Here is a 56,791-nt window from a genome sequence, read left to right as displayed (position 1 = left end):
GCGGCCAACCTCCACGGCGACCACCTCGAGTGGCTGCGCTCGCGGGTGTCGGTGCTGCTGGTCTGCGGGCAGGGGCAGTGGGAGGACACCACCGGCACGCTGGCGTCGACGCCGCGGATGGCCGACGTGCTGATGGCCACGGGCATCCGCTGCGAGCTGGACATGTGGGGGCCGGACGTGCCGCACGACTGGCCGTCCTGGCGGGCGCAGCTGGCCCACCACCTACCGCGGTTCTGCTGAGTCCTCATCGACCCTCACGCCGACGTGGGTGAGGTCCTCGTCGACCGTCACGGCGACGTGGGTGAGGTCCTCGTCGACCGTCACGGCGACGTGGGTGATCGCCGAGTCGCCGAGCAGGCCGGCCCGCAGCCGGCTGATCCGGCCGACCAGGTCGGCGGCCGGTTCGCGGGCGGACGCCGCCGTCGCCGTCACCCGCACGTTGACCAGCAGGCTCGACGGTCCGACATAGACGGCGTGCAGGTCCCGGACCTCGCCCACCCAATCGGCTCCGGCGACCCGGGCGCGGATCGGCTCCAGCACGTCCGGCGGGGCCGACTCGTCCAGCAGCAGCGTCTTGGAGCGGCCGGCCAGCAGGTACGCGACGACGATCAGCAGCACGCCGATACTCATGCTGCCGATGGCGTCCCACCCGGCCCAGCCGGTCGCCGCGTGCAGCAGCAGGGCCGCCAGGGCGACCACGAGGCCGATCAGCGCCGCGGTGTCCTCCAGGAACACGGTGGTGGCGCTGGGGTCCGACGCGCGGCGCAGGTGCTCGGCCATCGACCGCTGCCGTTCGCGCGACTCGGCCCGCAACTGCTTGCGAGCGGTGTGCCAGGAATAGCTTTCGAAGACAAAGGCCACCACGAGTACGGCGATACCGACCCACAGCGATTCGAGCGGCTCCGGCGCCAGCAAGCTGCGCACACCCTCCCCGATCGACAGCGTGCCGCCGATCAGGAAGATGCCGAGCGCCGCCAGGAACGTCCAGAAATAGCGCTCCTGGCCGTACCCGAACGGATGCCGCTCGTCCGGCGCCCGCTTCGAGCGGTGCAGCCCGACGAAGAGCAGCACCTCGTTGCCGGTGTCCGCCGCGGAGTGCGCCGCCTCCGCCCACATCGACGCCGACCCGGTCAGCAGGGCCGCCACCGTCTTGGCCACCGCGATCGCCGCGTTCGCGATCACCGCCACCACGACCGTCCGGGTGCTGTCGCCGCTCTCGTTCTTCTCCCGTGCCACGGCACGGGCGTACCCCGAACCACGACCGGCCACACCCGCGTCAGGGTTGGGCGCCACCGATCGGCATGCGCCAGAGCACCATCCTGGCCTCGCGATCGGCGGTCCGGCGCACCGCCAGGAGCCAGGCGACGCCGGCCAGCGAGACCACGATCAGGCCACCCCAGGACAGCACGGTGAACAGCAACGTCTGGGCATCGGTCGGCGCCGGCTCGTATCCTCGCTCGAGCAGCCGGAACTGGTACGGCGTGCCGGTCAGCACGAGGGTGATCAGCAACGCGATGCTGTGCATGCTGTCCCACAACGCGTGCAGGATCGAGACGCCGAGGTAGCTCAGCAGCAGCCGGCCGGTGAAGGCGAAATGCCGCCGGCCGCTGGCCGAGAACAGCACACCGCCCAGGATCGCGGTCCACAGGCCGTGCCCGACCGGGGCGAGCAGGCCGCGCAACAGCTCGGTCTGCACCAGCTGCATCAGCGACAGGCCCTGCTCGGTGAAGAGCGCGGTGAACGCGTACCCGGCCGACTCGAAAGCGGCGAAACCGAAGCCGACCGAAGCGCCGAGGATCAGGCCGTCGCGGGCGTACTTGTGCTCGAGGTGGCGGGCCAGGAACGCGAGGACGGCCAGCTTCGCGGCCTCCTCGATGAGCCCCACACCGAGAAAGAGCAGCGGCGACGGGTGCAGCAGGTACGACTCGAGCAGCGACGCCGCGAGCACGCCGAGCACCCCGCCGGTGACGAACGTGCTGAACAGCAGCTCGGCGGTGACCTCGCCGCTGTGCCGCCGGCCGAACGCCCACACCACGAAGCTGACCGGCACCAGGAAGCTGCCCAGCAGCACCAGCGTCGGGATCAGGTTGGGGTTCTCGGTCAGGAGCGTGACGACGACGGTGAGCAGCCACAGCACCAGGCCGGTGAGGAAGACGCGCAGCCAGGGACGCCGGCGCCGTCCGGCGGCCACCGCACGGTTCTCATACATGCCCAACATCCTCGTCGATACCAACATCCCGCCGACAGCCCCGGCACAGGGATGGGTGGCAGGCTCGCTCTGTGCGCGCGCTGATTCTCGCTGTGGTGATGCTCGCCCTCGCCGGGACGGTCGCGGGTGAGCGGGCGGCGAGCGGGCCGCTGCCGCGGGGATACAACGGGCTGGCGGCGACGCCGCCGATGGGGTGGAACAACTACAACGCGTACGGACTGGAGCTCACCGACCGGCTGATTCGCGAAACCGCGGACCGGATGGTCTCGTCGGGGATGCGCGACGCGGGGTACGTGTACGTCTCGCTCGACGACGGCTGGATGGCGAGCACCCGCGATGCGAACGGAAACTTGCGCGCCGATCCCAGCCGTTTCCCGTACGGGATCGCGGCGCTGGCCGCCTATGTGCACGCGCGGGGGCTCAAGCTCGGCCTCTACGAGGACGCCGGGGTGAAGACCTGCGGCGGTCTGCCCGGGAGTCTCGGGCACGAAAGTGCGGACGCGGCGACTTTCGCGGCCTGGGGCGTCGACTACCTCAAGTACGACAACTGCTACGCGGCCGAGGGTTGCGGGCAGTACACCTGTTCGGCCGCCGGCGAGAGGGAACGCTACGCGGCGATGCGGGACGCGCTGCTCGCGACCGGACGGCCGATCGTGTTCAGCGTGTGCACCTGGGGAACGGACACGGTGTGGCGGTGGGGCGCGGGTTACGGCAACCTCTGGCGCACCACGGCCGACATTCAGCCGACGTACGACAGCATGGTCTCGATCTTCAAACAGACGGTCGGGCTCGGGGGCCATGCGGGGCCCGGCGGCTGGAACGATCCGGACATGCTCGAGGTCGGCAACGGGATGAGCGCGATCGAGGACCGGACGGAGATCACGCTGTGGGCCGCGATGGCCGCGCCGCTGATCGCCGGCACCGACCTGGTGCACGCCGACGCCGCGACGCTCGCGCTGCTGACCGATCCGCGGGTGATCGCGGTCGACCAGGATCCGCTCGGCGTGCCGGCCCGGGTGGTCTCCAGCGCTCAGGGCCACTACGTGCTGGAACGGCCGCTGGCCGGCGGCGACACCGCGGTCGTGCTCTTCAACGAGACCGGCGCCGCCGCGACGATCAGCGCCGGCCTGGGCTCGGAAAGCGCCGTGACCGACTTGTGGAACGGAACCTCCGCGGTCACCGCGACAATTCGCGCCGACGTCCCGGCGCACGGCGCGATGCTCTATCGCGTCGGTCAGTCGTAGGGACCGGCCTGTTCCACGAATTCGCGAAACCGCGCGGCGGCCGGCCCCAGCGCCCGATCGGTCCGCCAGGTCAGCCCCACCACCCGCTCGGCCCCCTCGGCGACCAGCGGCACTCCGGTCGTTCCCGACGCCCCCGCGAACTGCGACGGCACGATCGCCACCCCCAGCCCGGCCCCGACCAGCCCCTCCACCGTGGCCAGATCCCCGATCTCGAAGGCGACCCGGGGCGTCACCCCGGCCGCCGCGAAAAGATCGTCGACCAGCGCGTCGGCCGTACGCGTCTGATCCATCTGTCTTTGATCCTGTCCGCCCTCGTCGGGGCGGCTTGCGTGATCGCGCCGAGCTGGCCCGTGCTGCTCGGCCTTCGCCTGCTCCAAGGGGTCACGCTCGCCGGTCTGCCTGCCGTCGCGACGGCCTATCTGCGCGAGGAGCTGCACGCCGAGACCCACGCCCGGGCGGCGGGCCTCTACATCGGCGGGACCGCGCTGGGTGGCATGGCCGGCCGTCTGATCACAGGATCAATTTCCGACGCGTACAGCCGGAGGTTGTCCCTCGCGGCGGTGGCGGCCGTCGGCCTGATCTGCAGCGGTTTCGTGGTCGCACTGCTGCCTTCGTCCCGAAATTTCGTGGCGCGGCCGACGGCCGCGATGACCCGGCGCGCGCTCACCGATCCCGCCCTGCTGATCCTGTACGGGATCGGAGCGTGCGCGATGGGCGCGTTCGTGGCCGTCTACTACGCGATAGGTTTCCGCCCGACCAGCGAACCTTTCCTGCTCGGCGCGGGCGCGGCCGGCGCCGTCTTTCTCGTCTACCCGGTCGGCACGCTGAGTTCCACGCTCTCCGGCCGGCTGGCCGACCGGTACGGCCGCCGCGCCGTGCTGCCGTTCGGCTGCCTGCTCACCGCGGCCGGCCTGCTGCTCACCCTTCCCGACCGCCTGCCGCTCGTGATCGCCGGCCTGGCCGTCATGACCGCCGGTTTCTTCTGCGTGCACGGCCTGGCCAGCGGCTGGGTGCCGGTGCGCGCCCACTTGGGTGGCGTGCCGCCCGCCCAGGCGGCGTCGCTGTATCTCTTCGCCTACTACGCCGGGTCGTCGCTCTTCGGCAGCCTCTCCGGCACGGCGTGGTCCCTCGGCTCCTGGCCGGCCGTCGTCCTGCTGGCGTCGGTGTTCGTGCTGGTCAGCGGGATTCTGGCCGGACGCCTGCGCCGGATGCCCGCGCCAGCGGCTTCCGGGCTAGCGGCTTCCGGGCTCGCCCGCCCGGTGCCCGCGCCGTCCGATGGCGATCATCTCGGCGCGGGGGACGACCTTGATCCGGCGGCGGCCGTGCGGCTCGCCGAGGGCGATCTCGTGCCGGTCCAGGCTCTGCCAGCCGGCCCAGGTGGTGTGCTCGACACCGCGGCGGGCCAGGTGGGCGAGCACGTCGGCCCGGCAGCGCCCGCAGAGTCAGTGTCCCCGGTGCAGCGAGCACCAGCAGCAGCGGCGCGACCATACCGGCCAGCAGGTGTCCGGCCATGTGCCCGACGAAGCCGGAACTCGCCGCCGGGCCCACCAGCTACGCCACCACGGCGGCCAGGCCGGCGTACCAGCAGGCAGCACGCCCGGCCGGCCATGATCGACGGCGGTAGCGCGCGGCGCCGAGACCAAATGCGTACGCGAGCGCCGCGATGAGCAGCGCGACGCTGATCACCCCGGCCGGCATGCCAGGCATCCGGCCACACCGTCACCCGACCTGCTGGCGGCGCCACAGCAAACCGGCTCCGAGGCCGAGCAAGTGTTCCAGGAGGCCTGGCGTCGGCGGGCCGAGGTTGAGCTGATCGACAGCAACGCGTTGCCGTGGCCTTAACGTCAGGTTCGTCAGGTTCTCGGCGCTCGCCGCGGGGTAGTGGTAGGCATGTCCTGGCCACGCATTGCCCGCATGAGTCCTGCCCAGCGGCACATGACCCGCGCCGCCCCCAGCACCTCCGAAGGGTTCACCAGCGCGACGGCGACGGTGCGCGGTCTGCACCTCCACGTCCGGCAACGCCTCGATCCCGCCGCCACGGCACCGGTGTGGTTGCTTCTGCACGGATTGGCCGTGACGCACCGGTACCTCATGCCGACCGCTACCGCGCTGCCCGGCTCGGTGTACGTTCCCGACCTGCCCGGCTTCGGCCTCTCCGGCAAGCCGGTCCGGGTGTTGACAGCCGAGCAGCACGCCGAGGTCATCGCCACCTGGATGGACGCGGCCGACCTGGGCGGCGTCCATGTGTTGGGGAACTCGTTCGGCTGCCAGATCGCCGTCGAGCTCGCGATCCGCCGCCCGGGCCTGATCGCCTCGCTCATCCTGGTCGGGCCGACCGTCGACCCCGCCGCCCCGACCCCCGGTGCTCAGATCCGCCGCTGGACGCACGACATGCTCAGCGAGGACCCGCACCAAATACCCATGATCCTCGCCGACATTCGGGACGCCGGACCACGGCGCATTCTTCGAACGCTGGCACACGCCGTCGGACATCACATCGAACGCCGCATCCCGCTGGTCCAAGCGCCAATCCTGATCCTGCGCGGCCAGTACGACCGGATCGTCCCTGCCGACTGGGCAACCCGCGCGGCGTATCTGGCCCGCACCGCCCGCACCGCTGACGTCCCCGGTGCGGCACACAACGCCGTGACCACCGCCGGCGCAATGGTCGCCGCCCAAGCCGTCGCCTTTGCTGCGATGCACACCGCCATCGAGACAACGGATGAGTCCCCACTCGACGACCGTCGGATGCCGGTGGAGCACACCACGTCGGCCGACCAAGTCCGGCGCCTGGCCGAGCAGGTTCTCCGCGACTGGAACATGACCGACCGAACCGGCGATGTGCTGCTGGTCATCACCGAACTCGTCCAGAACCTCACCCAGCACACCGATGACGGTGGCGAACTTCATCTTCGCCGTCAGGACGATGCGATTCTGATCGAGGTCACCGACACCAACCCGCAACCACCCCGGTTGAAATTCCCTTCGCCTGCCCCCCGCGGGCTGCTCATCGTCGCCGTAACCGCACGCCGATGGGGCAACCGACCGGCCCGCTGGGCCGGTCGCGCCAGCAAGATCATCTGGGCGGAAATCGCCCGGCGGCCACCAGACTGACCGCAAACTCGATTTAAGGTTTACGTCAGACAGTTCCGGGCACCTCTCTCACCGACAACGGTGGATCCTTCGGCGCTGAACGCCACACTCGTCCGCCATTCCATGCGGCCCTCTCGCATGAACAATCCCGCACCGTCGACCAGCGGCGCGGGGATCCGCGCCCATTAGCCGTACCAGGAGATATAGATGTCCAGTTCCACAACCGACACTTCCCGGCGTGACACCACAACCGATGGCTCTCTGCGTCGCCGCTCGGCCGAGACCAAGGCCGCTTTCAAGACCACAGAGTTCGTCGCCTACGTGGTGATGGTCGTCGCGGTGCTGATCGCCTCCGTGGTGGTCGACGGCAACGGCAACGGCGACAACGGGGCTGCCGGCGACTACTTCCGTGCCGACCGCGCCTGGTTCTACATCGTTTTGCTGACCATCGGATACATGGTCAGCCGCGGACTGGCGAAAGCCGGCAGCCGCGATACTTCCGACGCCTGAGGCAAACTGAGGATCGCCGCCGGCCCGGCTCCCGGCCCGGCGGCGGCCCGCTCCCACAAGTTTCACCAATCAGTAGGGATACGTACATCACCACCATCAAGGCCGGGTCCTTGCCCGCCACTCGACATGAAGATCGGCTCCGAATCGGTGACGGCACCATCGCCTACACCACGGCAGGCGCCGGCGAACCACTTTTGCTGATCCACGGACTCGGCGGCACCCGCCAGACCTGGAATCAGGTACTCGACGACCTTGCGGCCACGCACACCGTGATCGCTCCGGACCTGCCAGGCCACGGCGACTCCGACGCGCCTGCCGGCGACTACTCGCTCGGGGCGCTCGCCGCGTCACTTCGGGATCTGCTCGTCGTCCTCGGTCACCCGTCTGCGACCGTCGTCGGCCACAGCCTGGGCGGTGGCGTCGCGCTGCAGTTCGCGTACCAGTTTCCAGAGCGCACCGACCGCCTCGTGCTGATCAGCAGCGGCGGTCTCGGACCCCAGCTCAACCCAATGCTGCGCGCCGCCACTCTGCCCGGCGCGCAAACCGTGGTCGCCGCTCTGGCACGGGTACCGGAGCCCGTGACCAGGGGCCTGTTGACGCTGGTGACGTCGGCTGTTCCCGGCGTCCTGACGCGGCCGGATGCCGGGCCGGTGGCTGAGGGTATGCACCGGCTCCGCCACGAGGGTCAACGCCGCACATTCATCCGTACGGCGCGTACCGTCATCAATTGGCGGGGGCAGTCCATCAGCGCCACCCAACACCTCAAGCAACTGGGCGGTCTGCCGGTTCTCCTCGCCTGGGGAAGCAACGACAAGACCATCCCGCCCAGTCATCACCGGGCCGTGGCGGACCTCCTGACCGAACCTCACCTGGTCGAGATCGACGGCGCCGGTCACTACCCTCACGAAACCGCGCCCGACCGACTCCTAGCGGCACTCCATTACTTCCTCGAAGCGACGGCCCCCTTCCGCTATACCGAAACCAGTTGGCGGCGCCTGCTCACGACATCAGCAGCCGTTTCGTCAGTTTGACCGGGGCTATCTCGCTAACAGTATTTCGGACCTTGGATTCCAACGATCGTTGCAACACGTGGTCGGTTAGTCAGGTCGCGATCAGTTTATGCAGACGCTCGGCTGGCGTGTCCCAGCCGAGCGTCTTGCGGGGTCGTGCGTCGAGTTCGGCGGCGATTGCGGCGAGGTGCCCGCTGGGGTGGACCGACAGGGTCGGGGGATCTGTGGGCGACCGGCGACCTCTCCAGGTCCGCACCCATGACGGCCCGGCCGGACTCGGCGCTGCTGCGGAGTCCGGCGCGGGGCCGTCAAGCACGGACCGCCCGTTCGGTGGCGGCGATGATGAGCGCGGCGCCTGGGAACCGCGCTGTGGAAGGAGACAACCATCGCGACGTCGCAACCCGTGCAGCGGATCGAAATGATCGGCGGCTACCGCGAGCCGGCGCACATCCTGGCGTCCGGCAACAGCAGCGCTCGCGACGTTTCGGTGGCCGATGGCGACATCCTCGTCCTCGGCAGGCGGCCACGCCGAGGCCACGCCGAGGCTGAGGCGGCGCGCTGCGCCGCCGTGACCCTTGGTGTTGTAGGCGCCGGCGGAGAGCGCGTCGGGGAGTTCTTGCCGGTGGCGGGGGATCATCTCCGGGCGGCTCGCCCGGCTCGTCGCAATCGATGATGGATGCCACGAGCGACACCCTGCGCGATCTTGCCATTGCGATACGTTGCGGTGAGCCGGATGGGAGGAGCGGACGATGAGACGGGTTCACGTGGCGCTCGGTGTGCTCGTTCTTGTGCTCGGCTTGGCCGGCACCCCCGCTCAGGCCCATCCGCGGCAGGGACCGCTCAGCCCGTTCACCCACCTCGTAGTCATCTACCAGGAAAACCACAGCTTCGACAACCTGTACGCGGGCTGGGGACGGGTCGGCGACCAGCGCGTCGACGGGCGCGGCGCACCGGGCTACGCGCGCCGCAGCGTGCAGGTCAAGCAGGACGGCAGCCCGTACCGGTGCCTCTTCCAGAACGACCCGAGCCTGGCGACGCCGCCGCTGGATGCCGCCTGCGGCACCGACACGGCGACCAACGGATTCTCCTACGCCAGCCACTTCACCAACCGGCCGTTCTCGATCAATGACTACATCACTCCGGAGAGCCCCACCTGCCCGGGCGGCACGCCCGGCGGCTGCACCCGCGACCTGGTGCACCGGTTCTACCAGGAGCAGTACCAGCTGGACGGCGGCCGGATGGACCGCTACAGCACCGGCAGCGACGCGGCCGGCCTCACCCAGGGCTACTACGACACCCGCCAGTTGCCCGTCTACCGGTACCTGCACGCGGCCGGGGCACCGAACTACGTGATCGCGGACCGGTTCTTCCAGGCCGCGTTCGGCGGGTCGTTCCTCAACCACCAGTACCTGGTGGCCGCGCAGGCGCCACCGTGGCCGGACGCGCCCGCCGCCGCACACTCGGTCATCGACGCCGAGGGCTTCCCGAACCCGAACCCGCCCGCCGCGGGCACGGGCGTCCGGGCGTACCCGTTGCACACCAGCGACCCGTCGCTCAACGACGGCCCGGTCACCCAGGCCTGCCCCGGCCGGCCCGGCTTGGCCTGCGGCGACTACGCGGTCAACACCGTCCAGCCGGCCAGCCCTCCCAGTGCGGGCGGCGCCAACACGTTGCCGCTGGTCAACGACGTGGACCCGGCCGGCCCGGACTACCGCCGCACCATCGGCGACGAGCTGTCCGACCGGAACATTCCCTGGGCCTGGTACGCGGGCGGCTGGAGCGACGCGGCGGCCGGGCATCCCGGCCCGCTGTTCCAGTACCACCACCAGCCGTTCAACTACTTCGCCCGGTACGCGCCCGGCTACGTCGACCCCCGCACCGGCGAGCACCCCCGCGACCACCTCCGGGACGAGACCGCGTTCTTCGCCGCCGCCCGGCAGGGCACGCTGCCCGCGGTCAGCTTCGTCAAGCCGTACGGCGCGGAGAACGAGCACCCCGGCTACGCCAGCACCGACAACGGCGAGCGGCACTTGGTCGACCTGCTCACCGCGGTCGTGAACGGCCCGCAAGCCGCCAGCACGCTGGTCGTGGTGACCTACGACGAGTTCGGCGGCCAGTGGGACCACGTCGTCCCGCCCGGCCAGGGCCGGCACGCCACGCCCGGCCCGTCCGACGAATACGGTCCCAGCACGCGCATCCCCGCCCTGCTGATCTCCGGGGCGCTGCGCAAGTCCGGAGTCGACCACACCTCGTACGACACGACGTCGATCTTGCGCACCATCGAACGGCAATACGGCCTGCCGCCGCTCGACACCCGCTTCGGACGCGACACCCGGGTCAACGACCTGGCCCCCGCACTTCGCACCGGCGGCATCCGGCACGGCTGACCTCCGGAGCGGCATCGGCCCGTCACGCCACCGGCGCATCAACCGGGTGCTGCACATCATGGCGGTCGTCCAGCTGCGCAGTGACACCGAAGGCCGCCGCGACCACCGGCGCAGACTCGCCGAAGGCAAGACCTCGATGGAAGCGATGCTTGCGCTGAAATGCCGGCTCTCCGACGTCGTCAACCGGCAGATGACCGCCGACGCCCAATCCAGCGCGGCCGGCCCTGACCCCGAGACCGGCACTTCGGAAAAGTCACTTCCCGGACCCGCCGAACCTCACTCTAAAACACCGCTTCCCGCGACCTCTTGATGACACAGAGGGGTGCCTACTTCGGCCTCCGCCCGCTCTCGCCAGGCGGTCAAGACCAGCACGGTGAACACGTCGAGCGCGGCGGCAGGCAACGGCCGTGGCTCGCCGGGTCGCTTGCGGCGACGCAGCCAGCGCGCGTAATCAACCGGCATCGGGCCCCGCTGCTCGTCAGCATTCCCGTGGTGGTCATGTACGCCTTCGGACAACGCTTCCTGACCGAAGGGCTCACCGCAGGCTCGGTGAAGGGCTGACCAGGGAATCCAGCGCGCGACGTCGTGACCGGCGTGCGCGGCGGCCCGGAGAGCAGGACCTCTCGGCGGCGGCCCCGGTGGTGATCCTCCCGGCGACAACCTACCGGCTTTCCGAACACCCCAAACCTGACGCGTACGGCGCGAGCACGCCGGGCGGGACCTCGCCGGGCTGGACCATCCACTCGCCGGCCTCGTAGCACCCGGCCGAGATGTCGAGGGCGTCCACGCCCGCCCGGGCGCAGCGGCGGGCGGCCGCCCCGAACGCGTCGGCGATATCCGCGATCTCGGCGGCGGTCAGCTCCCCGGGGTGCCGTAGTTGCGTTCCATCGGCGGGCTGACCACGCGGTTGCGCAGCTCGTGCCGGCCAATGCGGAGCGGGCTGCCGAGGATGAGCACGGACATGAATATAGACCACCAGATGGTTCCCAAGAACCGGCTAGCGGACCATTATGAACTATCTAGTGAGTTCACTACCGCCGAAGCGGAGGGACGCCGTGACCGGACGCCGGATGTCCATCGCCACCCACTGCCTGTCGGGCACCCTCGAGGACAAGCTCGCCGCGGCCGCAGCCGCCCGGTTCCACGGTGTCGAGCTAGCCGAGAGCGACCTGGTCGCCTCGTCCTGGTCGCCGCACCGCATCCGCGACGAGTGCGCCCGGCGTGGCCTGAGCGTCGACGCCTACCAGCCGTTCCCGGACGTCGAAGCGGTCCCGCCCGGCGTGTTCACGGCGAACCTGCGCCGCGCCGAGCGGACTTTCGCCGTACTCGAAGAAATTGGCGTGCGGACGGTGGTGGTCTGCTCGTCGATGAGCCCGGAATCGGTGGACGACGACGACCTCGCCGCCGAGCAGCTGCACACGCTGGCCGGGCGCGCCGAGGCGCACGGGCTCCGCATCGCCTACGAGGCGCTGGCCTGGGGACGCTTCGTCAACACCTACGCGCACGCCTGGCGGATCGTGCGCCGGGCCGGGCATCCCGCGCTGGGGCTGTGCCTGGACAGCTTCCACGTCCTCGCGCGCGGCGACTCGGCCGGCATCCGGGTCATCCCGGGCGACAAGATCTTCCACCTCCAGCTGGCCGACGCGCCGCGGCCGACCATGGACGTGGCCGAGCGCAGCCGGCACCACCGGCTCTTCCCGGGGCTCGGCTCCCTCGATGTCGCCGGGTTCCTCGGGCACGTCGACAGCACCGGCTACGACGGGCCGCTGTCCCTCGAGGTCTCGAACGACGTGTACCGGCAGGCCGACCCGCGGCACGCCGCGATCAACGGCATGCGGTCACTGCTGACCCTCGACGAGACGGAGTCGGCGCCGCCCGGCCTCAGCGGGATCGTCTTCACCGAGCTGGCGGTCGACGACGTCTCGGGCCCGCGGGTGGCCGCCGCCCTGGCCGCGCTCGGCTTCGCGCACACCGGCCAGCACCGATCGAAGCCCGTGCAGCTCTGGCAGCAGGGGGCGGCGCGAATCCTCCTTAACTTCGCGGCCCAGCGAACGGTCACCCCCGGAACGGCGACGATCGTCGCGCTCGCGGTGGAGAGCGCCGACCCGGCCCGGTCGATCGAGCGCGCCGAACGGCTGCTCGCTCCGGTGCTCCCCCGTCTGCGCCGGCCCGGGGAGGCCGACCTCGCGTCGATCGCGGCCCCCGACGGCACGTCGGTGTTCCTGGTGCGCAACGAGGCCTGGCTCCAGGACTTCCTGCCCCCGGCACCTGCGAGCGAGAGCCCGGCCGCCGCCGGCGCGAGCACGGCCGCCGCCGGCGGGAGCACGGCCGGTGGCGCGAGCACGGCCGGTGGCGCGAGCACGGCCGGTGGCGCGAGCACGGCCGGTGGCGCGAGCACGGCCGGTGGCGCGAGCACGGCCGGTGGCGGCGACGGCCCGGTCACCGTCATCGACCACGTCTCGCTCACCGACTCGGTGGACGACTTCGACGAAGCCGCGATCTTCTACCGCGCGGTGCTGGGCCTGCGCTCCGGCGAGACCTCGGAGATCGCCGCGCCGTTCGGGCCGATCCGCAGCCGGGCCGCCGAGGATCCCGGCCACCGGGTGCGAATCGCCCTTAACACCGCCCCGATGCGCCGCGGCGACTGGGCGCCCGCGATCCCCAACCCGCAGCAGGTCGCATTCGGCGCCGACGACGCGATCGCCGCCGCGCGCGCGATGCGCGCGCGTGGCGCGCCGCTGCTCAAGATCCCGGACAACTACTACGCCGACCTCGACGCCCGGCTCGACCTGCCGCCGGAGCTGCTCGCCGCGCTGCGGGAGAACTCCATCCTCTACGACCGCGACGAGAGCGGCGCCTACCTGCACTTCTACACCGAGATGCTCGGCCACCGGGTCTTCTTCTCGGTGGTGCAGCGCGTCGACGGATATCAGGGATACGGCGGCCCGGTCAGCGCGCCGGTGCGCATGGCCGCCCACCGCGAGCGCCGGCTGCTCACGCTGCGACAGAACAAGACACCCGACCAGCGCCACGACTTCTCGCTCGCCCACCTCACCGCGCTGAGCCTCTCGCCGCCCGAGCTGGTCGACGCGGCCGCCGAGGCCGGCTACCGGTACGTGGGCCTGCGCCTGACCCGGGTCACCCCGCAGGAGCCGCACTACCCGCTCGCCACCGACCCGGCGCTGATGCGGACCACGAAGGTGCGTCTGGCCGCCACCGGGATCGAGGTCCTCGACATCGAGCTCGCCCGGATCAGCCCGGACGAGGACCCGCGCGACTTCCAGCGCTTCCTCGAGGCCGGGGCCGAGCTCGGCGCCCGCCACGTCATCGCGCAGCTGCCCGACCCCGACCGGGCCCGCAAGACCGACCGCTTCGCGCAGCTCTGCGAGATGGCCCGCCCGCTCGGCCTCACCGTCGACCTCGAGTTTCCGTCGTGGACGGAAACTCCCGACCTGAACGCGGCCGTCCGGGTTCTCCGCGGCGCCGCCCAGCCCAACGCCGGCATCCTGATCGACCTGCTGCACTTCGCCCGCTCCGGGTCGAGCGTCGCCGACCTGCGCCAGCTGCCCGCCGAGTGGTTCCACTTCGTCCACGTCTGCGACGCGCCGCCCGGGGTGCCGGCCACCAATGAGGGCCTCATCCACACCGCCCGGTTCGAGCGGCTGTTCCCCGGCGAGGGCGGCATCGACATCCCCGGCATCCTCGGCGCCCTGCCGCCCGGGCTGCCCTACGCGCTGGAGATCCCGCGGGCCACCCTCGTCGCCCAGGTCGGTGGCAAGGAGCACGCCCGGCTGGCGATCGCCGCGGCCCGCACACACCTCGAGAAAGGCGAAACTCTGTGACCATCATCGACCGACGCCGGCTCCTCATGGGCACCGCCGGGCTGGCGGTGGGCGCCGCCCTTCCGGCGACACCAGCCCGGGCGGAAGAGCGGGCGGAAGAGCCGGCGACGCCGGCCCGGGCGGAAGTGCCCGAGCCCGGAAATCTCGACGGACGGCCGTTCCCCGCCTACGACTACTCCCGCGCCAACAAGCTGCCGCGCGAGATGACCGGCTACTGGACGAAATCGTTCGGCGCCCGCACCGCGAAGGTCTACATCTCCCCCGAGACCCCGATCCGCTCCTATTTCACGGTGATCGCGGCGCCCGACGGCGGTTTCCCCGACCGATCCGCGTGGATCGCCATGGCGGACGAGCGCCAGGAGGGCCTGTTCATCCTCGAGCCGGGCCCGGATGGCTGGGACGCCCCCGAGGAGGAAATCGCCTACGTCGAGGAGGCGATGGCGTTCTTCCAGAACAACCGCTACTTCTCCATTTTCGGGCTGCACTACCTCATCGGGTACGGCGGCGGCGCACCCGCCCTGGAAGCGTGGGCACTGGCCCACCCGCTGCGCGTCATAGCCCAGGTCTACGTCGACTCCCCCGGCCTGAGCGCCGAATACCTCAACTCCTATGCGTCCCGCGAATTCGGCGGCCAGACCGACGGCTACACGCCCGTCGAGTTCCCGCCCGGCTTCGACCTGATCCGTTACGACGAAACGGTTCTGCCGACGTGGTACGTCCACCCCGACCCGCGTTCGTCGGGCGCGAGCCTCGCCTATTGGAAGCGCGCCAACGACGTGGGGCACGGCAGACAGCACAGCGTTCTCGGCACGGTCCACCAGCAGCGTCACGGGTCGGACCGGTGGATGACGTCGCACGCCGGGCCGATCGCGAAAGTCGCCGTGCAGCCCCGCCGGCGGGTTTCGGCCCGCGACATCGCCGGCTTCCTCACCGCGTACACGAGGTATGAGAATTTCTTCGCCTACGGGAACCAGCTCTACGAACGCGCCGACTACCGCCGCCTCGGCATCGAGACGCACACGATGATGGTGAACGGTTTCGTCCGCGAATATCTGGTCTACGTCCCCCGTGGCGCGGGACGGAAAGCGCCCGTCCTGTTCGTGTGGCCCGGCAACAGCCAGACCGACAAGGTGTTCGTCGACGCCACCCAGTGGTGGAAGGTCGCCGAGCGCGAGGGATTCATCCTCGTCGTCATCTGCGAGCAGTACAGCAACACGTCGGTGTCGGTCAGCCACCGCGACTCGAACGTGTTCTTCCAGCAGCTGCGAGACACTCTCGTGCACGGGTACGACGTCGACCCCACCCGCTTCTACTCGACCGGCCAGTCCGCCGGCAGCCAGGTCACCCAGACCTTCGCCGTCGCCTTCCCCGAGTATTTCGCCGCCGTCGCCTCCACCTCTTTCACCGTCGCTCCCGACGCCGCCGGAAACGTCACCATGGACGGCGTCGCCTATCCGGCCGCCAACCGGACGATTCCCACCTACCAGATCTACGGGTACGGCGATCTGCCGTTCCTCGAGGGCACGCTGTGGGACGACACGCAGAACTCCCTCGACGCGTGGGCGCGATATCACCTGGGAGTCAACGGATTGACGCTCGACGACGTGGACACGAAGGCCGGCCGGCGGAGCGGATTCCACCAGCGCTTCCGGACGTGGACCTGGAATTCGCGGGGCATAGCGGTGCTCAAGGTGACGAAGAACGTCTACCGCTCGCACAACACCATGGCCGAGGAGCAGCCCCTGCTGTGGGACTTCCTCAAGCACTACAGCCGCGAAACCGCCGCGGACGGCACGGTCACCCGCTACTACAGCCCGTCGGCCTTCCGCCGGCGCGGGGACCGGCGGCGCCTCTGATCACGCGCCCAGGCCGGAGGCCAGGTGACCGACCACTGCCCGGGCGTCGTCCTCGATGCCGTTGATGAACGACGACCGGCGGCGCCGGAGCATGGGCAGACCGAGCGCGTAGAGACCGGGCGCGTCGAGCACCCCGCCCGCGTGGCGCAGGTGGCCCTTGCCGTCCACCACCGGAACGTCGAGCCAGCCGTAGTCGGGGCGGAAACCGGTCGCCCAGAGGATCGAGCCGATCCCGCCGCCGCGCAGGTCCAGACGCAACCGGGCCGGCGCGGGCACGACGGTGGGCGGGAAATCCTCGGGCGGCCCCACCTCGGCGTCGCGCCCGCTCGCCTTCGCCCACTCGTCGAACGTCGTGAGCAGGCGTCTCATCTTGAGGTCGGCCAGCGAGCAGACGTTGCGCAGCCCGCCGGAGAACAGGGCGCTGCCGTCGCGCACGGTCGCCAGCCGCCCGACCAGCTCGACGCCGAGCGCGGTCAGCGCGTTGAGATCGAGGGTGGCCCGCTCCGGGCCGCCGACGAGTTGCGGCGAGGGCAGGCGGCGGGCCCGTGTGAGGTCGTCGACCTCGTCGTAGCGCTGGTCCCACACCCCGCTGTGGTGCATCCACCAGAGCACGTCGCGGCCCCGGTACACGCGCGGCAGCCGTACGTGCTCGCCCACCGCGAGCGTCACCTGCCGGCCCGAGCGTTGCAGCTCGGCCGCCAGCTGCACGCCGGTCGCCGAGGCGCCCACCACGAGCACCCCGCCGTCCGGCAGACCCGAAGGGCCGCGGTAGTCGAACGGGGTCAGCTGCTCGACCGACGACGGCACGCCGGCGCTGACGCCGGGCACGGTCGGCACGTTGCAGGCGCCGCTGGCGATCACGACCGCCCGGCACCAGAGGTCGCCCTGGCTGGTCGACACGTGGTAGCCGTCGTCGGCGGGCTTCACCGAGAAGACGTCGGCGCCCGTTCGCACCGGCGCCCGGCTGACGACGGCGAAGCGCTCGATGAACTCGACCACCTCGCCGCTCGTCATGTAGCCGTCGGGATCAGGGCCGTCGTACGCGTGGCCCGGCAGCCGGCTCAGCCAGTTGGGCGTGAGCAGACGCAGGGAATCCCAGCGCTCGCGCCGCCACGAGTTGGCCACCTCGCCCCGCTCGAGGACGACGTGCCCGACCGACCGTTCGGTAAGGAAGTGGCTGGCGGCCAGGCCGGCGTGCCCGGCGCCGACGACAACCGCGGTGACGCTTTCGATGGTTCTGCCCTACCTCAGCGAACTTCGACCGTGACGTCGGTCGGGTTGGTGAGCGCGTCGAAGACGGCGGAGCGCTTCTGGGACTGCGCCACCAGCGCCTCGATCTCTTCCTTCGTCGCGTCCGCGTCGATGTTGAAGGTCACCTTGATGTCGTTGAAACCGTTGCGGACGTCGCTGTCGGCGCCGAGGATGCCCCGGATGTCGTGGTTGCCCTCGACCGTCGCCTCGACCGAGCGCAGCTGGATGCCCCGGTTCTGCGCCACCGAGGCCACGCCGGCGGTCAGGCAGCCGGCCAGGCCCACGAGCAGGTACTCGATCGGGGTGATGCCCTGGTCCTCGGCCGCGAAGACCTCGGGGTGATCGGCCGAGAACACCGTCTCGGTCTTGTGGGTCTGCTCCTGCCCGAGCCCGAAGAACTTCTGGACGCTCGTCGTGCTGTGCACGCCGTTGTCCCACTTGGAGGCCGCCCGCCAGGTGAACTGGGCCGCCTCGGGGGCGCCCTTGAGCACCTCGCGCGCCTCCAGCAGTGCCTGCACGTTGACCCCGTTATCCACCGTCGTCATACCGATTCTCCTTTTCGACCCGGTTATCCTACTAACTCCATAGGGATTCGCGACAACCATACTGGCCTGGGCAGACGACGCATAGCTATCATCGCCCACATGGTGGCACCCTCGACCCTTCCGGCCGGCTCGGTCGGCAGCGTCGAAACCCAGTTCCTTGATCTGCCGGCCCCGCTGCCGCTCGACTGCGGGCGTGAGCTGCGCTCGGTCCGCGTCGCGTACGAAACGTACGGCACCCTCACCCCCCAGCGTGACAATGTCATCATGGTGTGTCACGCCTTGAGCGGTGATGCTCACGCTGCCGGATATTCGACAGCAGCCCCGGCCGCGAGCACCCGCGACGGGTTCGCGGCCGAGAGTCGCGACGGCTCGGCCGGCAAGGCCCTCGGCTGGTGGGACGGCATGATCGGCCCGGGCAAGGCGTTCGACACCGACCATTTCTACGTCGTCTCGACCAACCTGCTCGGCGGCTGCAAGGGAACGACCGGCCCCTCCTCGATCGACCCCGAGACCGGCAAACCGTACGGGTCAGACTTCCCGGTCATCACCGTCGCCGACATGGTGCGGTGCGAGCGGGCCTTCCTCGACGAGCTCGGCATCGAACGGCTCGTCGCCGTCGCCGGTGGCTCACTGGGCGGGATGCAGGCGCTGCAATGGGCCGTCACGTACCCCGATCAGGTCGACTCGATCGTGGTGATCGCCTCCACGCACGCCCTCCATCCGCAGGGCGTGGCCTGGAACGCGATCGCGCGGGAGGCGATCACCCGCGATCCCGCGTGGCAGGGCGGCGACTACTACGGAACGGGCCGGCAGCCCGACGACGGGATGAGCGTGGCCCGGATGGTCGGCCATATGACATACCTGTCGGCGCCCGCTCTCGACGACAAATTCGGCCGGCGGCTGCAGTTCGCCGACGACATCCGCTACACGATCGACCGGCCGGAATTCGAGATCGAGAGCTACCTCGACTACCAGGCCGGGTCGTTCGTCAAGCGGTTCGACGCGGGCACCTACGTACGGATGTCCCGCGCTCTGACGTATTTCGACCTGGCCCGGCAGCACGGGGACGGGTCGCTCGCTCGTGCGTTGGCCGACGTCTCCGCCCGTACGCTGCTCATTGCCTTCAGTTCCGATTGGCTGTACCCGCCGATCGCCTCGATCCAGATCGAGGCGGCGCTGACCGAGGCGGGCAAGCCGGTCGAGTACCACCTGATCGAGGCGCCGTACGGACATGACTGCTTCCTCCTCGAGGAAGCCCGCCAGACGCCCATCGTCCGGCGATTCCTGAAAGAGGACCGGCAATTCTTGAAAGAGGGATGGCAGTGATCGAGCAAGCCCACGAGTTCGGGTTCGAGACCCGGCAGTTGCATGCCGGCCAGCGGCCCGACCCGAACACGGGCGCCCGCGCCGTGCCGATCTTCCAGACCACCAGCTACGTGTTCGAAGACCCGGAGTCGGCGGCTGCCTACTTCAACCTGCAGGAGTACGGCAACACGTACTCCCGCATCATGAACCCGACCGTCGCGGTGTTCGAGGAGCGGGTCGGCAACCTCGAGGGCGGCTCCGGCGCGGTCGCCTTCTCGAGCGGCATCGCGGCCCAGGCGGGCGCGCTGTTCACGCTGCTCGAGCCGGGCGACCACGTGGTCGCCTCCTCGGCGCTGTACGGCGGCACGGTCAACCAGCTCAAGCACATGCTGCGCAAGATGAACGTCGAGCTGACCTGGGTCGACCCCGACGACACCGACGCGTGGCGCAAGGCGGTCGCGGCCAACACCAAGGCGTTCTTCGGCGAGACGATCGGCAACCCCGGCGGCAACGTGCTCGACATCGAGGCGGTGGCCGGCATCGCGCACGAGCACGAGCTGCCCCTGATCGTGGACAACACGTTCGCCACGCCTTATCTGTGCCGGCCGATCGAGTTCGGCGCCGACATCGTCATCCACTCGGCGACCAAGTTCATCGGCGGCCACGGCACGAGCATCGGCGGCGTCGTGGTCGAGTCCGGCCTGTTCAACTGGTCCAACGGGCGCTTCCCGGTGGTGGCCGACCCCTCCCCCGCCTACCACGGTCTCCAGTTCCACGAGACGTTCGGGACGTACGGATACTTGATGAAGTTGCGGGCCGAGACGCTGCGTGACCTGGGCGGCGCGCTTTCGCCGTTCAACGCGTTCCTGTTCCTGCAGGGCCTCGAGACGCTGTCGCTGCGGATGGAGCGGCACGTCACGAACGCCGTGAAGGTGGCGAAGTTCCTCGAGTCGCACCCGCTGGTCACCCGGGTGGGCTATCCGGGACTGCCGTCGAGCGGCTATCGGCCGCTGGTCGAGAAGTATCTGCCGCGCGGGGCGGGCGCGGTGTTCTCGTTCGACTGCGCCGGGGGCCGCGACGCCGGCCAGGATCTGATCCGCAACGTGACGCTGTGGTCGCATCTGGCGAACGTCGGCGACGCCAAGAGCCTGATCATCCATCCGGCCAGCACGACCCACCGCCAGCTGAGCGACGAGGAACTGCAGGCGGCGGGGGTCGGGCCCGGAACCGTACGGCTGTCGGTCGGCACCGAGTCGGTGGACGACCTGATCTGGGACCTGGAGCAGGCATTGGGAAAGGTGGCCGCGGCATGAGCGACCTCGAGCGGTACCAGGACGTGACCGCGATCCAGCGCGTCCTGCACAACTCCAAGACGATCGCGATCGTCGGCCTGTCGAACAACCCGCTGCGGGCCAGCTACTTCGTCGGCTACTACGCGAAGCGGCACGGCTATCGGGTGATCCCGGTGAACCCCCGCGAGACCGAGATCCTCGGCGAGAAGAGCTACCCGAGCCTGCGCGACGTGCCCGAGCACGTCGACGTGGTGAACGTCTTCCGCGCCCCGAGCGCGCTCCCCGACATCGCGCGGGACGCGGTGGCGATCGAGGCCGGCACGCTCTGGTGCCAGTTCGGCGTGATCAACGAGGAGGGCTCGCGGATCGCCGAGGAGGGTGGCCTCACGGTGATCGTGGATCGCTGCCTCAAGGTCGAGCACGCCCGCTACGTGGGCCGGATGCACTGGCTCGGCTTCAACACCCAGCGCATCACCGCGGTCCGGGGCGGACTTCAATAGACAACTATCGCTGAATCGACCCCGCCCACCACGATTCCGACCACGACGCCGACCTCCTCGCCCACGGGCGGCGCCTGCCCGGTCGCGGCGTGGAGCGCGACGGCGGTGTACACGGCGGGCAACCAGGCGAGCCAGAACGGGCACAAGTACACCGCGAACTGGTGGACGCAGAACGAGTCCCCCGCCACGCACAGCGGCCAGTGGGACGTCTGAGCCGACAACCGAACTTGCTGACGGCACGTCCTTGACATAGTTCGTAGCACCAACCATCCTAGCGATAGTTGGTGCTACGAACTATTTCCTGGAGGACGCCATGCAGGCCGCCGTTGTCACCTCGTTCGACTCCCCGCCCCGCTACACCGATCATGCCGATCCCGTCGCTCGCGGCAAGGACGAGCTGGTTGTCGACGTCCTCGCCGCGGCCCTGCACCCGCGGGTCCGCTCGCAGGCGGACGGCTCGCACTACACCAGCACCGACGAGCTGCCCCTGGTGCCCGGCATCGACGCCGTGGTGCGCGACGCCAAGGGCCGCGTCCGCTACACGATCATGGACGACACGACCCTCGGCACGATGGCCGAGCGCACGGTGATCGAGGCCGACCGCAGTGTCGTGCTGCCCTCCGGGATCGACCCGGTTCAGGTGGCGGCCGCGATGAACCCGGTGATGTCGTCGTGGATGGCGCTGCGCAAGCGCATCGACTTCCGCCGCCGCCAGCGCGTGCTGATCCTCGGCGCAACCGGCAACGCCGGCCGGATGGCGATCCAGGTCGCCAAGCGGTTCGGCGCCGGCCAGGTGATCGCCGCCGGCCGCGACGCAGCGCGCCTGGCCCCGCTGCGCACGCTCGGCGCCGACCTCACCTGCACCTTCGACGAGCTCGCCGTCGCGGCCGACGTCGACGTGGTCATCGACTACGTCTGGGGCGAGCCGGCCGCTCGCGGAATGGTCGACGTGCTCACCGCCCGCGCCGACCGTAGCGTCCCGCTGAGCTGGATCCAGATCGGCTCGGTCGCCGGCCCCACGGCGGCGATCCCCTCCGCGGCGCTGCGCTCGGCCCGGCTGCAGGTCGTGGGCAGCGGCATCGGCTCGATCCCGGGCCGCGACTTCATCAAGGAACTGCCGAAGATGGCCGCGGCGGTGGCGGACGGAGCTTTCGACGTACGCGCCCGCGCCGTGCCCCTCGCCCAGGTGGAGCAGGCCTGGACCGCGACCGCCGGAACGCCCGACCGCATCGTCTTCGTGCCCTGATTCGCTTTCGCCGTTCTCGAGAACCCCCGCACCGGCGAGTACGGCGTCCTGCGCCGGCCAGCCGGAATCGCCGGAGACGCCACGGTCGCGGACGTCTACGCCCGGCCCGGCGCCATCGCCCGCGGTGCGCCATCGCCCGCCGGTGAGGTAACCCGGGGCAGAGATCATTGACATATTTCAGTACGTAGATTAATCCTGACGATGACATCGTTGTCATCGGAGGGAGTCCGCCACATGCTCCGAACCCGTGTCCTCGCCGCTCTCGCCGGCGTGGCCGTGACCATCCCGCTCGCCACGGTGGCCCAGGCAGCCGGACCGGCGCTCGTCGACGACCCGGCCGCCCACGTCAACCCGTTCATCGGCACCACGAATCTCGGCAACACCTATCCCGGCGCGGTCCGCCCGTTCGGGATGCTCGCCTGGAGCCCGCAGACCTCGCGCGGCACCCAGATCTCCACCCCCGCCCCGGGCGGCTACCAGTACACGGCCACCCGGATCCGCGGCCTGAGCCTCACCCACCTCAGCGGCGTCGGCTGCTCGGGCGCCAACGGCGACATCCCGATCATGCCGCAGGCCGGGGACGTCACCACGTCGCCGACCGCCGACACCACCGACAAGGTCTACGCCAGCACGTTCTCGCACGCCAACGAGGCGGCCGAGCCCGGCTACTACCGGGTCGGCCTCGACAGCGGCGCCGGCGCCGAGCTCACCGTGACCGACCGCAGCGGCATCGGCCAGTTCACCTTCCCGGCCGACAAGAGCGCGAGCCTGCTGTTCCGCACCTCGATGTCGGAGACCGGCAGCGAGAACGCGACCGTGCACATCGATCCGGAAACCCGCACCGTCACCGGTTCGGTCAGCGCCGGAAACTTCTGCGGGCCGCAGAGCACCGACAACTCGCACGCGTACTACACGCTGCACTTCGTCGCGAAACTCGACCAGCCGTTCGCGTCCGTGGGGACCTGGACGGATGCGACGCTCGCGCCGGGCAGCACGGACGCGCAGGGCGGCAGCGGCTACAGCAGCGCCGGGCGGCCCAACGCGGGCAAGGGCTCAGGTGGTTACGTGACTTTCGCGCCCGGGACGACCGCCGTCACGATGCGCGTGGCCATCTCGTACACGGATCTGGCCGGAGCGGAACGAAACCTCGCGGCCGAATCGCCCGCGTCGTTGAATTTCGCGAAAGTCCGGGCGAAAGCCCGGGAGGCCTGGAACGACCGGCTCCGCAAGATCCGCATCGGCGGCGGCACGGCCGACCAGCTGGCCACCTTCTACACGGCGCTCTACCACTCCTCGCTCGAGCCGACACTCACCAGCGACGCCGACGGCCGCTACTACGGCGCCGACGACCAGATCCATCGCGTCAAGAGGCCGCAGAAAGCGCAGTACGGAACTTTCTCCGGCTGGGATGTCTACCGCGCCCAGGTGCAGCTGCTCGCGATGCTCGACCGGCGCCAGGCCAGTGACTATGCGCAGTCGCTGTTCAACTACGCCACCCAGCGCAACGGCGAATGGGATCGCTGGCTGTTGCAGCACGGCAAGACCGCGGTGATGTCGGGCGACCCGGCGGCGGCCGCGATCGCCGCCATGTACGCGTTCGGCGCCCGCGACTTCGACGCCCGCGGCGCGCTCAACTCCCTGGTGCACGCCGCGACCGTCGCGACCGAGAACGACTACAGCGACAAGGGTTGCAACGTCGAATGTTTCGGCCAGCGCCCCTCGCTCAACGAGTACATCAAGAACGGCTACGTCCCGGCCGACGACTGCCACTGCTGGGGCGGCGCCGCCGAGACCCTGGAGGACGCGGCCGCCGACTACGGCATCGCGCAGCTGGCTTTCGCGCTCGGCGACCACAAGACGTACAAAACTTTCCTGGCCCGATCGCACAACTGGCGCAACGTCTACGACCCGTCCGCGAAAGCCGATCCCGGCCTCGAGCACAACATTCGCGAGCACATCACCGCGATCACCGCCAGCGGCGAGAACCCGCCGGGCGAGGGCAAGGCACAGGCCTTCGACGGCGACAAGGGCACCAAGTGGCTCACTTTCGCCACCACCGGCTGGGTCGCCGCGAAGCTCGACGTGCCGCTCACCGTCGCCAACTACGCCCTGACCTCGGGCAACGACGAGCCCGAGCGCGACCCCGCCGACTGGCGGCTGCAGGGTTCGGCCGACGGCACCGCGTGGACCACCATCGACGAGCAGACCGGTCAGGCTTTCGAGAAACGAGGGCAGACAAAGGGGTACGCGGTCGCAAGCCCCGCGCCGTTTTCCTACTACCGCCTCGACGTGACGAAGAACGGCGGCACCGACATCGTGCAGCTGGGCGAGCTGGAGCTGGCCGACCCGGCCGTGCCGACCCCGGCGCCGATCGACAGCCCGTACGTCGGCTGGATGCGTGACCGCTATCTCGACGGCACCTGGGCCGAGGGTTTCAGCCCGTCCACCCAGACCGGTTTCGTCGAGGGCAGCAGCGCCCAGTACACGTGGATGGTCTACTCCGACGTGGTCACGCTGGCGCAGAAGATGGGCGGCAACGACGCCGCCATCGAGCGCCTGGACGCGTTCTTCCGCAACCCCGACGGCACTTTCGATCTGAGCGCGAAAAAGCTCACCCGCTTCGACGCCACCAACGAGCCCGACATCCAGACGCCGTATCTCTACAACTACTTCGGCGCCGCGTACAAGACGCAGGAGACCGTCAAGGCCATCATCGACACCAAGTGGAGCAACGGCACCGGCGGCATCCCCGGCAACGACGACGCCGGCACGATGAGCGCCTGGTATGTGCTGTCGGCGCTCGGCCTCTATCCGACGGTCCCGACCCGGGCCGAGCTGGCGCTGACCACCCCGCTGTTCCCGCGCGCCGAGGTGCGGCTGGGCAGCGGGAGGAAACTGGTCATCGACGCCCCCGGCACCGAGACGTCCCACTACGTCCAGGGCCTGCGGGTCGACGGCCGCCCGACCACGAAGGCATGGTTGCCGGCCCGCGCGGTCACCGACGGCGGCCATTTGGTGTACGCGCTCGGTGCCGTCCCGAGCCTCACCTGGGGCAGCGGCCCGAAGGACGTGCCACCGCAGGACTGACGCGTAGACCGGGGTCCCGGCCGCGTGGGCGGCTGGGGCCCCTGGCGAAGTGGGGGGGGGGCCCCCATTTGTGGGGCCGCCCCCCCCCCCCCCCCCCCCCCCCCCGCCCCCCCGCCAACACAATAGCCCCCGGGCCCGCCCCCCCCCGGGGCCCCCGGGGTGGGGGGGGGGGGGGGGGGGGGGGGGGGGGGGGGGGGGGGGGGGGGGGGGGGGGGTGGGGGGGCCCGCCCCCCGGGCCCCCCCCCCCCCCCCCACTCCAAGCGCCCTCAGCCCGGCGACGTCGCGAACACTTTCGCCGCGGTGCCGGCCAGCCCGGTGAGCACCGTGGCGGCGATCGGGGCGACCATGGCCGCGATCGGAATCTGCGTGGGATCGGTGCCGGTGACGGCCCGTGGGACGGTGATGGCGAGAACCGCCGCGAGAAGCCAGATCGCCAGCGTCGCCACCGCCAGGCCTGTCCAGATGACCTGCCGCGTTGCCGCGCCGCGCAACCGGCCCATGCCGGTCAGGAACGCCACGCTCCCGATCAGGCCCCAGAGCCAGGTGCCGAAGGCCGCGACCGCGAGGTGCTCCTGCTGACTACCGGTGATCATGTCGGGCGCGAGAACAGAGATCAGAATGACCGCGCCCGCGATGCCGGCCAGGCCGGTGGCGGTCCACGACATCCAGGAGCCGTCGGCGGTGTTCGATTGGTCGATCACGATGCCCTCCGATGAGACGAGACGAGACGTACCGTCTTGCGACGAGAGTAGGCGCCCTACCGAGGAGCGTCAAGACGGTACGTCTCGTCTCGTGCTAGCGTCAGATCGTGACCGCACCGCAGCGCCGGAATCCGCAGACCCGGCACGCCATCCTCGAGGCCGCGTTCGCGCTGTGCCACGAGCGCGGATACGCCGCGGTGACGATCGAGGGCGTGGCCGCCCGGGCCGGCGTTGGCAAGCAGAGCATCTACCGGTGGTGGCCGTCGAAGGGCCTGCTCGTGCTGGACGCCTTCCGCGACCACCTCGATCCCCGCCTGGCCACTCCGCCGGCCGCCGACCTTCCGCTGGCCGGACTGCCCGAGCTCCTGCACCGCACCGCGGAGCTGCTGAGCGACCCCCGCTACGGCCGCATGCTCGCCGACCTAGTGGCCGCGGCGCAGCACGATCCGGCTCTGGCCAAGGACTTCCACGAGAAGGTGTACCAGCCCAACCGGGACGGCACCCTCGCCCGGATCCACCGGGCGCAGAAGGCCGGCGAGCTGCGCGACATCGATCCCGACCTGATGGCGGACCTGCTCTTCGGTCCACTGTGGTTCCGGTTGCTGGTCATGCAGGCCCCGCCCACCCCTGCGTACGCGAAGCAGGTCATCGAGACGACACTCGCCGGCCTGCGCGCCGTCTGATCCAGGGGCAGGTGCTGATGAGCGAGACGAAGCGGCGGACGCGCGGGGTGCAACGCGGGCCACGCAGGGTCCAGGTGGCGTGCGCGCCGCGACGCTGGCCGAGGTGGTGCGGGCCGGGTTCGCCAGGCTCACCATCGACGGGGTGGCGAAGGCGGCGGGCGTCAACCGCACGACCATCTACCGGCGGTGGCCGACCAAGGCCGCGCTGCTCGTCGACATGGTCGAGCCGCCGGCTCGTTGCACGCGGACCTGTTGGCGCTGTCGCTGCTGATCCGCGACAACGCCGAGCTGCCCAAGGGGCGCGCCCTGGTCGAAGCCGTGCAGTCCGGCCCGGACGAGCTGCGCGAGCTCGTGGAGACGATGAAAGTCCGAGCGCTGACGCCGTTCCGCCGGGTGCTCGACCGGGCCGGGGCGCGCGGCGAGATCGCCCCGGAGGCCGACCTCGCCGTGATCGCCTATCTCGCCTTCTACGGCGTGGTGCTGTGGGGGCAGATCCATGGCGGCCCGCCGACCGACGAGGACTGCGCGCGGATCATTCGGACCGTGCTCCCGTGACGGCGAGATTGCCGGCGGTATGCCGGGCCGCGACGTAGCCGTACGTGATGCCCTGGCCGATGGTCGCGCCGGGCCCGGGATAGACCCGGCCGAACGCGTTGCCCGCGGCGTTGCCCGACGCGTCCAGGCCCTCGATGACGCTGCCGTCCGGCCGCAGCGCGCGGGCCAGCCAGTTGACGCGGATGCCGCCGCAGGTGCCCAGGTCGCCCCGCACCACTTTGACCGCGTAGTACGGCCCCTTGCCGATCGGCCGAGGCACGGGTTCGGCCTGATCGTGGGATCGCCGTAGTAGCGGTCGTAGGCACTGTCGCCGCGACGGAAGTCGTCGTCACGTCCCGAGGCGGCGACCAGGTTGAACCGCTCGACCGTCGCCCGCAGTCCCGGCATCCCCAGCCCGTCCAGGGTGTCTGCCTTCACCGCGACGCCCGCGTCGTACCAGGCCTTGGGCAGTTGCTGCCGCGGGAACACCCCGCCGCCGAAGACGTAGCGGTTGCGATAGGTCTGCCCGAACACCATCTATACCGGCAGAGCCTGCTCGATCAAGTGCTGGCCGGCCGTCATGTAGTTGACCGCCTCGTTCATGAAACGCTCGCGCCGCTGGTTCACGATGATCTGTCCCAGCAGCGAGCGCTCGGCTAGCAGCGGCCCCGGCATCGGCCCGGGGATCGGCAGCGTCGGGAACCACTAGGACTCGTCCATGAACGCCACGTCGGCCCCGGCCGCCTGCGCGATCCCGATGGCCTCGCCGGTGTTCGCCGGGTTGCCCAGGCACCAGTCGGTGTCGAGCTGCTCGGACTGGTGCTCGTGCCGCATGGCCGCGTTGCGGTCGAACCCGCCCGCCGACAGCAGCACGCCCCGCGCGGCCCGCACGGCCACGTCCGTCCCGTCGCGGGTCACCACCACCCCCGCGACCCGCCCCGTCCTCGACCACGAGCTCCTTGAGCGGCGACTCGGACCAGACCGGGATCTTCGCCGCCCGCACACCCGCGAACAGCCCCGCCGCCAGCGCGCTGCCGCCCGCCGCGTACTCCCGCCGGATCGCCAAGCCGCCCACGCCGAGACCCAAGGGCTTCGCCCCGGTGACGATCCCCCGAGGGCAGCGCGCGACGAGATTCAACCATTTATAGGTACGACCGGAGACCGGCATCGGGAACGGCGCGGTCAACGCCGGGCCGCAGCCGGGCCCGCTCCTTCCCGAGCCGCCGGACGGCTTCGGCTCCATGGCTCGCCCGATGGCCGACCCGCCCGGCAACTCCGGTAAGTAGTCCGCGTACCCGGTCATCCACTGGTACGCCAGCGGCGTCCGGCGGCGCAGCACGTCCCACCGCGTCCGGCCCGTGCACGACGTGGGTCTCCCACCGGGACTCCGGGGTCTCCCCGCGGTCACGTGGCTCAGGTACTCACGGGCCCGCTCCGGGCTGTCCACCACGCCGGCCTGCCCCAGCAGCGCGTTGTTCGGGATCCAGAAGCGGATCGCGACCACACGCTGCGCTACCCGGCGGGCACGGTCGTCGGGGTCCGGCCGGCGCTGTCCCCGCCGGACAACACCGTCGACCCGCCGAAGTACTCAGTCTTCTCCACGATCAGAACAGACAGCCCCGCCTCGGCCGCGGCCAGCGCCGCAAGCATGCCGGTGCCGGAGCCGACCACCAGGAAGTCGAAGCTGATCTCATCCATGCGCGAACGCTAGGCAGCCCCACCCACAAAGGGCAGCAGCGAGTCGCCATTTCATTCGCGGCGAGGGAGTCGGCCCGGGCAGAGAATGACGACGGAAGGGAACCAGTAGCCGGCTCCGCGAAGGTGGCGACGGCCCCAGCCGACAAGGGATGGTCACATGGTGCTCCGGTCAGATGTCGACGTCCTGGTCGTCACGGCGATCAAGGAGGAGTACGACGCCGTGCGGACGGCTGCCGGGCTGTCCCGATGGGAGGAGCACGACGGTGACCCGACGGCTCCGTATCTCACCGCGATCTATCAGGCTCGGACGGGCGAGACGCTGTGCGTGGCGCTCACCCGCCCGACGCAGATGGGTGGCCGGGGCACCGCGCCGATAGCCACGACGCTGACCAACCGGCTCGAGCCCACCTGCCTCGCCATGTGCGGCGTCTGTGCCGGCAATCCCGGCGCCACCGCCCCGGGCGACGTCATCGTCGCCGCCCCGGCCTACGAATGGGACGAGGGCAAGTACACCGGCGACTCCTTCCAGTTCGACCCCCAGCAGTTCCCGCAGGACACCCGATGGGTACGCGCGGCCCAGGACTTCGATCCGTCGAGCCTGCCGAGCTACGGCGTCGCGACCGAGGACGAGGCGGCGGTCTGGTACCTGGAGAGGCTCTACCGGGGTCAGGACCCCCGCACGCATCCGGCCCGCCGGCGCTACTTCCCGCACGCCACCTGGGGAACACGCCTCGCGCGGCTGGAGTCGGAGGGCTTCATCGCATGGCGGGATGCCGATGTGGCGCTCTCCAACGCCGGCCGAAGGCACATCCAGCGAATCCTCTACGCCGACGTCGACGGGCCGGAACGGCTGCCGTTCGTCGTAGTTCCCGGAGCGATGGCCAGCGGTAGCGCGGTCGTCGTGGATCCGAAGATCTGGGACACGCTCGAGGTCGGCCAGCGCAAGATCCTCGCGCTGGACATGGAGGCCGCCACCCTCGCCACGATCGCGCACGAACGACAGGTGCCGCACTGGCTGGTCGTCAAGGGAGTCATGGACCACGCCGACCGCGACAAGGACGATCGCTTCAAAGCGTTCGCCGCCAGGGCGTCGGCCGAGGTGCTCTTGGCCCTGCTCGACAAGCTGCTGGTCGCCTCGCCGGCTCAAGCCGGGGCCGCCGGGGGGATTCCGGACGAGGTGCGGCACGAGATCGAGCGTCAGCTCAGGTACTACTGGCAGGACCTGGCCGACGTCGTCGGAGTCCCGCCGTACGAGACCCGCCGGTTCCGCTCCGGCGACGAGCCGCACGAGCTGTGGGCCTGGCTCGAACAACGAGGGCGGCTGTCCGATCTTCCTGGCGCGCTGGACGAGCTGGGCCGGCCGGACCTGGCGGACATGCTGCGTCCGCACGTCTGAGACTCAACCCCGCGCCCGGACCATGACCTCCTCATCGGTCAGCGGGCTGCTCGGATGATGGCTCAGGCACATCGGCGTACGCGTCTTCTGCGGGATCTCGCCCTCGAGCAGGATGTAGAACTCGCCCGCGGTGAGACGGCCGATGTCCGGAACGTCGCCGCCCTTGACCTTGGCCATCTCGCGTGCGGCATCGATCTGGGCGGGCACGCTCAATCTGCCGAAGAAGTGCGTCGCCGCGTTACCGGGAATGCGATTGTGCAGGTTCTTGGGGGCTTGGGTCGCGAAGATCAACCCAAGACCGTACTTACGCGCCTGCGAGGCCAGCGCGAGCGTGCTCTGGGTACAGGCGGTCATCGCTCCCGAGGGCGCGAGCGTCTGCGCCTCGTCCATGACCAGGAGGCCGAGCAGCGGACGGTCCTTCGCGGGGTTCCTCTTGATCCACGCGAAGAGTCCCATCTGCAGCTGGTTGACAAAGCTCTGGCGAACGTCGTCACCGGGCAGGCCGACGAGGCTGACAACGGAGATCCTCGCGCGCTTGCCCGGCGACGGTGTCAGCAGCGTGCCGGGGTCGGCGGGAGTCCCGCCGCCCCCGAACAGCGGATCGTTGTCCATCGAGGCCGTCAGCGTCTGGGCGAGACCCGCCGCGATCTTCGCGGCACCGTCGAGCGCGCTCACGCCGTCGGGCAGATCGGACAGGAGCGTGATCAGCTCGCGCAGGTCTCGCCCTCCCTGCCGTCCGAAATGGTCAACCGCCCGCCGCAACACCGCAGTCCCCAAATGCGTCGCGCGAGTGCGGCCCACGAGATTGGCGCGCGGCAGGAGGGCGGCGACGGCGGTTTCCACCGCTGCGGCGAACTCGTCGGGGTCGTCGAGCACGCCGGGAAAGTCGGGCAACGGCTGGAAGCTCAGCGAGCGGCCGGACTCCCGCCGTGGCGTCCAGGTGATCACCTCGGTCTCCGCCAGATAGCGCGCCGCGCGTTCGGCGTCACCCGGTCGCCAGCCGTCCGGCGGCTCGGGCCACGGATCGCCGAGCCGCGCGAGATCGTTGTTAGGGTCCAGGACGATCGCGGACACGCCCTGCAGCGCGCACTCCTCCACCAGGCGTCGTAGCAGCACGGTCTTGCCCGACCCCGATGCGGCGAAGATCGCCGCGTGCTTGCGCAAGGCTTCCAGCGACAGCGCGACCGGCATCTGGTCCTCGGCGCCGTAGCCGATGGCGAACCCGGCCGGCGGCCTCTCCTCGGGTCGTGCCACGGCCGCTCGCGGTTCTTCCCCGATCCACGCGTCGACGTCGGCCAGCGCCTCCTTGAACAGCGTGATCTGCTCGGTCGGCCGATAGCGGACCAGCCAGGCCTGAAGCTGTGCCGGATTCTCGTCCCGCAGTCCGTGCAGCGCGGCGAGCACACGAACGTCCGCCTCGTCGACGGCGAGGGTCACCCCACCGTCGCGTTCGAGGTCACGGATCACCTCCTGGGTCTTAGCCGACTGACTCCACGGCCCGTTCCGCAGCAGGAACAGCTTCCGCTTGGCGACCTCCGGCGTGAGACCGGCCGCGGTGCGTGCACGGCGAATGCGGTGCAGGGCGGCAACGCCGTGGTGGGTGTCGCTGATCGCCCGGAACGACCAGTGGACCTGGTCCTCGGTGCGGGACTGGTCCGCGGACCGTTCCCGTTCCTCCTCCGAGCGCTCGTCCAGGTCGCGGCGGAGACGAGCGTGCAGGTCCGGCTTGGAGCTCGGCGGTGGATCGATGCCGAACCGCGCGCCGCGGTCGCCGCGTTCGACGATCCAGGCTTGCAGACCGGCCGCGAGAAGGGCGGGGAACGTGCCGTCCTCGGTGTCGCGCTCCAACGGCGATGTAACGTCCGCGTCCCGCCTCAGCTGTTCGAATCGCGCCTCGATCCGCGCCAGCTCATCACCGGCGACGGCCGGCGCCATCGTGATCGGGGCTCTGCTCGCCCGGTCGTCACCGGGCACGTCGCTTAGGTGCCGCAACTCGCGACACTCATCGTCCACCAGGCAGGCCCGGATGTGCCGGTCGACGGCCATCAACAGCCTTCGCGGAGTGAACTCCCGCGCCTCGTCGAAGATCTCGGTCCGCACCGGCCAGGTCGGATAGGGCGGCGTGAAACCGACGGCGGCGAAGCGGGGCGCGAATCGCTTCTCGATGAGTTGGCGAGCGATGTTCGCGTCGCGCATGCCCTGCAGCGCCATGCAACGACGGAACCTCGGGGCGAACGACAAAGGCGCCCGCCGTTCGATCAGGTCCCACGTCGTCGACAGGGCCGCGACGACGGTCAGGGTCCGGCGGGTCGTGTCTCGCAGGTCGCTCAGCCCGTGCGCGATCCCGGCCGACACAAGCGCCTGCTGCATTTCGCCCTCGCCGGTGGACCGCGCCAGATCTTCCTGGAGGGCCGACTGCGCCACCGCCGTGTCGATCTGATCGAACGCGAACACCGACGGCCCGGTCAACGCCAGCAACCAGGAGATCTCACGGACGATGTCCTGTGTCGTCCGGGCACGATGGCGGATTCCCCACTTCTGCCGCTCCCCCGCGACCGCCTCGTCTTCTCCGGCGAAGAACCCGTCGGCGACGTCCTGGTTTCCGTCGTCCTCCGACGCGCGCAGGGCGAGCGCCCGCAAGGTGTCCCGGCATTCGTGGGCGACGTGACGGTTGAACTCCCCCAGGCCGGCCACGAATACGTCCAGCGCGGCGCGGGTCAGGTCGGTCTCGCCGATCACCGCACGCCGGTCCGCCCGGGGCGCGCCGACCCGGGACGCCAGGCGCCGCAGCAACAACCGCAGCTGCGTCTCGCCGCCGGGCGCCTCGCGAGCCAGACCGTCGAGCAGGAAGACCAGCAAGCCGTCCCAGAAGTTGCGACTGTCGAGCAGTCCGACGAGAAAGAAGTAGCCGCCCCGGAGCTGCGCCTGCTCCCGGATCCAGCCGAGCAGATGCGTCTTGCCACTGCCCTGCCTGCCCTCGAGCACCAGGCCGATCGGGCTGGCGTCGCTGCTGGCCTCAGCCTCGTCGATGCCGTCCTGCACGTCGCGGACGACCGTCTGATGCAGGCCTTCCACATGGAATGCCGGGCGGCGCCAGACGTCGTCCGGCGCCTGCACCCAGGTCAGCCGGAGCGCGGCGAGCGCGGCGCGCTCTTCGTCGATCATCGCCGGCCGATCGCCAGCTTGTGCCGGTCCTCGCCACCGATGTGGATCGCGGCGCGCCGCTCCTCGGCGCCGATCCGGTGCCCGAAGGGCTCGGGCTCCAGCCGCACGTCCTCCGCGTCGAGCATCCGCGCCAGCGCCTGGTCGAGCTCGGCCCGGGGGACATCGCCGACCAACGTCCGGAGCTCGGTGAGGTCGATCCATTCGCCCGGGCCGCCGGCCAGTTTCGCGTATGCGGCCCGGATGCGGCGATCGAGGTCGGCAACCTCCGCGGTCGCGCTTCCGCCGCCATTCCGGTCCGCCAGCAGGCGGACGATTTCGTTCTGCTGCGCTACCACCGCGGCCCAGAGCTGCTTCTCCCGCGGAGTACGCTTCTCGCCCTCCTCGGCCCTGTCCTCGTCGATGGTCACCGGCTCGGCCAGGACCTTGAGTCCGTCCTTGGTGATGGCGTGCCGGTAGGGGCGACGAGTGGTGTCGGAGGAGACGTACCCGGCGGCGTTGAGCTTCTCGTACGCCGGGCTCACCAGCCTGACGTGATAGAGCTTGTCCATCTCCGTGTTGGAGAGCACCCGGCCCACGGCCTTCAAGAGGATCAGAAACGCGTAATCGGCGGAGGCCAGCTCGGCAGCCATCGGGGGTCCTTTCCAGGTGCGTTCAAGAGGGTGAAGTCGGGGTGGCGAGCCGCCCGTCCGCGTCGAGCCCGAATGCCCGCAGCTGGACCAGCGAACGATGGTTCTGGGCGGTGTACAGGGCGATGAGCCGCTCGGCCGCGCCGTTGGTGCCGGCGTCCACCTCGGCCCGCAGGTTGTCCTCGTCGCGAAGCTCGAACAACAATGTGCAGAGCTGCGGCGCCGCGTCGGCCCGGCCCTCGTCGACCGCCGCCCGCAACTCGCCGATCTGGTATCTCGCTGCGTCGTGCCAGGCCTGGACGTGATGAATCTTCGACAGCCGCAGATCGGCGGCGTGGTCGCCGGCCTCGACGCGTTCACGAAGCAGGCGCACCTCGCCCCAGGCCGCGTACAGGTCGGCGAGGGCCTCCACGGCCCGGGGCTCACCCCGATCGGCGCGCTCGCGGAGCTCCCGGAGGCAGCCGCGTTCGGCCAGAATCTCGACGAGCCGCTCGGCGGCGATCGCGTTACCGGCCTCCGCTTCCCGGCGTAACCCGTCGCTGACCCCGTTGTCGGACAGGATCTCGGCGACTGGAGTGGGGATTCCGTGCGCGCGAGGATCGAACGGCGGCCGGGCCTGGTTGACGCGTTGCCAGAGCTCTTGCAGATGGAACAGCTTCCGGCCGATCAGCCGATCCTGCGGATCCGCTTCCAGCCGATCACGCAGAACCTCGGCGGCACGCTCGATCCGGTCCTGCCGGACCAGCAGATCGGCCAGTTCGGCCGCGGCCCGGCTGTCGCCGAACTCCTCCGCGAGTCTGGTCAGTGCGCGTTCGGCGTAGCGGTAACGGAGCCGTGCGACGGCACTGCTCGCTAAGCGCCGGAGGTCGTCCGGCCCGCGCAGATGACTCGCCAGCGCCTCCCACGCCTCGTGCGGCACGGGCTTGCTGCGCCGCTGTCGCCGCACGTGCTGGGCGAGGTAGTCCGCGATCGTGTAACCCGCGAGGGTGCCCGCTCGACCGGCGTCCGCAGGATAGAGCGGCGACACGTCGCCATGAATCGGGTCCGTGGTGTGCGGCAGGGCCTCCGAGAGCCAGTAGTCGGCCGACCGCACCCGCTGGTGCGGCCGCAGATAGCCGAACATCGCGTCGGTCAGCAGATCGGCGCTCAGCGGCGACTGTACGCCGAGCCGATGAGCGTCCGCCGCCGCGGTGATGATCGCCTTCGCGTACGCGTTGGCGGGCTGCTCCCAGCACATCACCAGCCGCGGCCCGCCGGCGAGCACCTGCGTCATGCCGACCTCGCGGGAGTTCAGCGCGTCCTGGATCCGGCTGTCCCGCTCGGCGATGACGCGTGCCTTGGACAGCTCGATCCGATCCAGCGTCTCCGGGACCGGTATCGGTACGGCGCTCTGCACCAACCGGTGGACATCCTCGCGGCCGGCGGTCCACTTCGCGTACTGATCTGGCCACAGCGTGCCGACCACCAGATTGCCGTGCCGCACCAGGGCGCGGACGCACTCGGAGGTCAGCGCCGGATCGCCACCCAGGTACTGCTGCAACTCGTCGAGCCAGAAGACAGTGGCCCGGGGCGGCGCGTTCCTCAGGTCCAGCAGACCGGACGCCTCGGACGGCTGAACCAGCCACCAGTCCGGCACGAGCTCGTAGATCGCCTCATAGAGCGACCTGGTCTTCCCGGTCGAGGAACCGCCCACCATGACGACGAAGTTCCCGCGATCGGGAAGTCTCGCGGACAATACCGCTCGCAGCTGGAAGTCGAAACTGCGTTCCACGTACGCCGGGAGATCGTCCTCGCCGCCGCCGACCGGAATGGCGCTGTGAATGCCCAATTCCCGGGGAACCGCCATGTCGACACGCGGCCGATCCAGCGACCCGGGATTGTCGCCACGGAAGCGAACATCCGCTAATTTCCCTTCGTACGTCCGCTCCAATTTCCGCACCCACCATCGCCTCTCTCAAGCCCGCTACGCAGCAAGAAATGCCCGCGTGAAGGCCACGACGGTCCAGCCGTTTCGCTATTCCGAGATAGACCTCGAGCGACCCCGCAACCATGATCAGCACTCGACGATGGATCGGAGATTACCGCACCACTTATTAAGATCACCAGCAGTGCGGCCAATCATGAATCGAATGAACTCACATTCATCTCGGGCCAAGGTCGCTAAAAGGGATCCGGGACAACCTGCCCATGTTGCCGGGCATTTCTTCCGTTTTCCTACCGCGCCCGCACGCCACGCCGCTCCAGGGGCGGGCCGCCGATGACGCGCCGCCGGCGACCGGGCGGCCACGTCCCGGCCGGGCAGGCGCACAGCCGCGTCACCGGCAACCGGGCGAGCAGCCGCATCACGACCGGCTGGCCGAGCAGGACGCCGAGGAAGACGAGAGCGAGCCCGCCGAGCTGCCGGACGGAGAGGGTCTCGCCGGCGATCGCCGTGCCGAGCAGGACGCCGGTCACCGGGTTGAGCAGGCCGACGAGGCCCACCGTCCCGGCGCTGAGGCGCCGCAGGCCGGTGAACCAGGCGGCGAAGGCCAGTGCCGTCGCCACTACCGTCACGTAGCCGAATGCCAGTGTCGCGGGCGCGCCCAGGACCGGTGGCGCGCCCTCCGCGGCCACCGCGAACGGGACCAGGACCAGGCCGCCGGCGATCAGCTGCCACGACGTCAGCGAGAAGACGTCGATGCCGGTGCTCCACTTCTTGGCGAGCACGTAGCCGAACGACGACATGACCATGGCCGCGACCGAGGCGAGCACGCCGCGGCCATCGACGGCGACCGGGCCGGTCAGCAGCATGAGGCAGACGCCGAGGACGCCGATCACCGCCCCCGCGAGGTGCGCGGCCCGGGGCCGCTCGGCCAGCGCGGCCCAGGCGAACAGCATCAGGACCACCGGAGAGGTCGCCATGACCGTCGAGGCGATGCTGGTCGGCAGCGTCTGCGCCGCCAGGTAGACCAGCGCGAAGAACGCGCCCATGTTGAGGGCGCCCAGCACCAGCGACCGCCACCACCACGAGCCCGACGGCAGCCGGCGACGGACGAGCAGCAGCAACAGCCCGGCCGGCAGCGCCCGGATGGCCGCGCCGTACAGCGGGTAGTCGGCCGGGAGGAACCGATGGGTCACGAAGTAGGTGGTGCCCCACGCGATCGGCGCGAGCGCGGTGACGGCCGTCCAGCGCCAGGTAGCTTCCATGGAAGCTACTATAGCTTCCGGGGAAGCTATCATCACTCCATGACGGAACCGCTCGATCACGTCGCCCGCATCCAGCAGGCATGGGCCCGCGAACGGCCCGACCTCGACGTGAGCCCTCAGGGGGTGATCGGCCGGCTGCACCGCGTCGCCGGCCACCTCACCGACCAGCTGCGCCTCGTCTACCGGCGGTACGGGCTCGGCGAGGGGGAGTTCGACGTGCTCGCCGCGCTCCGGCGGGCCGGCGCGCCGTTCGAGCGCGCGCCAGGCGAGCTCGCGGCGCACACCATGGTCACCACCGGCGCCATGACCAAGCGGATCGACCGGCTGGTGCGCGACGGGCTGGTCACCCGCCGACCCAGCGCCGCCGACGGGCGCGGCCGGGTCGTCGCGCTCACCGGCGCCGGGCGGGAGCTGATCGACCGGGCCTTCGCCGAGCACATGCGCAACGAGCGCCGCCTCGTCGACCAGCTGACGCCGGAGGAGGCCGCCCGCCTCGAGGCGATCCTGACCACGTGGCTCGCTCGCTTCGAGGCTCCGACGGGATGACGGCTGCTCGACAACGACGGCCGAATCTGTTGTAGCGTCAGGGCCCCCGGGGTGGAGGAGGCCGCTGACGTGAGTGACCAGCTCACCGCGGCCGCTATCCTCGGCGGATTCCGGCAGCGGGCCTGGTCGGTGCTCACCCTCGCCGCCTTCCTTGTCCTGGCCGCCGCCGGCGCCGCCGCGCCCATGTTCGCCGAGGCCTCCGACAACGCCACCTTCCAGCTGCGCCGCGACGAGATCCCGGCGACCGCCCGGCAGAGCGACGCCGCCGTGGTGCGCCTCTCGGCGGCCGTCGGCTCCAGGAGCGCCGACCAGCAGGCCGTGGCCGACGACATGCGGGCGATCCCGCACCTCACCGAGCCCGACGTGACCGGCGGCTCGATCGGCGCCGAGCTGGTCGAGCCGCGCTTCTGGGAGCTGACCGTCGGCCTCGGTGGCCGGAAGGAGCGGGGCCGCCTGTTCGCCGTGGCGGATCCGCCGAGAGAACTGGTGGCCACCGCGGAAGGCCGGGACGGGCTGTGGCTTCCGCAGCCGATGGCCGACACCCTCGGCGCGCACCCCGGCGGCCGCATCACGCTCACCGTCGTCGTAGGCACGCAGGGCGAGCGGCACCAGACCACCAGCACCGTCGCCGGGGTCTACGCCGTCGATGACGAAGGCCGCCTGCCGGCCGGTCACACCTGGCCTCTGCGGCGCGGCGACACCCCCGGCGACACGGAGTACGAGACCCTTCCGGCCTACCTTCTCGTCGGCGACGCCGCCACGGTGGAGCCGCTCGCGAAGGCTCTGCACGACGAGATCTTCTGGTCGGTCGAGGCCGCACTGGAGCCGGGCGTGACGCTGGCCGAGGCGCGGCGAACGGCCGGCGCCGTGGAGGATCTGCGCCGCGACTATGCGACCCGGCAGCCGCCCGAGGGCTCGGACAGCCCGCTGGCGTTCCGGTTCGCGAGCGGCATCGGGCGGATCGTCGCCGAGGCGCAGGCCACGACCGCGACGATCCGGCATCGCACCCAGCCGGTGGAGTGGGCGGCGATCGGCGTGGGGCTCGCGTCGGTGCTGGCCGTGGCGCTGCTGTCGGCGCGGCGGCGGGAGCGGGAGCTGCGGCACGCGATGGCCGTGGGCATCGCGCCGGCCCGGGTGGGCGGGCTGTGGCTGCTCGAGAGCCTGCTTCCGGCCGTGGCCGGCGCGACGCTGGGCTGGCTGGTCGCGTGGCAGCTGGTGGCGCGGCTGGGTCCGCCCGGCGCCATCGGGGAGTCGAAGATCCTGGCGGCCTGGACGGCCGGTCTGGTCACCGTGGCCGGTCTGGTCACGGTCGCGGGGGTGGCCACTGCCGCAGCAGCCCGACGCGTGCGGCCGATGCTGCCCACAACCGCACGGCGGCAGCTCCCGTGGCCGGCCATGGTGGTGGTCGCCGCCCTCGTCGCCGCCGCCGGCCTGGCCCGGGCCGGTGGTCCCGCCGACGGGGTGGACCTGCTCGTTCCGCTGCTGGTGCTCGCCGCCGTGGGCGTGGCCGCCGGATGGCTGCCGGCCCGGTTCGCCACCCACCGCCGCGCTTCCCTCCCGGCCTCGCCGCGGCGCGCGGTCGTCTGGCTGGCCCGCCGGCGGCTGGGCTCGGGCGGCGCCGAGCGTCGTCTCGCCGTCGTGGTGGTCACCGCGGGCCTGGGCATGCTGCTGTTCGCACTGTCCGCTGTGGACTCGACCGCGGCCTCGGCCGAGGACCGGATCGCGGTGGCCGCGGGCGCCGAGGCCGTGGCGCCGCTCGAGGGCTCGTACGTCCTCGACGAGGGCGCCCCCTCGCCACCGCGACAGGATCCGCTCGCCCCGCGGCCCACCGGCCCGGTCGCCGGTGTGCGCGTGCCGCCGCTGCCGCCCGGCAGCACCGTGGCCTGGCACACCGACGTGCTGAGCCCGGTCGACGCCGAGCAGAAGGACCTGCTGATCATCGACCCGGCCCGCTTCCGTGCGGTCGCCCTGTGGGGTCGCGGCTCCGACCTGGCGGCGGCGCGGGCGGCCGTCGCGCGACTCGCCGCCGAGCCTGTAGCGGCCGATCGATCCGTCCGGGTCATCGCGGTCGCCGATCCCGCGTCGGCGGGGGCCGACTCGTTCCCGCTGAAGGTCGGCTTCGACTTCCAGGACTTCACCGTGGTCGCGCGCGTGGCCGCGTTCCCCGGCATGCACGGCCGCCCGATGTACGTGGCCGCGGCCGACCCGGTGCTCGGCAACCTCGGCACCGACGACCCCCGCCTCAAGCCGCTCACCGCGATGCCCGCGGGCGCCCAGCTCGCCCAGGCGTCGCTGTGGAGCTCCGGCGGCGCGGCCGGCATCCAAGCGGTGACTGCGGCGCACGGCGTCAAGCCCGAACGCATCGACACAGCCGCCGGCTTGCGGTCCGAGGCCACGTACGTCGGGACCGCCCGCGCCCGCGGCTACCAGGTCGCGATCGCCGGTTACCTCGCCCTGCTCGCGGTGCTGACGCTGGGCGTCTACGCCCAGCGCACCGCCGTCCTGCGCCGCCCGGCCGACCTCATGCTCGCCCGGGTCGGCCTGGGCCGGGCTCGCGTCGCCCAGGCCCGGGCGCTGGAGTTCGCGCTGCTGGCCGTCGTCGCGCTCGCCGCCGCCGTGGCCGGGGCGGCCGCGCTCACCCCGCTCGGCGCGCGGCTGCTCGACGACCAGCCCCGGCTGCTGCCCCGCTACGTGCTGCACCTCTCGCCGCTCGGCGTCGCGGTCACCGCCGGGGCCGCCGCCGTGGCGACGATCCTGGCCGTGGCGCTGACCGCCACCCGCTCGGCCGTCGAGGAGGTCGCCTACCGTGACGACTGACAGCGCGCCCCTGCTGGAGGGCCACGACCTGCTCCAGCTCTACGCCGCGCCGACCGGGCCAACCCAGGCGCTGCGCGGGGTCGACGTCACCGTGCGCGGCGGCCGGATCAGCGCGGTCACCGGGCCGTCCGGCAGCGGGAAGTCGACGCTGCTGGCCGTGCTGGCGCTACGGGAGCGTCCGGCCGGGGGCGAGCTGAGGCACCGCGGCCGACCGGTCTCCGGCCTGTCCCGCCGCCAGTTGCGGCGCCTGCGCCGCCGGGAGATCGGCTGGGTGGCCCAGCGGCCCACGCACAGCCTGTTCCCGCAGCTGGACGCACTCGGCCAGATCGAGCAGATGGCCCGGCTGCGCGGAGTACCGTGCGATGCCCTCGCCGCGCTCGACGAGGTCGCCCTGACCCCACTGGCCCGGAAACGGCCGGACGTCATGTCGGGTGGCGAGCAGCAACGCCTCGCGGTGGCCGCGGCCTCGGTCGGCGCGCCCGCTCTGCTGGTGGCCGACGAGCCCACGGCCGAGCTCGACGACGACTCGGCGGGGCTGGTCCTGCGGCTGCTGCGGTCCCGCGCCGAGCAGGGCAGCGCGGTCGTCCTGGCCACCCACGACGCGCGGGCGATCGCCGCGGCCGACACCGTCTTCCGCTTCCGGCATGGCGTGCTGTCCGGCTCGCAGGACGCCGGCCGCGACCACACCACCATCATCGACGGCCAGGGCCGGCTCCAGCTCCCGCCGGAGTCGCTGCCGCTGTTCCCTGACCGCCGCGTGGTGGTCACCGTCGTGGACGGGCACGTCGAGCTGAGGCGGGCGCAATGACCCGGGCGCTGGTGGAGGTGCGCTCGGTCAGCCACGCGAAGGGCGTGCTCGAGGACGTCACGCTGGCGCTGCCGCCCGCGACGCTGACCGTCCTGGCCGGTCGTTCCGGCTCGGGGAAATCGACGCTGTGCCATCTGATCGCCGGGGTCATGCGCCCGTCCTCCGGCGACGTGCTGGTGTCGGGCACACCCGCTCATCGCGCGGCGGACTGGGCCACGGTGTCCCTGCTGCCGCAGCGCCTGGCCCTGGAACCGGAGTTGTCGGTGGCCGAGAACGTGCTGCTGCCCGCCGGTCTCCGCGGCCGGGTCGCCGCTTCCGGCCTGCTCGACCAACTCGGTCTCGCCGGCATCGCCGATCGCCCGGCGCGCGACACGTCGCTGGGTGAGCAGCAGCGCACGGCCCTCGCCCGGGCGCTGGTCCTGACCCCCACCGTGGCGGTGCTGGACGAGCCGACCGCCCACCAGGACGACGAGCACGTCCAGCTGGTCCTGGACGCCCTGCGCGCCGCGGTCGACGCCGGAACCCTCGCGGTCGTGGCCACGCACGACCAGCGAGTGATCGACATCGCCGACTCCGTGGTCCGCCTCAACTCCGGCCGAGTGCCTTAGCGCTTCTTGCCGTTTCCGGGCTGGGTGCCCTTGCTGATCTCCATGACGATCTGGCTGCCCTTCGCGGCCTGATCGCTCGGCCTGGTGTCGGCCACCGTGCCGGCCGGGCAGTTCGAGGACACCTGGCCGCCGGTCGTCGGCAGGAAGCCAGCGCCTTTCAGCTCGACGGTGGCGTCGGCGACGTTCGTACAGCTCACGGACGGGACCGACACCAGGTCGCCCACCGCCACCCGGGTGTCGCCGGGCTTGGGGAACTGGACGCTCGGCTTGCCCTTCATGTAGTCGGCCACCGTGTTCCAGACCGCCGGGTTCACCTGCGAGTGCGACATGTGCTGGTTGGTCTGCGGCCAGTCCGGGTCGGCGAGGTAGCCGGCCACCACGATCGACGTCGTGCCCAGGATCAGCGCGGCGGTCTTCTCGCTGTCGGTGGTGCCGGTCTTGCCGAACACCGGGTGGCCCACCTCGCCGCGCGACTGCGGTGCCGTGCCCGAGCCGCCGCAGCTGCCGAGCTGGGCCGAGTCGCCGACGGGGCAGCGCGCCGCGTCCAGGGCCGCGCGGGCCACGTCGGCCGAGACCACCCGCCGGCAGTCCGGGCTGCCGACGTCGATCTTCTCGTTGTCCCGGTCGACGATCTCCTTGACCGGGGTCGGCGTGCAGTACTTGCCGTCGGCGGCCAGGGTCGCGTACGCGTTGGCCAGGTCGAGCGGCGTCGACTCGGAGACGCCCAGCGTGAACGCGCCCCACTGCTGGGCGTTGCCCGGCTCGGCCAGCGTCGCGTCGTTGGAGGCGCGGAACTGAATGCCGAAGTCCTTGGCCGTCTGCACGACGTTCTGCGCCCCGACCTCCTCCTCGAGCGGCACGAAGTACGTGTTCACCGAGTGCCCGAACGCCGCCCACATGTTGTAGACGCCGGCCTCGCTCTCGCCCGCGTTGCCCGGGCAGTAGAAATGCGTGCCGGGGCAGGCGGCCGGGCTGCTCGGGGCCACGATGTAGTGGGTCTTCGCGGTGACCCCGGCGTTGATCGTCTTGGTCAGCGGGATGCCCTGCTTGAGGGCGGTCACCATGGTGAACATCTTGAACGTCGAGCCGGCCTGGTACCCGTCGACGTCACCGCCACCGCTGACGATCGGGTTGGTGGTGCTCGGGTACGTGCCCTTGATCTTCCTGGCGGCCTTGGCCGGATTCGAGGAGATGTGGTTCTTCGAGTCGTCCAGCTTGAACGTGCGGTTCGCGGCGAGGGCCAGCACCTGTCCGGTGCCGGGCTGCACCGCGGCCAGCATCAGGGCGTCCTTGTTGCTGTTCTTGATCTGCTGGTTGATCCGCCGGTACGCCGACGCGGTGGCCTTGACGTCCATGGTCGTGACGATCCGGTACCCGCCGTCGTTGAGGCGCTGCTCACGGTCGTACGTCGTCGCGCCGAACGCCTGCTGGCTGTTCCACCACCGGGTGAAGTAGTCGCAGAAGAAGCCCCACTCGTTCTTGTTGACCGAGACGCAGCCGTTGCCGACCTTCCGGACCGTGCGCGGGATCGCCTCCTTGAGGGCGGCGTCCTCCTGCGCCTTGGTGATCGCGCCGGTGGTGACCATGCCGTCGAGCACGTAGTGCCGCCGGTCGACCGCCTGCGGGTAGCCGCTCGCGGTGGCCGGGTTGAAGCTGGTCGGCGCCTTGACCATGCCGGCCAGCAGCGCCGCCTGCGCGATGTCGAGGTCCTTGGGATTCTTGTGGAAGTAGATCTGGCTGGCGGCGTAGATGCCGTACGCGCCGTTGCCGAACGGGGCGATGTTCAGGTAGCGCTCGAGAATCTGCTGCTTGCTCATCTGTTTCTCGAGCTGGATCGCGTACTTCATCTCGGTGACCTTGCGCTTCGGGGTGTCCTCGGTCGCGGCCACGACCTCCTGCGGGTTGGTCGCCGAGTAGGCCAGCGCCATGCGCACGTACTGCATCGCGAGGGTCGAGGCGCCCTGCCGGTCGCCGCCGCTCGAATCGTTGACGAACGCGCGGACCGTGCCCTTGAGGTCGACGCCGCCGTGCTGGTAGAAACCGCGATCCTCGGCCGCGATGATCGCGTTCTGCATGGTGACCGCGATCTGCGACAGCGGCACGTCGCTGCGGAACTCGTCGTACATGACCGCGATCTGCGTCTTGTTGTCGGACGCGTAGATCCGGGTGATCTGCGGCGAGTTGAACTCCTTGACCTGACTCGGCAGCGCGGCGAACGCCTTACCGCCCGCCTCGACCGTCAGGCCCGACGCGGCGGCGGCCGGGAAGACCGCGGCGGCGACCACCACCCCGGCCAGCAAACCGCAGATCAGCAGCGAGGTCGCGTTGGTGAAGATGTTGTGATCGCGTCGGCGGAACCAGGAAGACACCTGGGCACCCTAGTGAACCCGCATGTGAATCCGATGTGAGGTCGCGGGGTGAGCTGGGCCACGTGCCGGTCACGGCCGTCTCTATCGCGACAGGCCGGAACAGACCTCGTCGCCGACGCGGCAGTCGGTCGGCTGGGCGTCGACCAGGGTGGCGCCGCGGACCTCGAAGGAGATCACGGCGGTGGCGCCGGCGGCGATCTGCCGGGTGGAGTCGTCCGGGGTGAAGGTCCAGACCGCGCCCTCCCGCTCGACCGTGGCGCCGTCGACGGCGGCGACCTGGAGGGTCGACCGGGGCAGCGTGACGGTCAGCCGCCAGTCGGCCGACGGGCCGGGGCCCTGGGCGGCCAGGGTCACCGTGGCCTGGTAGCCGAGCAGACCGGTCCCACCGGCCGCGGCGTACGCGGCGGTCAGGCGGCTGCCGGCGCTGCTTGCCGGGGCGCCCGCCGGGCCTTTGGCGGAGGCGCTGCCCGCCGGGCTGGAAGACACCGGCGTGGCGGACGCCGTCGGAGCGGCCGACGTCTTGTGGGTGGTGACCGCGGGCGCGGCGACGCTGGTGACCGGCGGCGGCGCGGGCGCGGCCTTCTCGGGCGGCGTCAGGTCGGTGAGGCCGCCCGGCGCGCGCATCAGCGCCCCGATCAGGATCGTGGTGCCGCCGGCCACGACCAGCACACCGGCGGCCAGCCAGAGCAGGCCGGCCCGGCGGCGTCCGGGCATGTTGCCCGTCTGCACCGCGGTGACCAGGCCGAGCAGCGCGTCCAGCAGCACGACCGACGGCGAGCGCCGGGGACGCGGGGGCGAGTCGTTCATCGTACGGACCTCCGCCGTCACAGGGCGTTCAGGCCGCCGAGCACCTGCTCGAGCAACCGCATGGAGGGACGCTCGGCGGCGTCGCGGGAGCGGGGGACGGCGACCAGGCCGGCATCGCGCAGGTCGCCGAGGATGACCCGGACCGGGCCGAGCGGCAGGCCGAGCCTCGCCGCGATCTCGGACACCGACACGGGCCGCTCGGTGAGCCCCACGATGGTCGACTCGGCGAGCGACAGGTCGTGGCCGGGTTCCGAGCCGGGAACCCGCTGCACGATGGTGCTGAGTGTGAAGTCGCCGGCGGGCGCCTCGGCACGGCCCCCGGTGATCGCGTAGAGCCGGACGAGGGGGCCGGCCTCGTCGTCGTACCAGATGTCGTCGTTGATCATGATATCGGCAGCAGTAGGTCGGGCTCGGTCCGCCCCATGTCGACCGACGAGAGCCGCAGCCCCAGCCGGCCGGCGAAGGAGGCGATCCGCTCGCGCGTCCCCGACAGGTCGGTGACCGCGTCGAACACCACCGCGAGCAGCAGTTCCCCGGTCACCGGGACGATCACCAGCATGCGGTGGTCCATCTCGACCACCGACTGGTCGACCCGGCGGCCGCCGTTGTTGCGGTTGGCCGCCTCGGCGATCGCGTGCAGGCCGGCCGCGACCGCCGACAGCTGGGTCGCCTTGTCCGGCCGGGTGCCGGAGGACATCGCCAGCTCCAGCCCGTCCGCGGACAGCAGGACCACGCCCTCGGTCCCGGGAAGCTGGTTGTGCAACTGGTCGAGGAGCGGACCCGCACCCGTCGCACTGATGATCCAGTCCTTCACTGCGCCTCCGTCTCGCCCGCCGCGGCATGGCCCACCACGTTGGAAAGGTCTACGGATGTGGTGTCCAGTTCGCTCAGCCGCGCGCGCATCCGGTCGACGCGGTTGATCGGCGGGCCGCCCGGCCGGGGCCCGTCCGGACCCGGGTGGGACACCAGGGCCGCGGGCAACACCACCTCGGCGACCAGGCCGCCGGCCGTCCCGCGCAGCAGCCGTACGCCGACGGCGCGCCGGGCGGCGAACCGGCCCACGGCGTAGAAGCCCTGCCAGACGCCGCCGGTGGGCGGCCGCGGGTCGGCCATCACCTCGCGGGCGCGGTCGAGATCGAGATCGGTCATGCCGGGTCCCGCGTCGGAGACGGTCACCGTGTAGTCGCCGTCCTCCCAGCGGCCGCCGGTGCGCACCCGCGTCTCGGCCGGTGAATAGGCGACCGCGTTGTCGATCAGCTCGGCCAGCAGGTGGGTGACCTCGAGCACGGCGTCGCCGGCCAGGGCCGCCGGCTCGATCTGCGACGTGGAGACGCGTACGTAGTCGTCGACCTCGGCGGCGGCGCCGCGCACCACCTCGCCCAGCGGCATGGGCCGCCGCCACTGGCGGCCGGGCGCGCCGCCGGCCAGCGTGATCGCCTTCTCCGCGTTGCGGCGCACCCGGGTGGCGAGGTGGTCGGCCCGGTAGAGCTGGCCGAGCATCTCCTCGTCGGACTGGCGGCGCTCGAGGCCGTCGAGCAGGCGCAGCAGGCGGTGCACCAGCCGCTGGCTGCGCCGGTGCAGGTCGAGCAGGAGATCCTGGAGGCCGGGGTCGCCGTCGTCGGTGGCCGGCGCGACGGCAGCCGCTGGGGCCGGCCGGAACCGGCGGACCAGGACGACGACACCGACCAGGGCCACGAGGCCGACCCCCGCGACCAGGCCGGCGTAGACGGTCGCGCCGATCGCCGCCGGGGTGGCGTCCCGCACCGTGTCGCGGGCGGCGCTCGTCTCGGCCGCGCGCAGGGCGGCGTTGACCGGGTCGGCCGCCGCCGTCCACTCGGCCGGGGTGACCCGCCCCTTGCCGAGGATCACTCGCGCCTCGATCCCGGCGAGCCGCTGGTCGGCCTCGGCGGCGAGCTGCCGTCCCGTGTCGCCGGCCGCCTCCGGGCCGGAATCGAGCCAGGCGCGGCGCTCGCCGGCCAGCTCGCCGACGCGGATCCGCTCGGTCTCACCGGCGCCGGCCGTCGTGGCCAGCGCCGTCCGCAGCATCGCGTCCTCCTCGGACAACGCCTCGCGGGCGCGGCCGAGCGGTCCGGACGGCAGCCACGGCAGGCCGAGGCCCGCGTCGATGGCCACGCCGTAGGCGGCCAGCATCGCGACGCTCTGGATCTCGCCGCGGTCCGCCCCGGAGCGGACGACGCCGAGGGCGTCCAGCTTCGACAGCAGGTCGTCCGCCGATGCGGTGGAGGACCACCCGCCGGTGGCCGAGCGCAGATCGTCGCGCGCCCGGTCGGTGCGCTCCCGGGCCGCGGTCAACGCGGTCGCGTCGCCGCCCGCCAGGTGGGCCAGCGACAGCCGCCGCTCGTCCTGCAAGGCCACGACGGCCGTGTCCACCGCGCGTCCGAGCCGGTCGGCAGTGTTGCGCTCGCGCACCCGGTCGGCCGCGTCGAGCACGGCCGGCGCCGCGGCGGCCAGCCACAGAACGACGAGGAGGACCAGCCCGGCGCCCAGCCGGGGGTCGAGACGGGGGTCGAGACGGGGCCGCTTCATGCCTGAACTCCGTTCGGTCGGTCGGCCGATTGATCGGGCAGCACCTCGCGCAGCCGGGCCAGCAGCTCGCGCCGATCGGTGCAGCCGAGGCGCTGCCGGATGCGGGCGACGTGGTGCTCGACCGTCTTGGACGAGAGGTAGAGCCGCTCGGCCACCTGCTTGTAGGTCAGGCCGGCGACCACCAGCGCGGCCACCTGCTGCTCCCGCTCGCTCAGCAACGGCGCGGCCGGCTCGGCGACCGGGGACTGCGACTCGCGGGTCTCGGCGGCCGGGCCGCCCAGCAGCCGGGCGCAGTCGAGCAGCCAGGTCATCGCCTTGCGGTCGGCGGTGCGAATAGCGGCCTGGCCGGCGAGCCGGGCGCCGTCCCAGGCGAGGCCGGTGGCGGCGAGTCCGCGGGCGGCGGCCTCGATCTGCTCCGGATCGATCCGGTCGTTGATCACCGCAAGCCAGCCACGCGCGGCCGCGGCCAAAGCTTCCGCGTACGGGCGGCCGCCGGCGAGCCGGGAGAGGGCGGCGGCGTGCCGCTCGGCCTCGTCCGGCCGCTCGGCCAGGATGGCGGCGTGCAGGCGGCTCCAGTGCAGCGGCACGCTCCACAGCGGCGGGTCGCCCAGCCGGGCCAGCAGGCGGTCGGCGTCGGCCAGGTGGGCGGCGACCCGGTCCTGCTCGCCGAGCCGGGCCGCGGCCACGGTCAGCTCGCCGAGCGGCAGCAGCGTGAACAGGTCGACAGGCTGGCTGATCAGCACCTGGCAGGCGTCCGGCCAGACGGCGCGCAGGCCGACCGGGTCGCTGTCCCGCCGCGCCAGCGCCACCCGCAGCGCGGTGGCGAACAGCAGGTCGCGCCCGGCTGCGCTCTTCGCCTCGGCGAGCAGCCGGGCGGCCGTGCCGAGGTGGCCGCGCAGCATCCGCGACCACGCCTGCAGGAGCAGGTGACGCGCGGCCAGCGGCGGGCCGCCCATCGAGGAGCGGATCGCCCGGTCCAGGGTGGCCTCGGCGGTGTCCAGGTCGGCGTTGTGGAGGGCGACGATCGCGGCCGGCGCCGCGGGGCTGTCCGGCAGCAGGCCGGCGCCGGCGTGCTCGAGCAGTGTGGACGCCTGGACCAGCGTGGACAAGGCGGCGGCGGGTGTGCCGGTCACCGACTCGCGGACGCCGCGTGCCATCAGCGCGGCGGAGGCCTGAAGCAGGGTCGGCGGGCCGTCGTCGCCGGCGTCCAGGGTGGCGAGCACCTCGTCGGCCTCCTCGCCGCGGCCGACGCCGGTCAGGCCGGTGGCGCGGAAGCCGGCGGCCGGTCCCGGTCCGGCCCAGCGCAGCAGCTCGGTGGCGCTCTCCAGCCGGCCGCGATGGGCCATCGCGACGGCCGAGACGTAGGCCGAGACATGGGCCGATTCGGCCCGCTGGGCGGGTGAGCCGCCGGCGACCGCCCGGTCGGCAAGGGCCCGGTCGGCGAGCCGGGCGGCCAGGTCGAGGTCACCGGCGAGGGCGGTGGCCATGGCGTGCCGGGCGGCCGCGGGCCGGCCGGCCTCCGCAGCCGCGGCGAACAGCCGGGCGGCCAGCGCCGGGTCGTCATCGAGGGCCTCCTCCCCCGCGGCCTCGAAGGCGGGTCCCAGCTCGGGACCGGGCCGTGCATGGTCGCCGCCGCCGGGGAGCAGACCGGTGCCGGAAAGCGCGGGCAGCAGGTGACGCACCAGGGGGAGCACCGGGCCGCCGCGCGCGAGTTGGAGGTCGGCCAGCCGCTGCCGCACGTCGATCCGCTCGGCGATCGGGGCGAGCGCGGCGAGCGCGTGCCGGACCAGCGGCACCATCGTGCCGTCCGCGCCGAGCATCCCGGTGGCCTGTCCGGCCGCGACCAGTTCGGCCACGACCCGCGGGTCACGGCCGAGCAGCTTGGCGATCAGATCGAACGACAGGCCGGCGCCGGCCTCGACGGCGAGCAGCAGCGTGCGCAGGTCGGCATCGAGCTCGTCGATCTCGGGCGCGAACGGCGCGAGCGCCGCCGCCGGCACCCGGGCCGGGACCGCGGAGCCGGCAAACGCCTCCGGCGCCCGGGCCGGAGCCGCCGGGCCGGAGAGTGCGGCCGCCAGCCGGGCGACGTAGCGCGGCACGCCGCGGCTGAGCGCGCCCACGTAGTCGGCGAGCTGCGCCCCGAGCAGTTCCCTGATCTCGGCTGGGGTGAGGGCGGGCAGCACGATCGGCGCCCGCCGCCGGCGCAGCACCTCGGTGAGCGGGCCCAGCGCCGGCGGGCGGGGCCACGGGCGGTAGGCGACGACGATCCGCGCGTCCGGATGCTCGGCCAGCTCGCGTAGCTCCCGTAGCCGTGTGTCATCGAGCCGGTGCGCGTCGTCGACCAGCCGGGCCGGGACGCCGGTGTCGTGGCACGTCCGCTCGATCTGGGCCAGGAGGGCGCTCTTGCCGTATCCGCCCGGGGCGCAGACCGCGGCGCGCAGCGGCGCGGACGGATCGGCCCGCACCTCGTTCAGCAGGTCGGCGGCGCTCACTTGCCGCCCACCTTCGGCGCGGCCACCTGCACCGGCGGGCGGGGCGGTATCTCGCCGGGGCCGAGCTCGGAGACGCCGAGCCGGCTGTCGGTGATCGGCAACAGCTCGGTCGGCAGCACGAGCACATTTGCCACCTCCGGCGAAGGGACCGCCGAGGAAGCCAGCGCGGGGACGACCGCGGAGGAGAGCGCCGGCGAGCGGAGCGCCAGCGCGGTTCCACGAGCGACGGTCAGCCACGGGTCGTCCTCCCGGATCACCGGCGCGGGAAGAGCGTCGGCCAGCGACGGCACGACCACCGGGTGCGCGGCGCCGCCGCCGGCCGCCAGCACGGCGGCCAGGTCGCCGAGGCCGACCTGGCAGGGGCGCGCCGTCCGGCGTACGAGATCGAGGACTGCCGCCATGACGGCGCGCGCCGAAGCCGCCCCGCCCTCGGCCAGGTCGTCGCCGCCGAACTCGTCCGCCGTGGCCGCGCCGAGGACTTCGAGCCGCCCCGGCCCGTACGGAACAAGCAGCGAAACCTCGACGGAAGCGCGACCGATGCGGCAGACGGCGACCGGGCGGCCGGAGGCCACCGGGCGGCCCGCGGCGAGATGCCGCTCGACCACCGCGCAGGCCCGGCTCACCAGCACCACATTGCTCATCCCCGCGTCGTCGAAGGCGGCGCGCAGCAGACCCACCCGGCCCGGGCCCCAGGCGCTGGGGTAGGCCACCGCGATGCCCTCCGGCCCCTCTCCCTCCCGCGCCCAGACCTGGTCGCCGGCCGCGCGCGCCTGCTCGACCACCAGCGCCTGCGGGGTGATCAGGAGGTTGTCGCAGTAGACCGGCACGTCGTCGCCGCACCGCCGGAACAGCCCGGGCACCGCGGGCGGCGCGTCGGTGGCGACCGGCGACGGCGGCCCCCAACCGGCCGGTCCGGGTGCGCGCCGGCAGATCGCGGCCCACGTGGCGGCGGATCCGACGTCGAGGCCTAGCAGGTACGGCAAGGGGAAGCTCCTCAATATCGGATCTCGGGACCCCATGTTCGTACCAGATCGGGCATCGGGGGTCTTCCCCCAAATTTCGTGGCGACCAATCCCCTAACCCCCTAACCCCGACGCACCCTATCCCCTCCGGCGAGAGGGGGACGAACCCCGATGCCCGGCCCGGCCCCCGCTCCTAGCGTGGTGGCACACCCACGACCCCGTGAGGAGATCGTTTTCGATGGATTCTTCCCCGACGTTGCAGGACTTCGTCCTCAACCTCATCTATGACCCGGGCGCCCGGTCGGCGTTCGAGCTGGACCCGCACGGCACGCTCGAGGCGTCCGGCCTCGGCGACATCACCGCCGCCGACGTGCAGGACGTGCTGCCGCTGGTGCTCGACTACGCGCCGCTCGGCGCCGTGCCGGCCCAGGCCGGACTGGCCCAGGTGGACGACGTGACCACCGGGGTCGCGCACCTCGACGTGGCCGGCGCGGTCGCCCACCTCCAGTCGATCACCGCGCAGGTCGGCGGCGGGACCTACTCGCACACGGCCGACCTGAACGTCGCGGCCGCCACCACCGTGACCGCCGACCAGCTCCTTTCCACGGTGGACGTGACCGGCGGGCTCGGCCTCATCCACGACCCGGCGGCCGGCCTGGACGCGACGGTCTACTCCACGGTCGACCACACGACCGCCGACGTCTCCTACAGCGCCGAGAGCGTCGTCTCGCACGCGGCGGTCACCGGCACCCTCGACGCCACCGTCAACACGGCGACCGGCGTGACCGGATCACTTGGCGTCGATGCCGGCGGCCTTGACGTCTCCGGGGTCCACGAGGCAACCTCTTCGCTTGCCGGAAGCCTCGCCGGAACCATCTCGGGCGTGGACCACACGGTCGGTGGCCTGCTGCCGGACGGCACCGTGGACGGTGCGCTGCACGGCACCGTGGGCGACGCGACCGGCGTGATCGACCACCACGTCTCGGGCGTGACCGGGCTGGTCGACGGCCTGACCCACACGACGCCGGAACCGGCGCCGGAGCCCGAGGCGGGCCACGATCTGCTCGGCGGGCTGACCGGCCTGCACTTCTGATCGCACAACACGGAGGCAGGGCGTCACGATGAAGAGCTGGGAGACCGGACCCACGGCCTATGCGGGTCCGGCCTCCCCCGTCCGGCCAGGCCGGACGGAACTCAGCGCCCTGTCTCCGCTGTGGCTCGACGTGCTCGATGCGACGATCCGCACGTGCACCGAGCACGGCCGGCCCGACCTGGCCGGCCGGCTGTGGCAGCGCCGGACCCAGCTGCTCGACCCGAGCCTGCGCGTGCTCGTCGTCGGCGCGGCCCGGCAGGGCAAGAGCCAGCTTATCAACGCCCTGATCAATGCCCCGGTCTGCGTGACCGGCGACGACCGCGGCACCGCCGTGCCGACCGTCGTGCGGCACGCCGCGCAGCCGACCGCCCAGCTGATCCGCGGGGACGAGGCCGACGCGGGCCCGCAGGACCGCATCGCCCTCGCCGCCGAACGGCCGGCCGACGCGCTCACCGAGACCCTAGCCGGCATCGCCCCGGGATCGATCGACCGGCTGCACGCCGAGGTGGGCCTGCCCCGCGAGCTGCTCGCGGCCGGGCTCGCGCTGATCGACACGCCTCCGCTCCCGCCGGAGGAAGGCGCCGCGCTCGGCCGCATCCGCGAGCTGGCCGACGCCGGGCGGGCCGACGTGCTGCTGTTCGCCTGCGAGGCCGGCCGCGAGCTGACCGGCGCCGAGCTCGCCGTCCTGGCCGAGCTGGCGACCCTGCTGCCCGGCCTGGTCGTGGCGTTCACCAAGACCGACTACGCCCCGAACTGGCGGCGCGACGTCGAGGCCAACCGGATGCGGCTGGTGCAGGCGGGCGTCCCCGCCACCGTGGTGCCGACCTCGGCCGCGCTGCGCGCGCACGCCGCCCGCACCGGCGACGGCGCGCTCAACGGCGAGTCCGGCTTCCCGCAGCTCATCGCCCTGCTGCGCACGCTGATCGCGGCCAAGCCGGACCGGCTGTCCCGGGCCGCGGTCGGGCTGCTCGGCCGTGCGGTCACCGACGAGCTGGCCACGCCGCTGCGCCGGAGCGTGGCGGCGCAGCGGGCCGAAACCGCCCACTCGGACGCCGTGACCCGGCTGCACGAGGCCCAGCGGCGCATGGACGGGCTGCGCAGGTGCACCATCCGCTGGCAGAGCCGGCTGGCCGACGAGGTCGGCGACCTCATGTCCGACATCGAGCACGACCTGCGCGAGCGCACCCGGGCCGTGATCGCCCGCTCCGACGAGATCTTCCTCGAGTCCGACCCGCTGCGCGTCTGGGACGACTTCGAGCCGTGGCTGCGCGACGCCCTGCTGGAGACGGCGCAGACCAGTCTGGGCTGGCTGAGCGAGCGCGCCGCCTGGCTGGCCCGGTCGGTGGCCGCCGAGTTCCCGCCCGAGCTCGGCCAGGTCCTGCCGTCATGGGTGCCCGCCGTCCCCGGCGACCTGCCGAACCGGGTGACCGATCTGGACAGTCCACCGGTCGAGCGGTTCACGCTCAGTCAGAAGGTGTTCACCGGACTGCGCGGCTCCTACGGCGGCGTGCTGATGTTCGGGCTGGCCACCAGCCTCACCGGCATGTCGCTGATCAATCCGATCTCGCTCAGCGGCGGCGCCCTGTTCGGCGGCAAGAGCATCCGCGAGGAGGGCCGGTCGCTGCTCAAGCGCCGCCAGGCGACGGCTCGCGCCGCCGTCCAGCGGCACGTCGACGAGATCTACATCGGCATGGCCAAGGACGCCAAGGATTCCGTACGGCGGATCCAGCGCGCCCTGCGTGACCATTACACGGCGGTCACCGAGGATCTGCAGGACGCCATCGTCGAATCGCTGCGCACCGCGAAGGTCGCCGCCGACCAGGAGGCCTCGGCCCGCGAGACCCGGGCCCGCCACGTCGAGCAGGAGCTGATCCGCCTCGCCGGCCTGCAGAAACAGTCCCTGGCCCTGCTGCAAGCCCCGGCATGAGCGACGACGACCTCGAACGGCGGGCGCGCGACCTGCTCGACCGGGCCGCCCTGGCCTTCCGCGGGCACGCCCGCGCCGAGACATGGTTACGCCACCATCGCGTACGCCTCGACGAGCCGCTGCGGGTGGCCGTCGCCGGTGGGCCGCAGACCGGGAAGTCCACATTGGTCAATGCCCTGATCGGCGAAGAGGTCGCGCCCGTGCGGGCCGGCGGCGCCCCGGTCTGGTTCCACGACGGGACGCGGCCGCTCGCCCGGGTCCGGCCGCTCTCGGCGCCGGAGTTCGTGGCGCCGCTGGAACGTTCCCGCCCCGGCCACGACGTGGCCGTGCCGGAGACCGGCGCCGGGTCGGTCGTCGTCGAGTGGCCGTGCCGGGCGCTGCGGCACACCCGGCTGCTGGAGACCGGCGCCGACGACGCGCTCACCGAGGCCGACGCGGTCCTGCACCTCGTGCGCCACCTCGGCGACCCGCCCTCGTTGCCGATCGGCGGTGCTCCGCCCGTACACGTCATGGTTCTGCTCTCGCGGGCCGACGAACTCGCCGGCGGCAAGCCCGATGCCCTGCTCAACGCCAAGCGGATCGCCCGCCGCAGGCGGAAGGATCCGCGCGTGGCGTCGCTCTGCCAGGACGTGCTGGCGATCTCCGGGCGCATCGCGCACGCCGGGCGGACGCTTCGCGAGGACGAGTACGGGGTGATCGCGGCGATCGCCGGCCTGCCCCGCGCCGACGCCGATGCGCATCTGCTGTCGGTGGATCGCTTTGCCGGGGCTTCGTTTCCGCTCGACATCCCGGCCTCGCGACGGGCGGGACTGCTGGATCGGTTCGGGCTCGGCGGCGTCCGGCTGGCCACGACGCTGTGCCGCAGCGGCGCCCGGAGCCGGGCCGCGCTCGGCGAGCAACTGGTGCGGCAGAGTGGGCTGACCGAGCTGCAGGCGTCGATCAGCGACCTGTTCACCGCCCGGCGCGGGGTGCTCAAGGCGCGCAGCGCGCTGATCGGGCTGGAGCACCTGCTGCTCGCGGAGCCGCATCCGGCCGCCGGCGCCTTGGCGGCCGAGCTGGAGCTGGTGGTGGCGGGCGCGCACGCGTTCCGCGAGCTGCGGCTGCTGGCGGGGCTGCGGACGGGGCGGGTCGCGCTGCCGGGGGAACTGGCCGTCGAGGCGCGCCGGCTGATCGGCGGGGAGGGCGGGGCTCATTGCGAGCGGCTCGGGGTCGAACCGCAGACGCCGCCGGAGAGGTTGTGGCCGGCCGCGGAGAGAGCGGCCGCGCGGTGGCATGAGCAGACGACCGGGGCGGGTACGGCGGGGGGCCGGCGGGCCGCCGAGGTGGTGCTGCGGAGTTGCACCGCCATCCTCGACGACCTCGGCTGAGCCGGGCGCCTCAGACGCGGGCGCGGCTGGCTTCCTCGGCGGCCTGATACTGGCGTACCACCCGGGCGATGCGGCGGTCGGGGACGATCCACAGGATCGCCACGCCGATGAAGCACGCCCCGGCGATCACCACACCGACGTCGTCGATCAGCAGGGCGCAGAGGATGCCGACCAGGTCGATCACCCCGGAGACCTTGCCCTTGACGTCGGAGCCGATGGCCTGGCGCAGCGGCGAGTCCGGGCCCTGCCGGCGGATGACGACCCTCTGCAGGGCGACGTAGGCGAGAGCCGCGGCCAGCAGGTTCAGGCCGTAGATCACGACCGGGGTCCGCTCGAAGGACGACTCGTCGACCCAGCTGGTCGTGAACGGGAGCAGCGACAGGAAGAAAAGTAAACCCAGGTTCGCCCAGAGCACGCCCCCGGTGACGTGCCGCACCAGGTGGAACATGTGGTGGTGGTTCGTCCAGTAGATGCCCACGTACACGAAGCTGAGCAGGTACGTCAGCAGCCCGGGCCCGGTCGTGTGGACCAGGTCGGACAGGGTGTGGCCCTCGGGCGGCTTCAGCTCGAGCACCATGATGGTGATGATGATGGCCAGCACGCCATCGCTGAACGCTTCCAATCGACTGGTCTTCACATGCACAAAGACCGAGCGGCCCTCCCGGTTGTGACGTGCCGGGAGGGCCGCGCGCGAATACCTAGTTGATGACGAACTGGGAGCCGGGCTGGACGACGATGTTGCCGTCGGCCGAGTTGGTGATGGTGACGTTGGTCAGGGTCGCGTTGCCTCGTGCCCCGCCCATCGCCAGGATCCCGGCGCCGTTGTTGGACTTGTCGATCTTGACATTCGAAACAAGAACGTTCGGCATGTTGCCGCCGCCGGTCTTGAACTGGATGCCGTCGTAGGTCGAGTCGATGATCTCGGTGTCCCGGATGGTGACGCCGGTGATGTCCTTCGACGAGGGGAACAGCGTGATCGCGCCGAACTCCTGCTGCTCACCCCAGAACACCCCGCCGGCCCGGTACAGGCCGTTGTTGGCGATCAGCGTGGTCCCGCCGAACGGCAGCGGGTCGTGGTCGGT

At 71.7% G+C, this 56,791-nt stretch carries 51 protein-coding genes and 2 pseudogenes (2 of these 53 only partly in view); 28 read left to right on the top strand and 25 right to left on the bottom strand.

Annotated elements, in window-relative coordinates; genetic code table 11:
- A protein-coding gene (locus tag ACIA5D_RS07005) for an esterase family protein (RefSeq protein ID WP_396028924.1) crosses the window boundary here: on the top strand, positions 1-240 show its final stretch. The gene continues 504 nt to the left of window position 1, outside the view; only the last 240 of its 744 coding nucleotides appear in the window; its start codon lies beyond the left edge, outside the window; it ends in the stop codon at positions 238-240.
- Here the strand turns inward: ACIA5D_RS07005 and ACIA5D_RS07000 are convergent.
- Both ACIA5D_RS07000 and ACIA5D_RS06995 read right to left on the bottom strand, forming a co-directional pair.
- Positions 223-1,236 carry a cation diffusion facilitator family transporter gene (locus ACIA5D_RS07000; RefSeq protein WP_396028923.1) on the bottom strand — a complete coding sequence of 338 codons (1,014 nt, stop codon included), beginning with the start codon at positions 1,234-1,236 and terminating at the stop codon, positions 223-225. The genes ACIA5D_RS07005 and ACIA5D_RS07000 overlap by 18 nt on opposite strands.
- A gap of 40 nt (positions 1,237-1,276) precedes the next feature.
- Positions 1,277-2,209 (bottom strand): PrsW family intramembrane metalloprotease, encoded by a 933-nt coding sequence (locus ACIA5D_RS06995; RefSeq protein ID WP_396028922.1) that lies wholly within the window; start codon positions 2,207-2,209, stop codon positions 1,277-1,279.
- Positions 2,210-2,280: 71 nt separating this feature from the next.
- On the opposite strand from ACIA5D_RS06995, the gene ACIA5D_RS06990 reads away from it, so the two are divergent.
- Entirely contained in the window at positions 2,281-3,453 is a 1,173-nt protein-coding gene (locus ACIA5D_RS06990; RefSeq protein ID WP_396028921.1) for a glycoside hydrolase family 27 protein, read from the top strand.
- Here ACIA5D_RS06990 and ACIA5D_RS06985 read toward each other — a convergent pair.
- On the bottom strand, positions 3,444-3,743 hold the full coding sequence (locus tag ACIA5D_RS06985; RefSeq protein ID WP_396028920.1) for a LysR substrate-binding domain-containing protein: 300 nt from the start codon (positions 3,741-3,743) through the stop codon (positions 3,444-3,446). The genes ACIA5D_RS06990 and ACIA5D_RS06985 overlap by 10 nt on opposite strands.
- A gap of 6 nt (positions 3,744-3,749) precedes the next feature.
- Here ACIA5D_RS06985 and ACIA5D_RS06980 point away from each other — a divergent pair.
- A pseudogene (locus ACIA5D_RS06980) lies at positions 3,750-4,229 on the top strand (MFS transporter); the annotation flags it as partial.
- A gap of 400 nt (positions 4,230-4,629) precedes the next feature.
- Here ACIA5D_RS06980 and ACIA5D_RS06975 read toward each other — a convergent pair.
- Positions 4,630-4,941 (bottom strand): hypothetical protein, encoded by a 312-nt coding sequence (locus ACIA5D_RS06975; protein ID WP_396029490.1) that lies wholly within the window; start codon positions 4,939-4,941, stop codon positions 4,630-4,632.
- A gap of 402 nt (positions 4,942-5,343) precedes the next feature.
- Here ACIA5D_RS06975 and ACIA5D_RS06970 point away from each other — a divergent pair, with 402 nt between their 5' ends.
- The 3 genes from ACIA5D_RS06970 (at position 5,344) to ACIA5D_RS06960 (ending at position 8,087) form a co-directional block, all read left to right on the top strand.
- Positions 5,344-6,567 carry an alpha/beta fold hydrolase gene (locus tag ACIA5D_RS06970; protein ID WP_396028919.1) on the top strand — a complete coding sequence of 408 codons (1,224 nt, stop codon included), beginning with the start codon at positions 5,344-5,346 and terminating at the stop codon, positions 6,565-6,567.
- 186 nt (positions 6,568-6,753) lie between these two features.
- A complete protein-coding gene (locus ACIA5D_RS06965; protein ID WP_396028918.1) occupies positions 6,754-7,056 on the top strand; it encodes a hypothetical protein in 303 nt (100 codons plus the stop codon).
- Between the two features lie 110 nt (positions 7,057-7,166).
- Positions 7,167-8,087 carry an alpha/beta fold hydrolase gene (locus ACIA5D_RS06960; protein ID WP_396028917.1) on the top strand — a complete coding sequence of 307 codons (921 nt, stop codon included), beginning with the start codon at positions 7,167-7,169 and terminating at the stop codon, positions 8,085-8,087.
- Between the two features lie 70 nt (positions 8,088-8,157).
- Here the strand turns inward: ACIA5D_RS06960 and ACIA5D_RS06955 are convergent, their stop codons facing one another.
- Positions 8,158-8,703 (bottom strand): hypothetical protein, encoded by a 546-nt coding sequence (locus tag ACIA5D_RS06955; protein WP_396029508.1) that lies wholly within the window; start codon positions 8,701-8,703, stop codon positions 8,158-8,160.
- Between the two features lie 112 nt (positions 8,704-8,815).
- Between ACIA5D_RS06955 and acpA the strand changes: the two genes are divergently transcribed.
- The 4 genes from acpA to ACIA5D_RS06935 all read left to right on the top strand — a co-directional run bounded on the left by acpA (position 8,816) and on the right by ACIA5D_RS06935 (position 16,151).
- On the top strand, positions 8,816-10,453 hold the full coding sequence (gene acpA, locus ACIA5D_RS06950; RefSeq protein ID WP_396028916.1) for an acid phosphatase: 1,638 nt from the start codon (positions 8,816-8,818) through the stop codon (positions 10,451-10,453).
- Between the two features lie 46 nt (positions 10,454-10,499).
- Entirely contained in the window at positions 10,500-10,763 is a 264-nt protein-coding gene (locus ACIA5D_RS06945) for a hypothetical protein (RefSeq protein WP_396028915.1), read from the top strand.
- Positions 10,764-11,508: 745 nt separating this feature from the next.
- Positions 11,509-14,295: a TIM barrel protein gene (locus ACIA5D_RS06940; protein WP_396028914.1), complete on the top strand. Its 2,787-nt coding sequence runs from the start codon at positions 11,509-11,511 to the stop codon at positions 14,293-14,295.
- Positions 14,292-16,151 (top strand): hypothetical protein, encoded by a 1,860-nt coding sequence (locus ACIA5D_RS06935; RefSeq protein ID WP_396028913.1) that lies wholly within the window; start codon positions 14,292-14,294, stop codon positions 16,149-16,151. The genes ACIA5D_RS06940 and ACIA5D_RS06935 overlap by 4 nt, the downstream gene beginning before the upstream one ends.
- Here ACIA5D_RS06935 and ACIA5D_RS06930 read toward each other — a convergent pair whose 3' ends face one another.
- Together ACIA5D_RS06930 and ACIA5D_RS06925 are read right to left on the bottom strand one after the other, a co-directional pair.
- Positions 16,152-17,384 (bottom strand): NAD(P)-binding domain-containing protein, encoded by a 1,233-nt coding sequence (locus ACIA5D_RS06930; RefSeq protein WP_396029489.1) that lies wholly within the window; start codon positions 17,382-17,384, stop codon positions 16,152-16,154.
- A 14-nt stretch (positions 17,385-17,398) separates the two neighbouring features.
- Positions 17,399-17,947, bottom strand: coding sequence for an OsmC family protein (locus tag ACIA5D_RS06925; protein WP_396028912.1), 549 nt, complete (start codon positions 17,945-17,947; stop codon positions 17,399-17,401).
- Positions 17,948-18,046: 99 nt separating this feature from the next.
- Between ACIA5D_RS06925 and ACIA5D_RS06920 the strand changes: the two genes are divergently transcribed.
- The 6 genes and pseudogenes from ACIA5D_RS06920 to ACIA5D_RS06895 all read left to right on the top strand — a co-directional run bounded on the left by ACIA5D_RS06920 (position 18,047) and on the right by ACIA5D_RS06895 (position 25,377).
- Entirely contained in the window at positions 18,047-19,273 is a 1,227-nt protein-coding gene (locus ACIA5D_RS06920) for a homoserine O-acetyltransferase (protein ID WP_396028911.1), read from the top strand.
- On the top strand, positions 19,264-20,565 hold the full coding sequence (locus ACIA5D_RS06915) for an O-acetylhomoserine aminocarboxypropyltransferase/cysteine synthase family protein (RefSeq protein WP_396028910.1): 1,302 nt from the start codon (positions 19,264-19,266) through the stop codon (positions 20,563-20,565). The genes ACIA5D_RS06920 and ACIA5D_RS06915 overlap by 10 nt, the downstream gene beginning before the upstream one ends.
- The gene (locus ACIA5D_RS06910; protein WP_396028909.1) at positions 20,562-21,044 is read left to right on the top strand and encodes a CoA-binding protein; all 483 of its coding nucleotides are present in this window, start codon (positions 20,562-20,564) and stop codon (positions 21,042-21,044) included. Before ACIA5D_RS06915 ends, ACIA5D_RS06910 begins: the two co-directional genes overlap by 4 nt.
- 84 nt (positions 21,045-21,128) lie before the next feature.
- A pseudogene (locus ACIA5D_RS06905) lies at positions 21,129-21,254 on the top strand (carbohydrate-binding protein); the annotation flags it as partial.
- Positions 21,255-21,357: 103 nt separating this feature from the next.
- A complete protein-coding gene (locus ACIA5D_RS06900; protein ID WP_396028908.1) occupies positions 21,358-22,290 on the top strand; it encodes a zinc-binding alcohol dehydrogenase family protein in 933 nt (310 codons plus the stop codon).
- A 234-nt stretch (positions 22,291-22,524) separates the two neighbouring features.
- Positions 22,525-25,377 carry a GH92 family glycosyl hydrolase gene (locus ACIA5D_RS06895; RefSeq protein ID WP_396028907.1) on the top strand — a complete coding sequence of 951 codons (2,853 nt, stop codon included), beginning with the start codon at positions 22,525-22,527 and terminating at the stop codon, positions 25,375-25,377.
- Positions 25,378-25,643: 266 nt separating this feature from the next.
- On the opposite strand, the gene ACIA5D_RS06890 is transcribed toward ACIA5D_RS06895, so the two are convergent.
- Positions 25,644-26,078: a hypothetical protein gene (locus ACIA5D_RS06890; RefSeq protein ID WP_396028906.1), complete on the bottom strand. Its 435-nt coding sequence runs from the start codon at positions 26,076-26,078 to the stop codon at positions 25,644-25,646.
- Between the two features lie 107 nt (positions 26,079-26,185).
- On the opposite strand from ACIA5D_RS06890, the gene ACIA5D_RS06885 reads away from it, so the two are divergent.
- The 3 genes from ACIA5D_RS06885 to ACIA5D_RS06875 all read left to right on the top strand — a co-directional run bounded on the left by ACIA5D_RS06885 (position 26,186) and on the right by ACIA5D_RS06875 (position 27,316).
- On the top strand, positions 26,186-26,761 hold the full coding sequence (locus tag ACIA5D_RS06885) for a TetR/AcrR family transcriptional regulator (protein ID WP_396028905.1): 576 nt from the start codon (positions 26,186-26,188) through the stop codon (positions 26,759-26,761).
- A gap of 79 nt (positions 26,762-26,840) precedes the next feature.
- Positions 26,841-27,032: a helix-turn-helix domain-containing protein gene (locus ACIA5D_RS06880; RefSeq protein WP_396028904.1), complete on the top strand. Its 192-nt coding sequence runs from the start codon at positions 26,841-26,843 to the stop codon at positions 27,030-27,032.
- Entirely contained in the window at positions 26,999-27,316 is a 318-nt protein-coding gene (locus tag ACIA5D_RS06875) for a TetR-like C-terminal domain-containing protein (RefSeq protein ID WP_396028903.1), read from the top strand. Before ACIA5D_RS06880 ends, ACIA5D_RS06875 begins: the two co-directional genes overlap by 34 nt.
- On the opposite strand, the gene ACIA5D_RS06870 is transcribed toward ACIA5D_RS06875, so the two are convergent.
- The 3 genes from ACIA5D_RS06870 to ACIA5D_RS06860 form a co-directional block, all read right to left on the bottom strand.
- Positions 27,294-27,575, bottom strand: a complete 282-nt coding sequence (locus tag ACIA5D_RS06870) for an FAD-binding protein (protein WP_396028902.1) — start codon at positions 27,573-27,575, stop codon at positions 27,294-27,296. The two genes, ACIA5D_RS06875 and ACIA5D_RS06870, sit on opposite strands and share 23 nt — an antisense overlap.
- A 257-nt stretch (positions 27,576-27,832) precedes the next feature.
- Entirely contained in the window at positions 27,833-27,970 is a 138-nt protein-coding gene (locus tag ACIA5D_RS06865; RefSeq protein ID WP_396028901.1) for a hypothetical protein, read from the bottom strand.
- A 30-nt stretch (positions 27,971-28,000) separates the two neighbouring features.
- Positions 28,001-28,219, bottom strand: a complete 219-nt coding sequence (locus ACIA5D_RS06860; protein ID WP_396028900.1) for an FAD-binding protein — start codon at positions 28,217-28,219, stop codon at positions 28,001-28,003.
- Positions 28,220-28,254: 35 nt separating this feature from the next.
- On the opposite strand from ACIA5D_RS06860, the gene ACIA5D_RS06855 reads away from it, so the two are divergent.
- A complete protein-coding gene (locus ACIA5D_RS06855) occupies positions 28,255-28,443 on the top strand; it encodes a hypothetical protein (protein WP_396028899.1) in 189 nt (62 codons plus the stop codon).
- Between the two features lie 364 nt (positions 28,444-28,807).
- Here ACIA5D_RS06855 and ACIA5D_RS06850 read toward each other — a convergent pair whose 3' ends face one another.
- Positions 28,808-28,993, bottom strand: a complete 186-nt coding sequence (locus tag ACIA5D_RS06850; protein WP_396028898.1) for an FAD-binding protein — start codon at positions 28,991-28,993, stop codon at positions 28,808-28,810.
- Between the two features lie 157 nt (positions 28,994-29,150).
- On the opposite strand from ACIA5D_RS06850, the gene ACIA5D_RS06845 reads away from it, so the two are divergent.
- The gene (locus tag ACIA5D_RS06845) at positions 29,151-30,389 is read left to right on the top strand and encodes a hypothetical protein (RefSeq protein ID WP_396028897.1); all 1,239 of its coding nucleotides are present in this window, start codon (positions 29,151-29,153) and stop codon (positions 30,387-30,389) included.
- 3 nt (positions 30,390-30,392) lie between these two features.
- On the opposite strand, the gene ACIA5D_RS06840 is transcribed toward ACIA5D_RS06845, so the two are convergent.
- From ACIA5D_RS06840 to ACIA5D_RS06825, 4 genes are all read right to left on the bottom strand, one after another.
- On the bottom strand, positions 30,393-33,554 hold the full coding sequence (locus ACIA5D_RS06840) for an ATP-binding protein (protein ID WP_396028896.1): 3,162 nt from the start codon (positions 33,552-33,554) through the stop codon (positions 30,393-30,395).
- Positions 33,551-34,183 (bottom strand): hypothetical protein, encoded by a 633-nt coding sequence (locus tag ACIA5D_RS06835; protein ID WP_396028895.1) that lies wholly within the window; start codon positions 34,181-34,183, stop codon positions 33,551-33,553. Before ACIA5D_RS06835 ends, ACIA5D_RS06840 begins: the two co-directional genes overlap by 4 nt.
- A 22-nt stretch (positions 34,184-34,205) precedes the next feature.
- Positions 34,206-36,026: a hypothetical protein gene (locus tag ACIA5D_RS06830; RefSeq protein ID WP_396028894.1), complete on the bottom strand. Its 1,821-nt coding sequence runs from the start codon at positions 36,024-36,026 to the stop codon at positions 34,206-34,208.
- Between the two features lie 368 nt (positions 36,027-36,394).
- A complete protein-coding gene (locus ACIA5D_RS06825; protein ID WP_396028893.1) occupies positions 36,395-37,366 on the bottom strand; it encodes an EamA family transporter in 972 nt (323 codons plus the stop codon).
- A gap of 39 nt (positions 37,367-37,405) precedes the next feature.
- On the opposite strand from ACIA5D_RS06825, the gene ACIA5D_RS06820 reads away from it, so the two are divergent.
- The 4 genes from ACIA5D_RS06820 to ACIA5D_RS06805 all read left to right on the top strand — a co-directional run bounded on the left by ACIA5D_RS06820 (position 37,406) and on the right by ACIA5D_RS06805 (position 42,145).
- Positions 37,406-37,912: a MarR family winged helix-turn-helix transcriptional regulator gene (locus tag ACIA5D_RS06820; protein WP_396028892.1), complete on the top strand. Its 507-nt coding sequence runs from the start codon at positions 37,406-37,408 to the stop codon at positions 37,910-37,912.
- 69 nt (positions 37,913-37,981) lie between these two features.
- Positions 37,982-40,729 (top strand): hypothetical protein, encoded by a 2,748-nt coding sequence (locus tag ACIA5D_RS06815; protein WP_396028891.1) that lies wholly within the window; start codon positions 37,982-37,984, stop codon positions 40,727-40,729.
- Complete coding sequence (locus ACIA5D_RS06810) at positions 40,719-41,537, top strand: ABC transporter ATP-binding protein (protein WP_396028890.1); 819 nt, start codon at positions 40,719-40,721, stop codon at positions 41,535-41,537. Before ACIA5D_RS06815 ends, ACIA5D_RS06810 begins: the two co-directional genes overlap by 11 nt.
- On the top strand, positions 41,534-42,145 hold the full coding sequence (locus tag ACIA5D_RS06805; protein WP_396028889.1) for an ATP-binding cassette domain-containing protein: 612 nt from the start codon (positions 41,534-41,536) through the stop codon (positions 42,143-42,145). Before ACIA5D_RS06810 ends, ACIA5D_RS06805 begins: the two co-directional genes overlap by 4 nt.
- Here ACIA5D_RS06805 and ACIA5D_RS06800 read toward each other — a convergent pair.
- The 7 genes from ACIA5D_RS06800 to ACIA5D_RS06770 all read right to left on the bottom strand — a co-directional run bounded on the left by ACIA5D_RS06800 (position 42,142) and on the right by ACIA5D_RS06770 (position 51,343).
- A complete protein-coding gene (locus ACIA5D_RS06800; RefSeq protein WP_396028888.1) occupies positions 42,142-44,514 on the bottom strand; it encodes a transglycosylase domain-containing protein in 2,373 nt (790 codons plus the stop codon). The two genes, ACIA5D_RS06805 and ACIA5D_RS06800, sit on opposite strands and share 4 nt — an antisense overlap.
- A gap of 81 nt (positions 44,515-44,595) precedes the next feature.
- The gene (locus tag ACIA5D_RS06795; RefSeq protein WP_396028887.1) at positions 44,596-45,321 is read right to left on the bottom strand and encodes a hypothetical protein; all 726 of its coding nucleotides are present in this window, start codon (positions 45,319-45,321) and stop codon (positions 44,596-44,598) included.
- A 17-nt stretch (positions 45,322-45,338) separates the two neighbouring features.
- Positions 45,339-45,707: a DUF742 domain-containing protein gene (locus ACIA5D_RS06790; protein ID WP_396028886.1), complete on the bottom strand. Its 369-nt coding sequence runs from the start codon at positions 45,705-45,707 to the stop codon at positions 45,339-45,341.
- Positions 45,704-46,135, bottom strand: a complete 432-nt coding sequence (locus ACIA5D_RS06785) for a roadblock/LC7 domain-containing protein (RefSeq protein WP_396028885.1) — start codon at positions 46,133-46,135, stop codon at positions 45,704-45,706. Before ACIA5D_RS06785 ends, ACIA5D_RS06790 begins: the two co-directional genes overlap by 4 nt.
- Positions 46,132-47,868, bottom strand: a complete 1,737-nt coding sequence (locus ACIA5D_RS06780; protein ID WP_396028884.1) for a nitrate- and nitrite sensing domain-containing protein — start codon at positions 47,866-47,868, stop codon at positions 46,132-46,134. Before ACIA5D_RS06780 ends, ACIA5D_RS06785 begins: the two co-directional genes overlap by 4 nt.
- Positions 47,865-50,360: a LuxR C-terminal-related transcriptional regulator gene (locus ACIA5D_RS06775; RefSeq protein ID WP_396028883.1), complete on the bottom strand. Its 2,496-nt coding sequence runs from the start codon at positions 50,358-50,360 to the stop codon at positions 47,865-47,867. Before ACIA5D_RS06775 ends, ACIA5D_RS06780 begins: the two co-directional genes overlap by 4 nt.
- Positions 50,357-51,343, bottom strand: coding sequence for a hypothetical protein (locus tag ACIA5D_RS06770; protein ID WP_396028882.1), 987 nt, complete (start codon positions 51,341-51,343; stop codon positions 50,357-50,359). Before ACIA5D_RS06770 ends, ACIA5D_RS06775 begins: the two co-directional genes overlap by 4 nt.
- A gap of 217 nt (positions 51,344-51,560) precedes the next feature.
- On the opposite strand from ACIA5D_RS06770, the gene ACIA5D_RS06765 reads away from it, so the two are divergent.
- The 3 genes from ACIA5D_RS06765 to ACIA5D_RS06755 are packed head-to-tail and all read left to right on the top strand — an operon-like array spanning position 51,561 to position 55,709.
- Positions 51,561-52,415 (top strand): IniB N-terminal domain-containing protein, encoded by an 855-nt coding sequence (locus ACIA5D_RS06765; protein WP_396028881.1) that lies wholly within the window; start codon positions 51,561-51,563, stop codon positions 52,413-52,415.
- A 28-nt stretch (positions 52,416-52,443) separates the two neighbouring features.
- Positions 52,444-54,342: a dynamin family protein gene (locus tag ACIA5D_RS06760; RefSeq protein ID WP_396028880.1), complete on the top strand. Its 1,899-nt coding sequence runs from the start codon at positions 52,444-52,446 to the stop codon at positions 54,340-54,342.
- Positions 54,339-55,709, top strand: coding sequence for a hypothetical protein (locus tag ACIA5D_RS06755; RefSeq protein WP_396028879.1), 1,371 nt, complete (start codon positions 54,339-54,341; stop codon positions 55,707-55,709). Before ACIA5D_RS06760 ends, ACIA5D_RS06755 begins: the two co-directional genes overlap by 4 nt.
- Before the next feature lie 10 nt (positions 55,710-55,719).
- On the opposite strand, the gene ACIA5D_RS06750 is transcribed toward ACIA5D_RS06755, so the two are convergent.
- Complete coding sequence (locus tag ACIA5D_RS06750) at positions 55,720-56,346, bottom strand: TMEM175 family protein (protein ID WP_396028878.1); 627 nt, start codon at positions 56,344-56,346, stop codon at positions 55,720-55,722.
- A gap of 61 nt (positions 56,347-56,407) precedes the next feature.
- Positions 56,408-56,791 carry the final stretch of a CARDB domain-containing protein gene (locus ACIA5D_RS06745; protein WP_396028877.1) on the bottom strand. The gene runs 2,979 nt beyond the window's last position, so only the last 384 of its 3,363 coding nucleotides appear in the window; the start codon falls outside the window, past its right edge — the gene reads right to left on this strand; it ends in the stop codon at positions 56,408-56,410.

The organism is Actinoplanes sp. NPDC051513, from assembly GCF_044454685.1.
In the GTDB taxonomy this organism is placed as follows: Bacteria; Actinomycetota; Actinomycetes; order Mycobacteriales; family Micromonosporaceae; genus Actinoplanes.
This window is presented reverse-complemented; position numbering and strand designations above follow the sequence as displayed.

Bases quoted from the DNA above. Each gene is read 5' to 3' on its own strand.
- ACIA5D_RS06995 (WP_396028922.1), bottom strand. From the start codon at position 2,209: ATGTATGAGAACCGTGCGGTGGCCGCCGGACGGCGCCGGCGTCCCTGG.
- ACIA5D_RS06985 (WP_396028920.1), bottom strand. From the start codon at position 3,743: ATGGATCAGACGCGTACGGCCGACGCGCTGGTCGACGATCTTTTCGCG.
- ACIA5D_RS06975 (WP_396029490.1), bottom strand. From the start codon at position 4,941: ATGGTCGCGCCGCTGCTGCTGGTGCTCGCTGCACCGGGGACACTGACT.
- ACIA5D_RS06970 (WP_396028919.1), top strand. From the start codon at position 5,344: ATGTCCTGGCCACGCATTGCCCGCATGAGTCCTGCCCAGCGGCACATG.
- ACIA5D_RS06965 (WP_396028918.1), top strand. From the start codon at position 6,754: ATGTCCAGTTCCACAACCGACACTTCCCGGCGTGACACCACAACCGAT.
- ACIA5D_RS06955 (WP_396029508.1), bottom strand. From the start codon at position 8,703: ATGATCCCCCGCCACCGGCAAGAACTCCCCGACGCGCTCTCCGCCGGC.
- acpA (WP_396028916.1), top strand. From the start codon at position 8,816: ATGAGACGGGTTCACGTGGCGCTCGGTGTGCTCGTTCTTGTGCTCGGC.
- ACIA5D_RS06925 (WP_396028912.1), bottom strand. From the start codon at position 17,947: ATGACGACGGTGGATAACGGGGTCAACGTGCAGGCACTGCTGGAGGCG.
- ACIA5D_RS06920 (WP_396028911.1), top strand. From the start codon at position 18,047: ATGGTGGCACCCTCGACCCTTCCGGCCGGCTCGGTCGGCAGCGTCGAA.
- ACIA5D_RS06915 (WP_396028910.1), top strand. From the start codon at position 19,264: ATGGCAGTGATCGAGCAAGCCCACGAGTTCGGGTTCGAGACCCGGCAG.
- ACIA5D_RS06910 (WP_396028909.1), top strand. From the start codon at position 20,562: ATGAGCGACCTCGAGCGGTACCAGGACGTGACCGCGATCCAGCGCGTC.
- ACIA5D_RS06900 (WP_396028908.1), top strand. From the start codon at position 21,358: ATGCAGGCCGCCGTTGTCACCTCGTTCGACTCCCCGCCCCGCTACACC.
- ACIA5D_RS06895 (WP_396028907.1), top strand. From the start codon at position 22,525: ATGCTCCGAACCCGTGTCCTCGCCGCTCTCGCCGGCGTGGCCGTGACC.
- ACIA5D_RS06865 (WP_396028901.1), bottom strand. From the start codon at position 27,970: ATGCCGGGGCCGCTGCTAGCCGAGCGCTCGCTGCTGGGACAGATCATC.
- ACIA5D_RS06850 (WP_396028898.1), bottom strand. From the start codon at position 28,993: ATGGATGAGATCAGCTTCGACTTCCTGGTGGTCGGCTCCGGCACCGGC.
- ACIA5D_RS06845 (WP_396028897.1), top strand. From the start codon at position 29,151: ATGGTGCTCCGGTCAGATGTCGACGTCCTGGTCGTCACGGCGATCAAG.
- ACIA5D_RS06840 (WP_396028896.1), bottom strand. From the start codon at position 33,554: ATGATCGACGAAGAGCGCGCCGCGCTCGCCGCGCTCCGGCTGACCTGG.
- ACIA5D_RS06835 (WP_396028895.1), bottom strand. From the start codon at position 34,183: ATGGCTGCCGAGCTGGCCTCCGCCGATTACGCGTTTCTGATCCTCTTG.
- ACIA5D_RS06830 (WP_396028894.1), bottom strand. From the start codon at position 36,026: ATGGCGGTTCCCCGGGAATTGGGCATTCACAGCGCCATTCCGGTCGGC.
- ACIA5D_RS06825 (WP_396028893.1), bottom strand. From the start codon at position 37,366: ATGGAAGCTACCTGGCGCTGGACGGCCGTCACCGCGCTCGCGCCGATC.
- ACIA5D_RS06820 (WP_396028892.1), top strand. From the start codon at position 37,406: ATGACGGAACCGCTCGATCACGTCGCCCGCATCCAGCAGGCATGGGCC.
- ACIA5D_RS06805 (WP_396028889.1), top strand. From the start codon at position 41,534: ATGACCCGGGCGCTGGTGGAGGTGCGCTCGGTCAGCCACGCGAAGGGC.
- ACIA5D_RS06795 (WP_396028887.1), bottom strand. From the start codon at position 45,321: ATGAACGACTCGCCCCCGCGTCCCCGGCGCTCGCCGTCGGTCGTGCTG.
- ACIA5D_RS06790 (WP_396028886.1), bottom strand. From the start codon at position 45,707: ATGATCAACGACGACATCTGGTACGACGACGAGGCCGGCCCCCTCGTC.
- ACIA5D_RS06780 (WP_396028884.1), bottom strand. From the start codon at position 47,868: ATGAAGCGGCCCCGTCTCGACCCCCGTCTCGACCCCCGGCTGGGCGCC.
- ACIA5D_RS06765 (WP_396028881.1), top strand. From the start codon at position 51,561: ATGGATTCTTCCCCGACGTTGCAGGACTTCGTCCTCAACCTCATCTAT.
- ACIA5D_RS06760 (WP_396028880.1), top strand. From the start codon at position 52,444: ATGAAGAGCTGGGAGACCGGACCCACGGCCTATGCGGGTCCGGCCTCC.
- ACIA5D_RS06755 (WP_396028879.1), top strand. From the start codon at position 54,339: ATGAGCGACGACGACCTCGAACGGCGGGCGCGCGACCTGCTCGACCGG.